This is a genomic window from Kutzneria buriramensis, from assembly GCF_003387475.1.
GTDB lineage: Bacteria > Actinomycetota > Actinomycetes > Mycobacteriales > Pseudonocardiaceae > Kutzneria > Kutzneria buriramensis.
In genome coordinates, this window is record NZ_QUNO01000011.1 from 339,176 (window position 1) to 396,846 (window position 57,671).

45 protein-coding genes and 1 other RNA gene (2 of these 46 running past the window's edge) are annotated in these 57,671 nt (G+C 71.3%); 24 read left to right on the plus strand and 22 right to left on the minus strand.

Going from position 1 to position 57,671, the window contains the following annotated elements; all coding sequences use genetic code 11:
• Positions 1 to 156: the 5' end (the start) of a chitinase gene (locus BCF44_RS31450; protein WP_116178030.1), read on the minus strand. 816 nt of this gene lie to the left of the window's left edge; the window shows 156 of its 972 coding nt (coding positions 1-156); its start codon is at positions 154 to 156; its stop codon lies off the left edge, out of view.
• 244 nt (positions 157 to 400) lie between these two features.
• Here BCF44_RS31450 and BCF44_RS31455 point away from each other — a divergent pair, with 244 nt between their 5' ends.
• Both BCF44_RS31455 and BCF44_RS31460 read left to right on the plus strand, forming a co-directional pair.
• The gene (locus BCF44_RS31455) at positions 401 to 1,396 is read left to right on the plus strand and encodes a chitinase (protein ID WP_116178031.1); all 996 of its coding nucleotides are present in this window, start codon (positions 401 to 403) and stop codon (positions 1,394 to 1,396) included.
• 110 nt (positions 1,397 to 1,506) lie between these two features.
• Entirely contained in the window at positions 1,507 to 2,535 is a 1,029-nt protein-coding gene (locus BCF44_RS31460) for a chitinase (protein WP_246015776.1), read from the plus strand.
• A gap of 13 nt (positions 2,536 to 2,548) precedes the next feature.
• On the opposite strand, the gene BCF44_RS31465 is transcribed toward BCF44_RS31460, so the two are convergent.
• Entirely contained in the window at positions 2,549 to 3,322 is a 774-nt protein-coding gene (locus BCF44_RS31465) for a VOC family protein (protein WP_116178032.1), read from the minus strand.
• 113 nt (positions 3,323 to 3,435) lie between these two features.
• Here BCF44_RS31465 and BCF44_RS31470 point away from each other — a divergent pair, with 113 nt between their 5' ends.
• Entirely contained in the window at positions 3,436 to 6,618 is a 3,183-nt protein-coding gene (locus BCF44_RS31470) for an ATP-dependent helicase (RefSeq protein WP_116178033.1), read from the plus strand.
• On the opposite strand, the gene BCF44_RS31475 is transcribed toward BCF44_RS31470, so the two are convergent.
• A complete protein-coding gene (locus BCF44_RS31475) occupies positions 6,603 to 7,790 on the minus strand; it encodes an RsbRD N-terminal domain-containing protein (protein WP_147328704.1) in 1,188 nt (395 codons plus the stop codon). The genes BCF44_RS31470 and BCF44_RS31475 overlap by 16 nt on opposite strands.
• Positions 7,791 to 7,797: 7 nt before the next feature.
• The gene (locus BCF44_RS31480) at positions 7,798 to 8,988 is read right to left on the minus strand and encodes a YncE family protein (RefSeq protein ID WP_116178035.1); all 1,191 of its coding nucleotides are present in this window, start codon (positions 8,986 to 8,988) and stop codon (positions 7,798 to 7,800) included.
• A 160-nt stretch (positions 8,989 to 9,148) separates the two neighbouring features.
• Here BCF44_RS31480 and BCF44_RS31485 point away from each other — a divergent pair, with 160 nt between their 5' ends.
• Positions 9,149 to 12,427 carry an ATP-dependent helicase gene (locus BCF44_RS31485; RefSeq protein ID WP_116178117.1) on the plus strand — a complete coding sequence of 1,093 codons (3,279 nt, stop codon included), beginning with the start codon at positions 9,149 to 9,151 and terminating at the stop codon, positions 12,425 to 12,427.
• Between the two features lie 9 nt (positions 12,428 to 12,436).
• Here the strand turns inward: BCF44_RS31485 and BCF44_RS31490 are convergent, their stop codons facing one another.
• Both BCF44_RS31490 and BCF44_RS31495 read right to left on the minus strand, forming a co-directional pair.
• Positions 12,437 to 12,991, minus strand: coding sequence for a hypothetical protein (locus BCF44_RS31490; protein ID WP_116178036.1), 555 nt, complete (start codon positions 12,989 to 12,991; stop codon positions 12,437 to 12,439).
• Between the two features lie 72 nt (positions 12,992 to 13,063).
• Positions 13,064 to 13,432, minus strand: a complete 369-nt coding sequence (locus tag BCF44_RS31495) for a DoxX family protein (RefSeq protein WP_116178037.1) — start codon at positions 13,430 to 13,432, stop codon at positions 13,064 to 13,066.
• Positions 13,433 to 13,599: 167 nt separating this feature from the next.
• Here BCF44_RS31495 and BCF44_RS31500 point away from each other — a divergent pair, with 167 nt between their 5' ends.
• Both BCF44_RS31500 and BCF44_RS31505 read left to right on the plus strand, forming a co-directional pair.
• Positions 13,600 to 14,658: a potassium channel family protein gene (locus BCF44_RS31500; RefSeq protein WP_116178038.1), complete on the plus strand. Its 1,059-nt coding sequence runs from the start codon at positions 13,600 to 13,602 to the stop codon at positions 14,656 to 14,658.
• 80 nt (positions 14,659 to 14,738) lie between these two features.
• Positions 14,739 to 16,142 (plus strand): M14 family zinc carboxypeptidase, encoded by a 1,404-nt coding sequence (locus tag BCF44_RS31505; RefSeq protein ID WP_116178039.1) that lies wholly within the window; start codon positions 14,739 to 14,741, stop codon positions 16,140 to 16,142.
• A 125-nt stretch (positions 16,143 to 16,267) separates the two neighbouring features.
• Here BCF44_RS31505 and BCF44_RS31510 read toward each other — a convergent pair whose 3' ends face one another.
• The 4 genes from BCF44_RS31510 to BCF44_RS31525 form a co-directional block, all read right to left on the minus strand.
• Complete coding sequence (locus BCF44_RS31510; protein ID WP_116178040.1) at positions 16,268 to 19,564, minus strand: S8 family serine peptidase; 3,297 nt, start codon at positions 19,562 to 19,564, stop codon at positions 16,268 to 16,270.
• Positions 19,565 to 19,935: 371 nt separating this feature from the next.
• On the minus strand, positions 19,936 to 20,904 hold the full coding sequence (gene nudC, locus BCF44_RS31515) for an NAD(+) diphosphatase (protein WP_246015778.1): 969 nt from the start codon (positions 20,902 to 20,904) through the stop codon (positions 19,936 to 19,938).
• A complete protein-coding gene (locus tag BCF44_RS31520; protein WP_116178041.1) occupies positions 20,901 to 22,271 on the minus strand; it encodes a M16 family metallopeptidase in 1,371 nt (456 codons plus the stop codon). Before BCF44_RS31520 ends, nudC begins: the two co-directional genes overlap by 4 nt.
• The gene (locus tag BCF44_RS31525; RefSeq protein ID WP_116178042.1) at positions 22,268 to 23,551 is read right to left on the minus strand and encodes a M16 family metallopeptidase; all 1,284 of its coding nucleotides are present in this window, start codon (positions 23,549 to 23,551) and stop codon (positions 22,268 to 22,270) included. Before BCF44_RS31525 ends, BCF44_RS31520 begins: the two co-directional genes overlap by 4 nt.
• Before the next feature lie 102 nt (positions 23,552 to 23,653).
• On the opposite strand from BCF44_RS31525, the gene BCF44_RS31530 reads away from it, so the two are divergent.
• A complete protein-coding gene (locus tag BCF44_RS31530) occupies positions 23,654 to 25,084 on the plus strand; it encodes a M1 family metallopeptidase (RefSeq protein WP_116178043.1) in 1,431 nt (476 codons plus the stop codon).
• Here the strand turns inward: BCF44_RS31530 and BCF44_RS31535 are convergent.
• A complete protein-coding gene (locus BCF44_RS31535) occupies positions 25,026 to 26,678 on the minus strand; it encodes a DUF2207 domain-containing protein (protein WP_170217844.1) in 1,653 nt (550 codons plus the stop codon). The genes BCF44_RS31530 and BCF44_RS31535 overlap by 59 nt on opposite strands.
• A gap of 128 nt (positions 26,679 to 26,806) precedes the next feature.
• Here BCF44_RS31535 and BCF44_RS31540 point away from each other — a divergent pair, with 128 nt between their 5' ends.
• From BCF44_RS31540 to BCF44_RS31560, 4 genes are read left to right on the plus strand one after another with little or no spacing between them, the layout of a single operon-like run.
• A complete protein-coding gene (locus tag BCF44_RS31540) occupies positions 26,807 to 27,622 on the plus strand; it encodes a neutral zinc metallopeptidase (RefSeq protein WP_170217845.1) in 816 nt (271 codons plus the stop codon).
• Entirely contained in the window at positions 27,619 to 28,740 is a 1,122-nt protein-coding gene (locus BCF44_RS31545; RefSeq protein WP_116178046.1) for a neutral zinc metallopeptidase, read from the plus strand. The genes BCF44_RS31540 and BCF44_RS31545 overlap by 4 nt, the downstream gene beginning before the upstream one ends.
• Positions 28,741 to 28,777: 37 nt before the next feature.
• Positions 28,778 to 30,010 carry a neutral zinc metallopeptidase gene (locus BCF44_RS58660; protein WP_170217846.1) on the plus strand — a complete coding sequence of 411 codons (1,233 nt, stop codon included), beginning with the start codon at positions 28,778 to 28,780 and terminating at the stop codon, positions 30,008 to 30,010.
• 16 nt (positions 30,011 to 30,026) lie between these two features.
• Positions 30,027 to 30,779: a maleylpyruvate isomerase family mycothiol-dependent enzyme gene (locus BCF44_RS31560; protein ID WP_116178048.1), complete on the plus strand. Its 753-nt coding sequence runs from the start codon at positions 30,027 to 30,029 to the stop codon at positions 30,777 to 30,779.
• A 4-nt stretch (positions 30,780 to 30,783) separates the two neighbouring features.
• Here the strand turns inward: BCF44_RS31560 and BCF44_RS31565 are convergent, their stop codons facing one another.
• A complete protein-coding gene (locus BCF44_RS31565) occupies positions 30,784 to 31,404 on the minus strand; it encodes a hypothetical protein (protein WP_116178049.1) in 621 nt (206 codons plus the stop codon).
• A gap of 44 nt (positions 31,405 to 31,448) precedes the next feature.
• On the minus strand, positions 31,449 to 31,865 hold the full coding sequence (locus tag BCF44_RS31570; protein ID WP_116178050.1) for a hypothetical protein: 417 nt from the start codon (positions 31,863 to 31,865) through the stop codon (positions 31,449 to 31,451).
• Between the two features lie 90 nt (positions 31,866 to 31,955).
• On the opposite strand from BCF44_RS31570, the gene BCF44_RS31575 reads away from it, so the two are divergent.
• Together BCF44_RS31575 and BCF44_RS31580 are read left to right on the plus strand one after the other, a co-directional pair.
• Complete coding sequence (locus BCF44_RS31575) at positions 31,956 to 32,630, plus strand: response regulator transcription factor (RefSeq protein WP_116178051.1); 675 nt, start codon at positions 31,956 to 31,958, stop codon at positions 32,628 to 32,630.
• Positions 32,627 to 33,970, plus strand: coding sequence for a sensor histidine kinase (locus tag BCF44_RS31580; RefSeq protein WP_116178052.1), 1,344 nt, complete (start codon positions 32,627 to 32,629; stop codon positions 33,968 to 33,970). Before BCF44_RS31575 ends, BCF44_RS31580 begins: the two co-directional genes overlap by 4 nt.
• Positions 33,971 to 34,178: 208 nt before the next feature.
• On the opposite strand, the gene BCF44_RS31585 is transcribed toward BCF44_RS31580, so the two are convergent.
• From BCF44_RS31585 to BCF44_RS31595, 3 genes are read right to left on the minus strand one after another with little or no spacing between them, the layout of a single operon-like run.
• A complete protein-coding gene (locus BCF44_RS31585; RefSeq protein ID WP_116178053.1) occupies positions 34,179 to 38,237 on the minus strand; it encodes a TIGR02680 family protein in 4,059 nt (1,352 codons plus the stop codon).
• A complete protein-coding gene (locus BCF44_RS31590; RefSeq protein ID WP_116178054.1) occupies positions 38,234 to 39,475 on the minus strand; it encodes a TIGR02678 family protein in 1,242 nt (413 codons plus the stop codon). Before BCF44_RS31590 ends, BCF44_RS31585 begins: the two co-directional genes overlap by 4 nt.
• On the minus strand, positions 39,472 to 41,067 hold the full coding sequence (locus BCF44_RS31595; protein ID WP_246015780.1) for a DUF2397 domain-containing protein: 1,596 nt from the start codon (positions 41,065 to 41,067) through the stop codon (positions 39,472 to 39,474). Before BCF44_RS31595 ends, BCF44_RS31590 begins: the two co-directional genes overlap by 4 nt.
• Positions 41,068 to 41,181: 114 nt before the next feature.
• Between BCF44_RS31595 and BCF44_RS31600 the strand changes: the two genes are divergently transcribed.
• Entirely contained in the window at positions 41,182 to 42,132 is a 951-nt protein-coding gene (locus BCF44_RS31600; RefSeq protein ID WP_116178056.1) for a cobalamin biosynthesis protein, read from the plus strand.
• Between the two features lie 246 nt (positions 42,133 to 42,378).
• Here BCF44_RS31600 and BCF44_RS31605 read toward each other — a convergent pair whose 3' ends face one another.
• The 4 genes from BCF44_RS31605 to BCF44_RS31620 are packed head-to-tail and all read right to left on the minus strand — an operon-like array spanning position 42,379 to position 45,031.
• A complete protein-coding gene (locus tag BCF44_RS31605) occupies positions 42,379 to 43,215 on the minus strand; it encodes an SURF1 family cytochrome oxidase biogenesis protein (RefSeq protein ID WP_116178119.1) in 837 nt (278 codons plus the stop codon).
• A gap of 16 nt (positions 43,216 to 43,231) precedes the next feature.
• Positions 43,232 to 43,783, minus strand: a complete 552-nt coding sequence (locus BCF44_RS31610; RefSeq protein WP_116178057.1) for a DUF1349 domain-containing protein — start codon at positions 43,781 to 43,783, stop codon at positions 43,232 to 43,234.
• A 10-nt stretch (positions 43,784 to 43,793) separates the two neighbouring features.
• A complete protein-coding gene (locus BCF44_RS31615; RefSeq protein WP_116178058.1) occupies positions 43,794 to 44,639 on the minus strand; it encodes a fructosamine kinase family protein in 846 nt (281 codons plus the stop codon).
• Positions 44,618 to 45,031, minus strand: a complete 414-nt coding sequence (locus tag BCF44_RS31620) for a low molecular weight protein-tyrosine-phosphatase (protein ID WP_281283159.1) — start codon at positions 45,029 to 45,031, stop codon at positions 44,618 to 44,620. The genes BCF44_RS31615 and BCF44_RS31620 overlap by 22 nt, the downstream gene beginning before the upstream one ends.
• A 64-nt stretch (positions 45,032 to 45,095) precedes the next feature.
• On the opposite strand from BCF44_RS31620, the gene cobC reads away from it, so the two are divergent.
• The 4 genes from cobC to BCF44_RS31640 are packed head-to-tail and all read left to right on the plus strand — an operon-like array spanning position 45,096 to position 48,863.
• The gene (gene cobC, locus BCF44_RS31625) at positions 45,096 to 46,142 is read left to right on the plus strand and encodes an Rv2231c family histidinol phosphate aminotransferase CobC (RefSeq protein ID WP_116178060.1); all 1,047 of its coding nucleotides are present in this window, start codon (positions 45,096 to 45,098) and stop codon (positions 46,140 to 46,142) included.
• Positions 46,139 to 46,990: a Nif3-like dinuclear metal center hexameric protein gene (locus BCF44_RS31630; protein WP_116178061.1), complete on the plus strand. Its 852-nt coding sequence runs from the start codon at positions 46,139 to 46,141 to the stop codon at positions 46,988 to 46,990. Before cobC ends, BCF44_RS31630 begins: the two co-directional genes overlap by 4 nt.
• Positions 46,987 to 47,724 carry a zinc ribbon domain-containing protein gene (locus BCF44_RS31635; protein ID WP_116178121.1) on the plus strand — a complete coding sequence of 246 codons (738 nt, stop codon included), beginning with the start codon at positions 46,987 to 46,989 and terminating at the stop codon, positions 47,722 to 47,724. The genes BCF44_RS31630 and BCF44_RS31635 overlap by 4 nt, the downstream gene beginning before the upstream one ends.
• Entirely contained in the window at positions 47,721 to 48,863 is a 1,143-nt protein-coding gene (locus BCF44_RS31640) for a bifunctional RNase H/acid phosphatase (protein WP_211353299.1), read from the plus strand. The genes BCF44_RS31635 and BCF44_RS31640 overlap by 4 nt, the downstream gene beginning before the upstream one ends.
• Here BCF44_RS31640 and ssuE read toward each other — a convergent pair.
• A complete protein-coding gene (gene ssuE, locus BCF44_RS57915; protein WP_246015783.1) occupies positions 48,860 to 50,323 on the minus strand; it encodes an NADPH-dependent FMN reductase in 1,464 nt (487 codons plus the stop codon). The two genes, BCF44_RS31640 and ssuE, sit on opposite strands and share 4 nt — an antisense overlap.
• Positions 50,324 to 50,564: 241 nt before the next feature.
• On the opposite strand from ssuE, the gene rnpB reads away from it, so the two are divergent.
• An RNA gene (rnpB, locus tag BCF44_RS31655) (RNase P RNA component class A) lies at positions 50,565 to 50,961 on the plus strand.
• Between the two features lie 338 nt (positions 50,962 to 51,299).
• On the opposite strand, the gene BCF44_RS31660 is transcribed toward rnpB, so the two are convergent.
• Positions 51,300 to 51,620, minus strand: coding sequence for a hypothetical protein (locus BCF44_RS31660; RefSeq protein WP_211353300.1), 321 nt, complete (start codon positions 51,618 to 51,620; stop codon positions 51,300 to 51,302).
• A gap of 387 nt (positions 51,621 to 52,007) precedes the next feature.
• Between BCF44_RS31660 and BCF44_RS31665 the strand changes: the two genes are divergently transcribed.
• The 5 genes in view from BCF44_RS31665 to BCF44_RS31685 are tightly spaced (at most 19 nt apart) and all read left to right on the plus strand, a layout consistent with a single transcriptional unit that may run on beyond the window.
• Positions 52,008 to 52,274 (plus strand): hypothetical protein, encoded by a 267-nt coding sequence (locus BCF44_RS31665; RefSeq protein WP_116178063.1) that lies wholly within the window; start codon positions 52,008 to 52,010, stop codon positions 52,272 to 52,274.
• A gap of 6 nt (positions 52,275 to 52,280) precedes the next feature.
• The gene (locus tag BCF44_RS31670) at positions 52,281 to 52,772 is read left to right on the plus strand and encodes a hypothetical protein (protein WP_116178064.1); all 492 of its coding nucleotides are present in this window, start codon (positions 52,281 to 52,283) and stop codon (positions 52,770 to 52,772) included.
• 19 nt (positions 52,773 to 52,791) lie between these two features.
• Positions 52,792 to 55,644, plus strand: coding sequence for an ATP-binding protein (locus BCF44_RS31675; RefSeq protein WP_246015785.1), 2,853 nt, complete (start codon positions 52,792 to 52,794; stop codon positions 55,642 to 55,644).
• Positions 55,641 to 57,587 carry a hypothetical protein gene (locus BCF44_RS31680; RefSeq protein WP_246015787.1) on the plus strand — a complete coding sequence of 649 codons (1,947 nt, stop codon included), beginning with the start codon at positions 55,641 to 55,643 and terminating at the stop codon, positions 57,585 to 57,587. The genes BCF44_RS31675 and BCF44_RS31680 overlap by 4 nt, the downstream gene beginning before the upstream one ends.
• 3 nt (positions 57,588 to 57,590) lie before the next feature.
• On the plus strand, positions 57,591 to 57,671 hold the 5' portion of the coding sequence (locus BCF44_RS31685; protein WP_116178066.1) for a hypothetical protein. It continues 522 nt past the right edge of the window; only the first 81 of its 603 coding nucleotides appear in the window; its start codon is at positions 57,591 to 57,593; the stop codon falls past the right edge of the window.

Below are 57,671 nucleotides of genomic sequence, written 5' to 3' on the forward strand. Positions count from 1 at the left end.
GTTCGGCTGCCAGCCGGCGCCCAGATAGATGTAGGGCGATGCCGTCACCGGGTTGACGGCGGCCGGGGCCGCGTCCGCGACCGTGCCGGCCAGCGCCCCGGTGCCCACGAGGCCGGCGGTGAGCAGGGCCGCCAGGCCGCGTCGGGTCAGCTTCATCGACGTCCTCCGCAGGGTGAGTCAGGTCACAGGCGGTGAAGCGCTTTCCACACTGGACTAGACCAGTTGAAACCGTCAAGAAGGTAGACGATCGGGATCGGTTCAGAAGGGATTTCTGCGCCGAACGGCGGTGCGGTCGTTCGGCCGAACCGTCGATGGCGGTGCGAGCCCAATCTGGTCTATACCAATTGAGAACGCTCCACCGACCGCCGCGTGGTCCCTGCCCCGCTCCTGGAGGTCTGTCATGCGCTTGCGCTCCCTGACCGTCGCCGCGATCGCCCTGCTGGGCGCGTTCACGGCGCCGATCGCCGCCACGGCCGCCGCGGCCCCGCAGTCCGCGGCCACCCCGCAGGCGGCCGGCTCGCCGATCCCCGTCGCGCCGTACGTCGACATGGGCGAGTGGCCGACGCCCGTGCTGTCCACCATGGCGAAAGCCGGCAACCTCAAGGGGTTCACGCTGGGCTTCGTCACCTCGGCCGGCTGCAAGGCCAGCTGGTTCAACGCCTACGACCCGCGAGCCGCCTGGCAGAGCAGCGAAATCGCCAAGATCCGGGCCGCCGGCGGTGACGTGAAGGTGTCCTTCGGCGGCGCCAGCGGCATCGAGCTGGCCCAGGCGTGCAGCAGCGTCAGCTCGCTGGCCGCCGAGTACAACGCCGTGATCAAGGCCTACGGCCTGAAGTACGTCGACTTCGACATCGAGGGCGCGGCCGTCGCCGACCCGACCTCCATCACCCGCCGGTCCCAGGCACTGGCCCAGGTGCAGTCGGCAAACCCCGGCATCAAGATCTCGCTGACGCTGCCGGTGCTGCCGTCGGGGCTGGACACCAACGGGCTGGGCGTGGTCAAGGCGGCCAAGAGCGCCGGCGTCAACCTCGACATGGTCAACATCATGGCGATGGACTACTACATGGGCTCGGCCAACCAGGGCGACCGGGCGGTGTCCGCCGCGAAGGCGACGCAGGCTCAGCTCAAGTCGCTGTACGGCCTGTCCGACGCGGCGGCGTGGAAGAAGGTCGGCGTCACGCCGATGCTGGGCGTGAACGACTCGCAGAACGAGATCTTCTACACCGCCGACGCCACCAAGGTCGTCAACTTCGCCAAGTCGGTGCACCTGGGCATGCTCGCGTTCTGGGAGGTCGGCCGGGACGCCAACGCCTGCACCGGCGCGCTCTACCGCTGCACCAACGTGCCGCAGTCGCCGTACGCGTTCTCCAAGATCTTCGCCGGGTACACCGGCTGAGCGAGCGGGCCTCGCCCTCACCCTGAGGGGCGAGACCCGCGGTGAACCGGGTCGGAAATTGGTGCGTACCAATTCTCGACCCGGATTCACTGCTCTTGGAGGAGTCCCCGATGACCGTTCCCCCTGCCCGCCGCAAGGCGCTGATGGTCGGCGGAGTGATGGCGGCGGCCGTCGTGGTCGGCATGGGCGCGGTGCTCAACGCCGGCTCGCACGACGCGAACGCCGCAGCGAGCAACAACGCGGCCCGGCCGGCGGCGGCGACGAACATCACCGTCGCGCCCTACGTGGACATGGGCCTGTCCGCGGACAAGCTGTCCCAGTTCGCCAGTGCCAGCGGCATCAAGTCGTTCAGCCTCGCGTTCGTCACCTCCGCCGGCTGCAAGGCGAGCTGGTTCAACGCGCACAACATCTCCGACGGCTTCGGCCTCGACCAGGTCAACAAGATCCGGGCGGCCGGCGGCGACGTGAAGGTCTCCTTCGGCGGCGCCACCGGCATCGAGCTGGCCCAGGCCTGCGCCGACGTCAACCAGCTGGCCGCCCAGTACAGCTCGGTCGTCAAGGAGTACAAGCTCACCCACATCGACATGGACGTGGAGGGCGCGGCGGTCGCCGACAAGGCCTCCATCGACCGCCGGTCCCAGGCGCTCGCGTTGGTGCAGAAGCAGAATCCGGGCGTGAAGGTGTCGCTGACGCTGCCGGTGCTGCCCACCGGCCTGACCGCCGACGGCCTCAACGTCGTCAAGTCGGCCAAGGCCGCCGGCGTCGGCATGGACGTCGTCAACATCATGGCGATGGACTTCGGCACCGCCGAGCAGGACATGGGCGCGCGGGTGATCCAGGCCGCGCAGAGCACCGAGAAGCAGCTCAAGACGATCTTCACCGGGCTGTCCGACGCGCAGGCGTTCAAGATGCTCGGCGTCACGCCCATGCTCGGCGTCAACGACACCCAGACCGAGGTGTTCAGCCTGGCCAATGCCAAGGCGGTCGTGAACTTCGCCAACGCCCAGCACGTCGGCTACCTCGGTTACTGGGAACAGAGCCGGGACGCCAACGCCTGCACCGGCGCGCTGTTCCAGTGCACCAACGTGCCGCAGAAGGCGTTCGACTTCGCCAAGGTCTTCGCCGGCTTCAAGGGTTGATTCCTGTGCGGGGCTAGTCGTCGTACGGGTCGTCGGCGACCGAGCCGTACGACGACTCGTCGGAGTCGTCCGGGTCGATCAGCGCGAACCGGGTGCCGAGCGGGTCGGCCAGCACGGCGACCCTCCCGAGCGCCGACCGGTACGGCTTGAACCGCAGCCGTGCGCCGAGCCGCCGGGCCAGGTGCACGGTGGCGTCGAAGCCGACGTCCGGGTCGACGGCGAAGTGCGCGATCCACCGCGCCGGCACGTCCTCCGGGGTGCCCAGCGCCATGCGTACGCGGGCGAGGACCGAGTCCTCGCCCGCGTACCACACCATGTGGTCGAAGCGGCGGCCGTCGCCGAACTGCTTCTGGCCGTAGCCGAAGACCGCGCCGAAGAACCGGTCCGCGAGCGTCGCCCGCCACGTGACGAGTTCGGCCCACACCAGCGATCCCGGCACGCCGGCGGTGAAGTGGACGTGCTCGGACCGGCACAGTCCGACCGCCGTGCCGGTCGGGTCGAGCAGGATCGCGGTGTCGCCGCTGCGTTCGGCGAGCCGGCCGCCGTACCGGCCGGCCAGTCGCGCGGTCGCATCGATGTCGGGCGTCGCCAGGTACGGGGTCCAGCCCAGCCCCGGCTCGTCGGCGCGGCGCAGGCCGGCGACCGGCTCGCCGAACAGCGTGGCGGTGTCGTCGTCGAACTCCCAGCCGAACAGGCAGCCGTAGAAGCGCGCGGTGGCGTCGGCATCGGGTGTGGCGATCTCGAGCCAGCACGGGCTGCCGAGCGCCGGCTTCGTGATGACGGACATGGGTCGCCTCCTCAGGTGTCGAAGAAGGTGCCTGGACTTGAGTATGTCATTACTTTCTCTTTACCTACAACCTCGGCGTCGGAACTGTCAGACCCTCGTGCTTCTATCGACCCGTGGCCCGTAGGAGCACTCCACTAGCCCTGGTGCGCCGGCCGGCGCAGCCTCCGCCCCGGCCGCGCTGGGACGCGACCGCGCGCCGGGTCCTGGAGCGCGAGGGCGGCCCGCTGCGGCTGCTCGGCGGCCCCGGCACGGGCAAGACGACGCTGCTGGCCGGCGTCGCGGCGGACCGGGTGCTGAACACGGGCGTGGACCCGGGGAGCGTCCTGGTGCTGACGTCCAGCCGGAAGGCGGCGGTGGCGCTGCGTTCGCAGATCACCCGCCTGCTCAAGGACCGGGGCCCGACCCGCACGGCCCGTGAGCCGCTGGTCCGCACCGTGCACTCCTACGCGTTCGCGGTGCTCCGGCTGGTGTCCACAAAGGAGGGTTTGCCGCCGCCGAGGCTGCTGGCCGGCCCGGACCAGGACGCGATGGTGCGCGACCTGCTGGCCGGCGACATCGACCTCGGCGCGGGCTACTGGCCGGACAGCCTGCGCCCGGCGCTGCCGATCCCGGGGTTCGCGGCGGAGCTGCGGGACCTCATCCTCCGTGCGGCCGAGCGCGGCCAGGGGCCGGAGGACCTGGTGCGGCTGGGGCGTCAGCAGGGCGTGCCGGAGTGGACCGCGGCCGGCACCTTCTGGCATCAGTACGAGCAGGTCACGCTGCTGGCCGGCAGCGAGGCGCAGGAGTCGGCGGCCCCGGCCTACGACGCGGCGGAGCTGGTGTCGAGCGCGCTGCTGGCGTTCGATCTCGACCCGGATCTGCTGGCCGGCGAGCGGCAGCGGGTCCGGCACCTGCTCGTCGACGACGCCCAGCACCTGGACCACGAGCAGTTCCGGCTGATCCGGGCGCTGGGCGCGGCGGCGCACGAGTTCATCGTCGCCGGCGACCCCGACCAGGCGATCTTCTCCTTCCGCGGCGCGGATCCGACGCTGTTCCTGAACAACGGCGACGGCCCGGTCGAGGTGTTGAAGGTCGATCACCGGATGGCGCCGGAGATCCGCAGGGCGGTCGGCCGCCTGCACGCCCGCCTGCCCGGCGCGGGCCCGCAGCGCGAACTCCTCGCCCGTGAGGACGAGGAACGCGGCAGCGTGCAGATCCGCCTGCTCGCGTCGTCGGCGCAGGAGGCGACCTGGATCGGTGACCAACTCCGCCGCGCGCACCTGTTGGACGAGGTGCCGTGGTCGGAGATGGCGGTGCTGGTGCGGTCGACCGTGCACTCACTTCCCGTGCTGCGCAGGGCACTTCTCGCCGCCGGGGTGCCGCTGGCCGTCCCGGTCGACGAGCTGCCGCTGGCGCAACTCCCGGCGGTGCGGCAGTTCCTGGTGCTGCTCCGCTGCGCGGACGACCCGTCGGCGCTGGACCAGGACACTGCGGCGTACCTGCTCGAATCGCAGCTCGGCGGCGCGGACACGTTGGCACTGCGGCGATTGCGTCGCGGCCTGCGCCGCCTGGAGCTGGCCGCCGGGCGGGACCGGTCCAGCGGCGAGGCGCTCGTCGACGTGATCAACGACAACGACGTGCTGGCGGCGCTGGAGGACAGCGAGGCGGTGCCGGTCCGCCGCATCGGCACGTTGATCAAGACAGCCCGGGCGGCCGTCGAGGCCGGCGCGAGCGTCGAACAGGTGCTGTGGCAGCTGTGGAAGGACAGCGGCCTGGAGCAGCGCTGGTCCCAGCAGGCCACCCGCGGCGGACCGACCGGCGCGCAGGCCGACCGCGACCTGGACGCCATCGTCGGCCTGTTCGACGCGGCCGCCCGATACGTGGACCGGTTGCCCGCCGCCAGCGTCGCCGGCTTCGCGGATTACCTTACGGCGCAACAGATCGTCGGTGACTCGCTGGCGCCGACCGCGCCGCTGGGCGAGGCCGTCACGGTGATCACCGCGCACGCGGCGGCCGGCCGCGAGTGGACGGTCGTGGCCGTGCCGGGCGTGCAGGAGGGCAGCTGGCCGGACCTGCGCATCCGCGGCACTTTGCTTGGCGTGGAACGGATGCGGGACCTGCTCGACGGCGTCGATCCCGGCGACGTGGTGTCGGCGACCGCGCCGCTGCTGGCCGAGGAACGCCGGCTGCTGATCGTCGCCGCCAGCCGGGCCAAGCGAACGCTGCTGGTCAGCGCCGTGCGGGGCGAGGACGAGCAGCCGTCACGGTTCCTCGACGAGTTGGAGGGCACCGCCGCCGACCCGGAGGCGGCGGTCCGCCCGGTGTTCACGCCGCCGCGCGGGCTGGTGCTGTCCGAACTGGTCGGCGAGCTGCGCCGGGTGTGCTGCGACGCGGAGGCGGAGCCGGGCCAGCGCCGCCGGGCCGCCGCGCAACTCGGCCGGCTCGCGGCCTCCGGGGTGCCGGGCGCGCATCCCGGTTCCTGGTACGGGCTGCCGGAGGTGTCCACCGACAGTCCGTTGTGGACGGACGAGGACACGGTCAGCGTCTCCCCGTCCACGATCGAGGTGCTGAGCAAGTGCCCGCTGCGCTGGATGGTGGAGCGGCACGGCGGCGAGGACCCGGCCCAACTCGCCTCCATCACCGGCACCCTGGTGCATGCGCTGGCCCAGGCTGCGGCCAGCGGAGTGGACAAGCTGGAGCTTCGCGTGCGGCTGGACGAGGCGTGGGCGGCGGTGGACGCCGGCGCGCCCTGGTTCTCCCGCCGCGAGCGCAACCGGGTGCAGAAGATGCTCGACTCGTTCATGGCCTGGTTCGAGCGCAGCCGCGCCGAGCTGACCCAGGTCGCCGTCGAGCGGGACCTGACCGTGCAGGTGCCCAAGCAGGCCGACGGCCCGTGGCTGCGAGTGCGCGGCCGGGTGGACCGGCTGGAGGTCGACGACCAGGGCCGGCCCGTGGTCGTCGACATCAAGACGGGCAAGCAGCCGGTCACCAAGGACGAGGCCCAGGACCACCCCCAGCTGGCCGTCTACCAGCTGGCCACCCAGCTGGGGGCGTTCGAGGAGCTGGGCCTGTCCGAGGAGCCGGGCGGCGCCCGGCTCCTCTACGTGTCCAAGGAGGACAAGAAGACCGGTGCGGCGGAACGGGTCCAGGCGCCGCTGGACCCGGACACGTCCAAGGTGTGGCTGGCCACCGTGCAGGAGGCGGCGTCCTCCTGCGTGGGGCCGGAGTACACCGCGACCGAGAGCCCGGACTGCTCGCGCTGCCCGGCGCGGACGTCCTGCCCGCTGCACGAGTCCGGACGTCAGGTGGGGGAGTGATTGACACGACGTGACGTCTGCGGCGACGACGCCGCCTCGGGCGTCGACCAGACCGCGGTCGACCGCAGCCAGGTGTCCACGGCCCAGCGCCAGCGCAGCGCCTCGGCCAGCGAGCCCTCCGGCGGGGAGAACCCCGTCAGCTCGCCGAGCCGGCGCAGGCGGTGCTTCACGGTGTTGGGGTGCACGTGCAGTGCCAGCGCCGTGGCGTCCACCCGGCCGCCGTGGTCGAGGTAGGTCAACGCGGTCGACGCCAGCAACCGGTGGAACTCGTCGGTGCCGGCGAGGCCCGCCAACAGCTCGTCGGAGAGCATGCGCCCCAGCGCGGGATAGCTGTCGGTGACCAGGTCGACAGCCAGCTCGGTGAGGCGCACCGGCCCGACCAGGCCACGGCTGCGCCCGGTCTGGAGGGCCGCCCGGCTCGCCTGGTACGCCGCGGCGAGATCCCGCGGCAGCACCGGCGGCGCCACCACGGCGAGCACGTCGGCGACGGACGTCAGGTCCGGCAGCTGCACGGTGACGCCGCAGACGAGGCCGTCCACGGTGACGCAGAACGTCTCCGCCAGCGCCGCCTCCGCGCGGCGGGCCTGGCGCGGGTCGCTCACGTCGGCCAGCACCACGTGGTAGTGCCGGTCCTCGGCGAGGCCGGTGTTGACCACGCCGGTCGCCGGCCCGCCCTTGAGCAGCTCGCGCAGCGCCTGCACGCGGGCGGCCTGGGCGGTGCGGGCCAGCCGCAGCTCCGCCTCGCGGTAGGCCTCCACGAGCCGGTTCTGGAGCTTGTTGGCGTAGCCGTCCAGCTCCAGCAGCGCCGCCACGAAGTCGTCGGCGAGCATCTCGTGCTGGCGCAGCCGGCCGCCGAGCTCGCGCAGCACGTGCGCACGCCCGGTCTGGAAGCCGGCCAGCAGCGCCGACAGCGGGACGCCCTGCAACGCGCGATCCGTCGCGAGCCGGTCGGCAGCCTCCACGCCCAGTCCGGTGGAGTCGATGAAGGCCGCCGACGCGACGCCCAGCAGAGCGGCGATGTGCCGCCGCACCTCGGCGACGGGGAGCGCAGCCACCTGCGGTGACTGCGCCCGGACCTCCGTCACCACACCGTCGAGCACGTCCGGGTCCGCCCGCATCTGCTCCATGATGCGGCGCAGCGTGGCGCGTCCAGCCGTCTCCTCGGTCGTCATGGTCACCTCAGGACAGCGAGCCGAGCACGGTCGGGTCGACCTTGGACACCCGTTCGCGCTGCGGGAAGGTGCCGACCGGGATGCGGGCGACCTCGGTGCCCGAGCGGTAGTCGACGACCGACACCGCGTTGGCCTGGCTCAGCGACACGTAGCAGTAGTTGCCGTCGGTGCTGGTCTGGCCCCAGTAGGGCAGGCTGTTCGTCGGGTAGTTGACGAATGCCTTGTCCACCAGGCCGTCGGTGTTCACCAGCGCCACGTAGTCGTCGATGGTGCCGACGTCGCACAGCGTCTTGCCGTCGCCGGACAGGGCCAGGCCGTGGTGCGCCGAGTTCTTCGGGTAGTCGTCCGGCTTGAGCGACTTGGCGTGGTCGCTGAACGGCTGGTTGACCGTGGCCACGATCTTGCCGGCGTTCAGGTCGTACTTGACGAAGCCGTTGAGGTAGGACAGCTGCGCGTAGAACGTGTTCCCGTCCGGCGCGACCAGGTTGGGCCGGATGCCGTGCGGGAACGTCCAGGTCTTGACCACCTGCATGGTGGCGGCGTCGATCTTGGTGAGCTGGAACGCGCCCTTGGCCCACTCCAGCGACTGCGGCAGCGAGATGTTGCCGATGCTGGAGTTGTAGACGTACTTGCCGTCGGGCGTGTAGTCGTTCTGGTGCGGGTAGTTGCCGGTCGGGGCCGAGCCGACGATCTGGCCGTTGGCGGTGTTGATGAACTCCGCCTTGTTGGCCGTGGTCGCCGACACCACGAACCGGGTGCCGTCGGGGGACAGCGAGGCGTGGTCGGCGTGGAAGCCGTCCAGCCGGGTGTGCCACAGCTCCTGCTTGCTGGCCAGGTCGAAGGCGGCCACGTCGTCGAGGTTGCCGCGGGACACGTAGAGCGTGCGGCCGTCGGGGGACAGGGCGGCGTCGTCGACGAACCGGTCGCCGCCCTCGATGCCCTTCACGGTCTCGTACCCGATGCGCTGGATCGGGTCCATCTCGTTGATCCGCTGCTGGAGATCAGGTATGACGTTGAAGCTGCCGAGATTGGCGAAGCCGCTCTCGTCGATGAAGCTCACCGAGCCCGTCTGGCTGTTGCCCACGAGCAACACGTTCTTGAGCGCGGTGACGTGCGGTGCAGGGCTGGCGGTGGCTGCTGGGGCGGCGACGGACGCCGCGGCCAGCGCCGCGGCCAGAAGGATGCGCACGGTCGGCATCGGCCTAGTCTGGGTTAAATCGGTGTGACCCAGATAGACGCGACCGGACCAATATGAAACTTCTTCATTGTTTGTGACGGACAACGGCTGCCCCGATCGGCCGCACGGCGGGTCCGTTTCGGTCTCTGAGGTGCGACGACCTAGCGTGGTGCCCGTGCAACTGGTCAGCCCGCAGGAGGTGGCGGCCGCGCTCGGCCTGCCGCCGCCGACGGACGAGCAGGCCGCGGTGATCGCGGCCCCGGCGCAGCCGGCGCTCGTCGTCGCCGGCGCCGGCGCGGGCAAGACCGAGACCATGGCTGCCCGGGTGGTGTGGCTGGTGGCCAACGGCCTGGTCACGCCCGACCGGATGCTCGGCCTGACCTTCACCCGCAAGGCCGCCCGTCAGCTCGGCGAACGCGTCCGGGCCCGGCTGCGGCGGCTGGCCGGCTCCGGCCTGCTGGACCAGTTGGACCCCGGCGGCGATCGGCGGGCGCTGGTGCTGTCGACCGAACCGACCGTCCTCACCTATCACGCCTACGCCGGCCGACTCGTCGGCGAGCACGGCCTGCGACTGCCCGTCGAACCCGGCGCGCGGCTGCTCACCGGCACGGCGTCGTGGCAGCTCGCGCACCGCGTGGTGGCGACGTGGACCGAGGACCTGGACACCGACAAGGTGCCCGCGACCATCACCGGCTACCTGCTGGCGCTGGCCGGCGAGCTCGCCGAGCACCTCGTCGACCCGGACAAGATCCGTCGGCACGCCGAGTGGCTGCAACAGGTGATCGAGTCCGCACCGAAGGGTCCGCGGCAACGCGCCGAGGTGCCCACCGCGCTGCGCGAAATCATCGCCGCGCAGCGGTTCCGGGTCGCCATGCTGCCGTTGCTCGACGCGTACCAGCTCCGCAAGCGCAAGGAGGCGGCGCTCGACTTCGCCGACCAGATGGCGCTGGCCGCACAGCTGGCCAGCGGCTTTCCCGAGGTCTCGGCGGGCGAGCGCAACCGGTACGGGGCCGTGCTGCTCGACGAGTACCAGGACACCGGGCACGCCCAGCGGGTGCTGCTGCGGTCCCTGTTCGGCATCGGCGGCGACCCGATGCCCGTCACGGCCGTTGGCGATCCCGCACAAGCGATCTACGGCTGGCGCGGGGCCAGCGCGGCCAACCTGCCCCGGTTCACCACCGACTTCCCGCTGATCGACTTCCCTGGGGCCGCCCCGCGCCCCGCCCCGAAGTACGGCCTGCTCACCAGCTTCCGGAATCCGCCCGAGGTGTTGGCCGTGGCCAACGCCCTGTCCGGTCCGCTGCGCGCGGCCGGCCTCGACGTCGACGAGCTGCGCGCGAAGCCCGGCGCCACGCCTGGCGACGTGCACTGCGCCCTGCTGCCTGACGTGCGGGCCGAGGTCACCTGGTTCGCGGACGAGCTCGCGGCGCGGTGGGAGGCGCAGTTCGACGCCACCGGCAAGCCGCCGACCGCCGCCGTCCTGGTGCGACGCCGGGCCGACATGGACGCCATCGCCCACGCACTGCGCGAGCGGGGGCTGCCGGTGGAGGTCGTCGGTCTCGGCGGCCTGCTCGACGAACCCGAGGTGCGGGATCTCGCCAGCGCGCTTCGCGTGCTCATCGAGCCCCTTGCCGGCACTGCCGCCGCACGTCTGCTCACCGGCTCCCGGTGGCGGCTCGGCGCCGCGGACATCGCCGCGTTGTGGGACCGTGCCGGCCAGTTGGCCGGGCGGCAGCGTCCCAGCAGCGGCGACGATCCGTTGGCCGCGATCACCGACGCGCTGCCCGGCGAGCACGCCGAGCAGGCCGGACTGGTCGACGCCATCGACGATCCCGGCGAACCCGAGAACTACTCGGAAGCCGGCTACAAGCGGATTCGCCGGCTGGGCCACGAGTTGGCGATGCTGCGGCGCCGGCTCGACCAGCCGCTGCCCGACCTCGTCGCCGACGTGGAACGCACCCTGCTGCTGGACATCGAGGCCACCGCCCGGCCCGGTCGTGTCGGCCGCGCGCACCTCGACGCGTTCGCCGACGTCGTCGCCGACTACGCGTCCGCCAGCCCGTCCGCGACCCTGCCCTCGCTGCTGGATTACCTGCGCACGGCCGAAAACGCCGAGGACGGCCTCGAACCCGGCGAGGTCGAGGTCGCCGAGGACCGGGTGCAGATCCTCACCATGCACGCGGCGAAGGGCCTGGAGTGGGAGATCGTCGTGGTGCCGCACGTCGTGCGCAACGTCTTCCCCGGGCCGCGCAAGTCCTCGTCCTGGCTGAAGAACATCACCGAGCTGCCCGCCGACCTCCGTGGCGACAGTCAGGACCTGCCCAAGCTCAACCTCGCCGGCGCCTCCAACCGCAAGGAGGTCGAGGAGGCGATCGCCATCCACAACGAGGAGTTCGAGGAGAGACGCCTTGTCGAGGAGCGGCGACTGTGCTATGTGGCGCTGACCCGGTCGGAGCGAGTGTTGCTCGTTTCCGGGCACTGGTGGGGTGAGACGGGGGAGAAGCCGCGCGGCCCCTCGGAGTTCCTCGACGAGGTCCACGCCGTGTTGAGCGTCGGCGACCGGCCGCCGGGCATGGTCGACGAGTGGGCGCCCGCGCCGGCCGAGGACGACGTGAACCCCCTGATCGCCGACGTGCGCACCGCGCGCTGGCCGGTGGACCCGCTGGGCGCTCGCCGTCAGGCCGTCGCCGACGGGGCCACAATGGTCCTCGCCGCCATGGCCGATCTGTCCAACCCCGAACGTGAACATGTGGAGGGCGCACAACAGCCGGAAGAAGATCCCGAGGGCTGGGCCGCCGACGTGGACGTGCTGCTGGCGGAACGAGAAGCCGCGCGGAGCCGCCGCGAACTCGTCGCGCTGCCCGACCAGCTCACCGTCAGCCAGCTCGTCGAGCTCGCCGACGACCCCGACGCGCTCGCCCGCCGTCTCCGCCGCCCGCTGCCGTTCCCGCCGAACCCCTTGGCCCGGCGCGGCACCGCGTTCCACGCGTGGCTCGAACAGCGCTTCAAGTCCAACCGGCTGTTCGACCTCGACGAGCTACCCGGCGCCGCCGACGACGTCATCGGGCAGGAGACCGACGCCGACCTCGCCCGTCTGCGCACTGCGTTCCTCGCCAGCCAGTGGGCCGACCGGGTGCCGGTCGACGTCGAGGTGCCGTTCGAGACCGAGGTCGACGGCGTCGCCGTGCGCGGCCGGATGGACGCCGTCTACGCCGATCCCGACGGCGGCTGGACCGTCGTCGACTGGAAGACCGGCGCCGTCCCCGAGGCCGACAAGCTGCCGGCCCTGTCGGTGCAGCTCGCCGCCTACCGGCTGGCTTGGGCGGCGCTCCAGAACGCGCCGGTGGACAAGGTGCGCGCCGCGTTCCACTACGTGCGGCACGACCACACTCTGCGCCCCGCCGACCTGCTCGACGCCGAGGGTCTGAAGCTGCTCCTCAGCACGGTGCCCAGGGCCTGAGCCGACTGTTCACGGGTGCTGGTCGGCGCCGTCCCAGTGCTGGAGCAGGACCGCGCCCGGCGCGGTGACGTGCGCGTACAGCACCTCGAGCAGCCACCGGCTGAACGGCGACGGCCCGAACTCGCTGGCCCGGTCCTCCGGCGCGACCTCGACCCGCGCCGGGCCGTCGTCGCCGGCGCGCACCAGGCCGACGCCGTAGTAGTCCAGCTCGATCAGCGGCCACGGGTCGTAGTCGGCGCTCTCGGGCACCAGCACGGCGCACGGCGCGAGGGTCATCAGTGTGCCGCAGGACTCCAGCGCCTGCTCGACGCCGGCCTCGGTGACCAGGATGCCGACCAGGTCGATCGCCGACACCGGCACCACGTCGTGGAAGGCGGGCTCGAACCAGGAGTGGAACCAGGACGGATCCGGCGCCGGCGGCCAGCCGTTGGCGGTGCGCCACTGGTGCACGTCCGCGCGCAGCCGAACCACGGCCGACACTCGCTGACCGAGGACGGCCACATCCGAGATCACCGTGCCGTGCCACCCGAGGGCGGACACAGCGTGCTGGGTTCGCGACTGCACGCGATCATCCTATGGTCAGGGCCGCCGGGGCGACAGGGTCTTGCAGATGGCCAATTGCAGGAAACATACGGCTCAGGCGGCCGAACGGCTCACCCGCAGCGCCCAGACCACCAATGGAACCTGGAGCGGAAGCCGCGCGACAGTGGCCAACCTCTCGGTTCGGGACCGGTTCCAGGCGTCCACCGCCATCTTCACGTTCGCCGGGAAGACGGCCGCGAACAGGGCCGCCGCGGCCAGCCCGCCGAGCCGCCGGGTGCGGGGCGTCGCCACCGCCGCGGCGACCGCCAGCTCGGCCACGCCGGACACATACGTCCAGGTCCGGGCGCTGCCCGGCAGCGTCGTCGGCACGATCCGGTCGTACGGCTTCGGGTAGGCGAAGTGGGTCACGCACGCTACGGCCAACAGGGCGGACAGCGCGAGCGCCGGACGGGCTGTGGTCATGGACCGAGCGTGACACGACGGGTCCCCTCCCGGCGAGGTGATGCGGGTCCCAGCAGGTCGAACGGGATGTGGTGGGGAAGTTACCACGACGTGACCATGATCGGTTGAAAACTTACCTAAGCGGGGGAGGTGATCACCGGGTGGGCCGACCGTTACCCTCCGGCAGCATGAGCAGCAGCGGCGACGGCCTCGCGGGCCGCCCCGGACACGCCCTGGTCGGCGTGGTGCGGATGCCGGCCAACGGCGGCAGCCCGGTCCGGACGATCACCCGCCGCGTGCTGTTCGCGCTGCTGGCGCTGGTGGTCACCGTGGTCATCGTCTACGCCGACCGCGGCGGCTACCGGGACAGCAACGGCGTCGCCGGCCACGGCCTGAGCCTGATCGACTGCGTCTACTACGCGCTGGTCTCGCTGACGGCCACCGGCTACGGCGACATCGTGCCGGTCACCGAGGCCGCCCGGCTGGTGAACATCCTGGTCATCACCCCGCTGCGGGTGCTGTTCCTCATCGTGCTGATCGGCACCACGCTCGAGGTGCTCACCGAGCGCTCCCGGCAGTCGTTCAAGATCCAACGCTGGAGGTCGAAGGTGCGCGACCACGTGGTCGTCGTCGGGTACGGCACCAAGGGCCGCGCCGCGGTCGCCACCCTGCTCGGCGAGGGCGTCGAGCCCGGCCAGATCGTCGTGGTGGACATGACCAAGCCGGCGCTGGAGGCCGCCTCGGCCCGCGGCCTGGTCACCGTCACCGGCTCCGGCACCCGCTCCGACGTGCTGCGCGTTGCCGGCGTGCCGAAGGCCCGTGCGGTGGTCATCGCCACCAACCGCGACGACACCGCCGTGCTCGTCACGCTCACCGCCCGCGAGCTGGCGCCCAAGGCGCACCTCGTGGTGTCGGTGCGCGAGGCCGAGAACGAGCACCTGCTCCGCCAGTCCGGCGCCGACCAGGTCGTGGTGTCCAGCGAGACGGCCGGCCGGCTGCTGGGCATGGCCACCAGCACGCCGAGCGTCGTCGCCATGGTCGAGGACCTGCTCACCCCGGACGTCGGCCTGGCCATCGCCGAGCGCGAGGTGGAGGACGGCGAGGTCGGCGGCTCGCCGCGGCACCTGTCCGACATCGTGCTGGGCGTGGTCCGCAACGGCACGCTCTACCGGGTCGACGCCCCCGAGGCCGACGCCATCGAGACCGGCGACCGGCTGCTGTATGTCAAGAAGGTCACGCCCGCCTGATTCCCGCCCTTCGCAGGGTTATGCCGGTCCTGACCCGGCGCTACGGTCCGTGCTGACCCCCTCACCCTGCGGGAGGACACATGGCACGGCGTCTGCCCCTGCCCATCGGCGGTGTCGCGGCGGCCATCGCCGCCGCGGCCGTTCTGCTGCTGCCCCAGGCCGCCACCACGACCACGGTGGCCGCGACCGAGAGCACCCAGGCCGCGCAGGCCACCTTCGTGTACCGGGTCTCCGGCGCGCAGGCCAGCGCGGAGAAACTGTTCTCGTACGGCTTCGACGTGATGGAGGAACGCGACGGCAACGACCTGTTCGTGCTCGGCACCGCCGCCGAGGGCGACCGGCTGCGGCAGGCCGGCTTCACCGCCAGCACCGAGACCGTGATGAACCCGCCGAGCTGGGCGCCGCCCAAGCCGCGCACGACCAACGCGCCGACCGCGGCCGACGCCGGCGAGACGTACTACGGCGGCTACCACACGGTCAACGCCCAGTACGCGCACATGGACCAGGTCGCCCAGCAGCACCCCGACCTGGCCACCTCGTTCACCTACGGCCAGTCCTGGCTGAAGTCCAAGGGCAAGGCCGGCTACGACCTCAAGGGCATCTGCATCACCAAGAAGCAGGCCGGCGACTGCGCGCTCAACCCGAACTCGGCCAAGCCCCGGTTCTTCCTGATGGCGCAGATCCACGCCCGCGAGATCACCACCGGTGACGTCGCCTACCGCTGGATCGACTACCTGGTGAGCAACTATGGCAGCAACAGCACGATCACCGCGCTGCTGAACTCCACCGAGATGTGGGTGGTGCCGATCGCCAACCCCGACGGCGTGGACATCGTGCAGCAGGGCGGCAACTCGCCCAACCTCCAGCGCAAGAACGCCGACAACAGCCACGGCAGCAACTGCGGCTTCGGCGGCCAGATCGGCGTGGACCTCAACCGCAACTACAACACGCACTTCGGCGGCGCGAGCACGTCGACCGACCCGTGCAACGAGGTCTACAAGGGACCGTCGGCCGACTCGGAGATCGAGAACACCTCGCTGGAGGGCCTGTTCCGCAACCTGTGGCCGGCACGCCGCACCGGCACCGGCGTCACCGACCCGGCCCCGGCCGACACCAAGGGCATCATGATGACGATGCACAGCGACGGCAGCGTGGTCATCTTCCCCTGGGACTACAGCTCGTCCGTGCACACCGGCAACGACGCCTCGCTGCGGGCCATCGGCAAGCAGCTCGGCTCGATCACCGGCTACCCGTACGGCCAGGCCGGCCAGGTGCTGTACAACGCGTCCGGCAGCACCGACGACTGGTCCTACGACAAGCTCGGCGTCGCCAGCTTCACCATCGAGGTCGGCGACAACGCCAACCGCGGGTGCAGCGGCTTCCTGCCGAACTACTCGTGCCAGGCCAGCTTCTTCTGGCCCAAGATGCAGCCGGCGCTGGTCTACGCCGCGCAGCAGGCGGCGGCCCCGTACCAGAACCACTGAACCAACCGGCGGGAAGAAGGGGCGGAAGCCGACCTGGCCTCCGCCCCTTCTTCGTTGGCTGACAAGTGGCGCGGGTGGCGCCTACTTGAGCCCCAGCGGCAGGTAAGAGTCACCCGCGCCGGGCGTCACCCGACCGTGTAGCTGTACGGGAACGCCTTGAGCGAGTCGCCCGCGGTCGCGAACTGGTTGTAGTCGTCCAGGTAGAGGAACCCGGAGACCTTGGCGCCCTTCGGCGCGGTCGGCGTGATGGTCACGCTGATCGTGCCGCTCTGACCCGGCTGCAACACCAGCGGCGTCACGGCCGGCGCGTTGGCCTGCACCGTGCCGAGCCACGCGTCACCCGTGGACGAGGTGACCGCGGCGTCGAACAGCTGCGTGTGCGCGACGAGTCCGATGTTGGCGGTGTTCGCCTTGCTCGGGTCCTGGAACGGCCCGATCTGGTTGAGCTGGGCCAGCCACACGCCCGGCGTCATCTGCGGCGAGGTCAGCGAGGCGATCGCCACGTTGCCGGCGCCGGACCGCTTGAGCACCTCGGGCAGGCCGACGTAGGTCGACAGGTCCAGGTCGATCGGCTCACTCGACGACGCCGCCGCGGTCAGGCCGGTCGTCTCCGTCGGGACGGTGAACTGCGTGGCGGTGAACTGCGGCAGCGGGACGTTCGCCGCCTGGTTGAGCGGCAGCACCTGGAGGTCGTCGGACGTGGTCGAGCGGCCGTCGACGAAGTAGGACAGCGCCGCCTTGCCGGTGTTGCGCACCTGGAGCTGGATCGTGGTCGGCTTGCCGGCCGGCAGCGTGTGCGGCAAGTTGCCGACCCGCGCGTCGACCACGTTGTAGCGCAGCGAACCGCTGAACTTCTGCGAGGTGGCCGTGCCGGCGACCGGGTTGGCCGCCGCGACGACGAAGGTCCACTCGCCCGGCGCCGGGTCGCGCCGGTAGACCTGCACGGAGCGGCCGTAGCCGGTCGCGTTGTTCTTGGCGTCCACCGACACCACGTTGTTCTGCGCGCTCAGCAGCTGGCCGTCCGGGCTCACCAGGTAGCCGTTGATCACCTGGTTCGGGTCGCCGGCCAGGGTGAGGTCGATGCCGAGGTCGCGCTGCCCGCGGGCCACGTCGAACCGGTACACGTTGGTCTGCGCCGGACCGCCGGGGCGGCCGTTGCCGCCGGTCAGCGTGCCGGTGAAGGAGCCGCCCCAGCTGGGCAGCTTGGTCCGCAGCACCACCGGCACCGCGAGCTGCCTGCCCTTGGAACCGTTGAGCTGCACCGCCGCGGCCAGGTCGCCGGGGTTGCCGGGGTTGGACACCAGCACGTGGAAGGTGCCGCTCTGGCCCGGCTTCAAAGTCAGCGAGGACGGGAAGACACCGCCGACGGTGACGTACTTGCTCGTCGCGAACTCCAGCGGGATGACGCCCTTGACGCTGTCGGGCGCCGCCCGGACCTCGATGAGCGCGGTCCAGTTGCCGGCCTTCGGCGAGTGCACGTCGATGTGGCCGAAACCGGCCAGGCCCTGGGCGAGTGAGAAACCGGTGAGCGTGCCGGTCGGGTCGAGCAGGAACATCTGCACGATGCGGGGCCCGGAGTGTGGGTAGGCGAAGGAGGCGTCCAGGTGGTCGGCGCCCGCCGGCACGGTGAACGTCTTGGTTGTGTAGACGTACTTCGAGCCGTAGCCGCTGACCCAGGTCGGGGCCGTGGTCGAGGTGCCGTCGAGGGTGACGCTGGTGTGCTCGTCGGAGACCTGCTGGGTCAATGTCCGGTTGTGCGCGCTGACGGTCTGGGTGTCCGCGCCGGTGTTGGTCACCGTCAGGTCCTTGGCCTGCGGCTGACCCGGGTTGCCCTCGGCAAGGATCTGAGTCTGGTTCACGACCAGGTTGTCACCCTGCGCCGCCGGCGAACCGTTGCCGTCCTTGACCGACAGCGCCGCGCGCACCGCCTCGTAGGCGTTGAGCAGGCCGGCGCCCTGCCGGTCGGACGGGTCCAGGTTGTCGGTCGCGGTGCTGGTCAGCAGCTGCTTCACCAGCTGCGGCGCCGGCCGCACGCCGTGATGGGTGCGTTCGTACGCCTCGATCACCAGCGCGGCCGCGCCGGCGATCAGCGGCGAGGACATGCTGGTGCCGCCGAACGCCTGTACCGGCGAGCCCTGGCCCTTGGCGTTAGTGCAGTCGATGTAGATCTTCGGATTCGGCGTGCACAGCGCCCAGCCCTCGTCGCCCGGGGCGATCAGGTTGACCACGCGGCCGCGTTCGGTCACGCCGCCCGAGCTGATCGCGGAGACGTTGTCGCTGGCCCACTTGCCGCTGAAGCCCGGCAGCGCCGAGTACAGCTCGCTGTAGATGCGATACGTCGTCGACGCGCCAGCGGCGATGATCGCCGGGTCGCTGGCCACGTTGCCGATCGTGCCGTTGATGCCGGAGTCGCCGGAGCTGGCCACGATGGTGACGCCCGCGGCGATGGCCGCCCGGTTGGCCACCGACCACGGGTCGGTGTTGTTGTCCGGGTACGGGTTGCTGCCCAGCGACTCGTTGATGACGTCGACCTTGTCGACGTTCACCGCGTAGTCGACGGCCTGCACGATGGCCGATGTGGTGCCGAAACCGTTGGAGGCGATCGCCTTCAGCCCCACCAGCGACGCATCCGGCGCGACACCGCGGATCCGGATTGTACAGCCCGCCGGCAGCTGCGAGGCGGCGTTGGTGAAGTCGGCCAGGTCGTAGGTCTGCCGGCCCTGCGCGGCGATCGCGCTCGCGTCGCCGAACGCCTCAGCGTCCGCGCCAGGCGCCGCCACGCCCTCGCCGCTGAAGTCCTTGTAGTCGCTGAACACCCGGCTGCCGTCGGCCCGCTTGAAGTCCGGGTTGTCGATGTCTACGCCGTCGGCGATGTAGGCGACCTTGACGCCCTTGCCGGTGGCCAGGCTCGCGGCCTGAGGTGTGCTCGGGTTGTCGTAGGCGACGTGCGTGGTCTGGAGCGCCTCCGGCTCCAGCAGCGGCTTGCCCGGGTCGATCGGGCACGCGGCTCGGGACGTCGTCGCGGCCGGCGCCTGGTCGGCGGTGGTTGGCGATTCCGCCTTGCGCACCGACAAATCCGGGTACACCGCCTGCACACGCGGATCACTGGCGAGATGCTGCTGCTCCGCGCCGGTCACCTTCGCGGCGAAGCCGTTGACCACGCTGAACTGCTTGACGTTCTCCGCGCCGGTCTGCTTCGCCTGGTCCACCAGCGGCTGCTGGTCGGACTGGGTCAGCGCCTTCCGGTGATCTGTGTCCCCCTTGGTGACCGGCGCGTCCGGGTGCTGGTCCTTGAGAACGACGATCACCGACTGCTTGGCGCCCTCGCTCAGATCGGCGGGCGCGGCAGACACCGCCGCCGGCACGACCGGCGCAAGCACCAGTGCGCCGACCGCGAGCGCGGCCAGTGGTCTTAAACGCATGTGCGACTACTCCGAACTTCGATGGAAGACCCGGGATCCCCCGTGCCCTGCCACTCTTTGCGGCGGGCAAAGCCCGGACAACCGACGAAAGTCGGGAACAGCCGCCCACCAGACCACAGTTCCGCAACGGACCCGCGCGACACAGCCGAACGGCTCACAACTCAGGACGACACCGAACGCCGACTCCACAAGGGATGGCACATCCCAGCTGAAGGGTTGACCCTCCACGCCGAGCCGCGTCTCGGCAACGATCTGCACGGCAGCGGCGACCGGTCGGCCCCCATGCCGAACCGCGTCTCCACTGTGGACCGCCCGAGACGCGGACGAGCGGCCGGCCCCACGCTGGGGACCGGCCGCTCGACCAGCGAAACTCAACCCTTGGCCCAGGACTCCAGCATGCGGCGCGCGATCGAGGTGACGCCGGGGAGGATCAGCCCGGGACCGGTGCCGCCGGCGGCGAGTGCGGCGCGAATCTCGTCGCGGTGCACCCACCGGGCGTTCTCGATCTCACCCTCGGCGGGTACCAGCGGGAGCGTCGGATCGCCGATGGCGGCGAAGCCCACCATGAGCGACCGCGGGAACGGCCACGGCTGGCTGCCGAGATAGTGCACGGACTCGACGGTGATGCCGACTTCCTCGCAGATCTCCCGCACCACACAAGCCTCGAGCGATTCGCCGCCCTCGACGAAGCCGGCCAGCACCGAGTACCGGTCCGGCGGCCAGATCGGCTGCCGCGCCAGCAACACCTGGTCGCCGCCGTCGTGCACGAGGCAGATCACGGCCGGATCCGTACGCGGGTACTCCTCACGTCCGCACCCGGTGCAGTGCGTCGCCCACCCGGCCCGCTTCGACTCGGTCCGCGACCCGCACTTGGCGCAGAAACCGGCGTTGTCGTGCCAGCTCAGCACGGCGACGGCGGTCGTCAGCAAACCGGCGTGCTCGTCGCTGAGCAAACCGCCGGCCAGCCGCAGGTCCTGCCACACCGGCTCGTCGGTGTCGGGCAGCACCGCGTCCCAGCCCATGCCCTCCTGCACCGGACCGTCCGGCTCGGCGCGTACGGCCCAGTAGCACAGGCCGTCCTGTTCACCGAGCAGCACGGCCCCGGCGGGCGGCACCGGTCCGAGCGGGGCGGTGGACCGGAATTCCAGCACGGGCACGTCGCCGTCACGCCCCATCGGCGCGCGGCCACGGCGGTCGACCGGCAGCAGCCGCGCCGACGGCCACAGCCGCACCAGCTCCTCCGCGTTGTCCCGCAGCAGATCGTTGCGGGGCACCGCGGTCCGGGACAGCGCCGGCAGCTCGTCGAGCTGGAACCCGGCCGAGGTGGTGCAGGTGCTCACGGCAGCACCACACCGCCGATGGCCCGGAACTGCGGCGCGAGAACGTCGGCGTCGCCGACCACGATGCCGGTGAACCTCGACGGCGCGAAGTGCTTCTCCGCCGCCTCCGCCACCTGCTCGGCGGTCACGTCGGCGATCCGCATCGGCTGGTCCCGCAGCCACTCGTAGGACAGGCCGACCGCGCCGAGCGCCACCAGCGTCGCGCACAGCCCCGCCTGCGACGAGGTCGAGGTGAGCAGCGAGCCGATCGCGTACTGCCGCGCGTTGTCCACTTCGGACTCGCTCGGCGGCGACAGCACCAGCCGGCCCAGCTCATAGCGGGTCTCCCAGAACGCCGCGGGCGTCACGCCGCTGGCCGTGTCGGCCTCGACCAGCACGGTCGCGTTGTCCTTGGTGAACTCGAAGTACGAGTGCGCGCCGTAGGTGTAGCCCTTGTCCTCACGGATGTTCTCCACCAGCCGCGAGGAGAAGTACCCGCCGAACACCAGGTTCGCCACCTGAAGCGCGGCGTAGCCGGGGTCGGTGCGCGGCAGCGCCTGCGCGGACAGCCGGATCTGCGACTGCACGGCGCCGGCCCGGTGCACCAGCCGCACATCGCCGGGCGTCAGGTCCGGCAGCTTCGGCAGCGACACCGCGCTCGCGTCGGACTGCCAGCCGGCCAGCGCGCCGCCCACGGCCGCCACGGCGCCGTCCGGGTCGATGTCGCCGACGAGCACCAGCAGCGCACCGCGCGGCAGCACGGCCGCCTTGTGCAGCGCACGCACCTGCTCCGGCGTCACCTCGCCGATCTCGGCGGCCTCCGGCATCTCCTTGGTGAACGGGTGGTCGCCGTAGCGGTGCTTCTGAAGCGCCTCGCGGGCGATGACGCTCGGCTGCGACCGCGCCATGGTGATGCGCTCGACGAGGCGCTCCGACTCTCGGGCCACCTCCTCGTCCCGGTACACCGCGCCGGTCAGGGCGTCCGCGAGCACGTCGAGCAGCACGTCCATGCCGCTGGCCAGCGCGCTGCCGCCGATGCTGAGCCGCTCCGGGTCGACCACGGACGACAGGTCGCCGCCCACGGCCGCGAGGTCGGTGTCGAACTGCGCGCGGTCACGGCGCTCGGTGCCGGTGAGCAGGACGTTGGCCAGCACCTCCGCGCGCGCCGCGTGCAGCCGGTCCATGCCGGCGAAGGGGATGCGCAGCCGCAGCTCCACCATCGGCACGGATTCCTTGCGCACCGCGATGACCCGCAGCCCGTTGGGCAGCACGGTGTCCACAAGGGACGGCTGGCTGGCCGCCGTCTGCACGCCGAGCGCCGGCAGCGGGCGCGGCCCCTGCTCGGTGTGGCCGATCTGCTCGGCTGTGCGGTAGCTGGTGGTAGTCACTGGTTGCCTCCGGCGGCGGGAACGACGAGCACGGCCCGGGAATCCGGCCGCAGGGCCTTGGCGGCGGCCGCCACCTGGTCCGTGGTGACGGCGCGGATCCGCTCCGGCAGCTCCGAGGCGAGTTCGGCGCGGCCGTGCAGCAGTTCCGACGCGCCGAACGACAGCGTGCGCGAGGTGATGCGGTCGTGGTCGCGGTGCATCGCCGCGGCCCACCGCGCGGCCACCCGCGCCAGCTCGTCCTCCTGCGGCCCGGTCGCGGCGAGCTTCTCCAGCTCGTCGTCGAGCACGCCGAGCAGCCGGTCCTCGGAGACCTCGGGGGAGTGCATGGCGGTCACCGTGAACGTGTCGGGGTCACGCGCGTCGAGCGGCCCGAACAGGCCCGCGCTCACCGAGATGTCGGTGACCAGCGGCTCGCGGTGCACCATGCGCTGCTGCAACCGCGAGGCGTCGCCGTCGGACAGCACCGCCGAGAGCACCACGTTGGCCAGGTAGCCGTCGAGGTCCGTGCCCGGGTCCGGCAGCCGGTAGCCCACCGCGAGCGCCGGCAGCGGCGCGTGCGGGTCCTCGTGCACGGCGCGCTGCTCGCCCTGTGGCCACGGCTCGGCGAACGAGGGTCGCACCGGCGTCGGCCGCGTCGGCACGTCGCCGAAGTGCTTGTTCACCAGCTCGGTCGCCTGCTCCAGGGCGAAGTCGCCGGCCACCGTCAGCACCGCGTTGCCCGGTGCGTAGTAGGTGTCGAAGAACTGCGCGCAGTCGTCCAGGTTGGCCTGCTCCAGCTCGGTGAAGTCGCCGTAGCCGTTGTGCGCGTTGGGGAACGTCGAGTAGAGCACCGGAGGCAGCCAGATCCACGGGAACCCGCCGTACGGCGTGTTCAGCACCCGCAGCCGGATCTCCTCCTTGACCACGTCGATCTGGTTGTTCAGGTTCTCCTGGGTGATGCGGGGCGCCCGCATCCGGTCCGCCTCCAGGAACAGCGCCCGCTCCAGCGCCGCCGACGGCAGCGTCTCGAAGTAGTCGGTGTAGTCCGGGTGCGTGGACCCGTTGAATGTGCCGCCGGAGGACTGCACGTGCCGGAAGTGCGCCAGCTTCTCCAGGCTCTCGCTGCCCTGGAACATGAGGTGCTCGAAGAGGTGCGCGAACCCGGTCCGGCCCTCGGGCTCGGAGCGGAAGCCCACGTCGTAGTGCACGCTCACGCCGACCACCGGGGCTGTGCGGTCGGGGGCGAGCACCACGCGCAGGCCGTTGGGGAGAGTGAACCTGTGCAGTTCCGGAGCGGCCATGACACAGAGACTACGACGTCGCGAGGTCAGCCCAGGGTCGTAGGCAGCTGATCAACCCCTGGCGCGATGTCCGCCTACGGCTGAACTGGCGATTGTCGCCGCATGAGCTTGTCAAGCCTGGCCGCGGCCACCGCGCTCGCTGTGTCCGCGGTCACATCCAACCCCGCCCCACTGCTGCCCGATCTGGGCAACGACGGCTACCAGGTCGCCGCCTACGACCTCACCTATGACGTCGATCCGGCGACCACGCTGCTACCCGGCACCGTGCGGATCACCGCCGTCGCCGCTCGCCGGCTGTCCGAGTTCAAGCTCGACTACGCCGGCGGCGCCGTCGCCAAGGTGCAGGTCGACGGCCGCCCGGCGGCGTTCCACCTCGACAAGGAGAAGCTGGTCGTCGATCCGGCGACCGCGATCTGGGGCCCGTTCACCGTCACCGTCGACTTCACCGCCGACCGCGCCGCCCGGGTGCCCTCCGTCGTGGATCCCACGGCCGGCTGGAGCAACGATCCCGACGGCGGCTTCGCGTGGTTCGGGCAGCCGGACCGCGCGCACCTCTTCTTCCCCTGCAACGACGCCGTGAACGACAAGGCGTACTTCACGTACCACGTGACCGTCCCAACCGGATGGACGGCGGTAGCGAATGGCGCATTAGTTGCGCGACATGACACAAAATCCGCATCCACTTTCACCTACACGTCGGCGCATCCGCTCGCGACGCAGCTGGCGCAGCTCGCCGTCGGCAAGTACGCCCTCGTCACGGGAACCGGTCCGAACGGCCTCCCGCTGCGCAGCGCCGTGCCGGATCCGGCGGCCGCCAAGCCGGTGCTGGACCAGCTGCCCAGCTACCTGGACTGGCTCCAGCAGCACATCGGCCGCCCCTTCCCGTTCGAGACGGTCGGCCTCCTCGGCGCCGCGAACCGGCCCATGCAGACGGACGCCCTGGAGACGCAGACCCTGCCCGTGTTCGAGGCGAGCGCGCTGACCAAGCCGGAGAACGGCTACGTGGTCGTGCACGAACTCGCGCACCAGTGGTTCGGCGACTCCGCCGGCATCGCCGACTGGAACGACATCTGGCTCAGCGAGGGCTTCGCCAGCTACTTCGACCACGTCTACACCGCCGAGCACGGCGGCCAGCCGCTCGCGGACTCGCTCAAGTGGTCCTACGAGGTGCTGGATCCCGAGGTGCGGGCCAACGGCCTCGCGCCGGCGAATCCGGTCCGTCCCGACCTCGTGTTCGGGCTCGGCCGGGGCGAGGGCGCTCTGGTCGTCTACGCGCTGCACGAGAAGGTCGGCGACCAGGTGTTCCGCCGCATCATCGACACCTACCTGGACCGCTACCGTGACGGCTCGGCCACCAGCGCCGACTTCATCCGGGTGGCGACTCAGGTGAGCGGCCAGGACCTCGGCCCGTTCCTGCACGACTGGCTGTACGGCAGCACCACGCCGCCGATGCCCGGCCACCCGGACTGGACGGCTACGACTTCAGCGACCGCAGGTGCCCACTCTGCGCCAGCACCCCGTCCAGGGAGCTGAGGAACGCCGGGAAGCGGCTGGCGAACCGGTCCAAGTTGCGGGCGTGCTCGGTCTCGCCGAACCAGTACAGGCCGGGCGTGCCGTCGGCGTCCGGGTCGAGGCCGCGGAACGTGGTCAGCCACCGCTCGGTCTGGCCCAGCACCACCGCGTAGGGCAGCGACCGGGAGAACACCATCTCCCGGTCGCCGTCCGGGATGTCAGTGGGTGACACGGTTGTCAGGTACGTCAACAAACCGCGCACCTGCTGCAACAGCGCACTGCCCCGACGCGTGCGCGCCGGCATGGAGCGGGAGCCGGCGGCGAGCGCCGCGCCGGCTATGACCACCGCGAGTCCGAGCAGCGCGTGCCCGATGGTCAGCGCCAGCACCACCGTGAGCACGATGCCGAGCGCCACGATGCCCACGCCGCCCCACCACCAGCGGCTGCGCTCGGTGTCGGGGCGCCGCGCGAACCACTCCTTGGCCACGACGTCCGAGTACAGCGCCGCGCGCGCCGCCGCGAGATCCACGCCCTTGCCGCGCAGCTGCGACAGCTGCACCTGGTCGGCGTCACGGAGCAGCGACGCGTACACCGCCTTCTCGTACGCCGTCAGCGCGTCGTCGGCGGCATTACGGCGCACGATGCGCCAGTCGACGACGCCGTCGCCGCCCGGCACCTCGTCGATCCACAGGTAGTTGCGCACCGCGAGGTCGATGACCGTCGCCGTCACGTCGACGACGTCCACGTGCTCGTCGATGACGGTGCCGACCTGACCCGGCAGCACACCGTCGGGGGAGGCGAACGCCACGTGTCCCTGCGCGTCCTTCGCCAGCACCTCCACCGGACCGACGTCACCGGCGAGCGCCTTCGCGTCGCGGCCTCGCGCGTACCAGAGCAGGCCGAGACCGGCCAGCAGCAGCACGACCAACGCCACCAGGCCGATGCCCGTCTGGGGGGTCAACGCGAACGCGGACCCCAGCGTGTTGGTCGACTCCACGCGCTCGTTCACCGGCACCGAGCCGCGCGGGAGCCCCACCGCGAAGTCCACGCGCTGCCCCGCGCCGAGCTTGTCCTGCTCGGCGGTCGGCACGCCGCCCTCGCCGATCTGCGACAGGTTGCACGCCGTCGTCGAATCGGGGTCACCGGCCAGACACGTGATGGACTGCGGCTCTGCCGGCGTCACCACCGACACCGTGAGCCGGTCGATCGTCACGTCCCAGCCGCTGGCCACCTGCCAGCGCACGTCCTCCAGTTCGCCCTGGTCCGCGACGGCGCCGTCGACCACGTAGCTGATGGTCGAGGTGCCCGCGCCCACGTGCACCGTGAGGTTCTGGTCGTCCGCCGAGGCGCTGCCGTTGCCGGACACCTTCGCGCCCGTCACGGTGAACACACGCTCGGTGTCCGGACCGGACACCAGCCGCAGCGGAGCCGTCCGATTCGCGGACTTCCCGGCCGGCACGGTGATCTGCTCGCTCACCGTGAGCTTGCCGTCCCGCTCGACCTTCAGCGCGATCTGCGTCTGCACGCCGTCGGACGGCGCGGCGGCATGCGGTGCGAACACTGCGCCTGCGGAGAACGTGAGCGTGGCCACGGCCAGCCCCCAGTTGGAGAACACGGGAGCGGACAATAGTGCAGCGCGCCTATCCTTGCGGCGGTATCCACCAAGGGGGCGACGGTTGACCAGTGCCGCCCGCAAAGCAGAGGGCGTCGATGGTGCTTCCGAGTGCTGCTCCGGTACGACGGATGTCGTTGGCGGACCGGCTCGTGCTGTTCGGTGTGGTGGGCTTCGCGCTGGCCATCCTGTTAGTGGTCCGCGTCATCGCGCCCACCGACGCCATCGCCGGCACCGCGCAGGCCGAGCCGCCGCGTCAGGTCGTCGCACTCGCGACCAACCCGCTGCTGACGTATCCGGCCTCGCTCGCGCCCACCACGTGCGACCTGCCCAAGTTCGGGCGCGCCGCCGACCAGTTACGCGCGTACCTGGAGGCCGAGCTCACCTGCCTGGACGCCGCGTGGAAGCCCGTCGTCACGGCGCTGAACATGCCGTTCCAGCTGACGAAGCTGACCATGGACAACAGCTCCGGCTCCTGCAAGTCGCGCGATGACGGCACCCCCGTCGCCTTCTACTGCGGCGCCGACAACGAGCTGCACATGCCGCTGCAGACCGTGCTCGACGGCACCGACGGCGTGCCGGCGGTGATTCTCGGCGTGATGGCCCACGAGTACGGGCACCACGTCCAGGACATGAGCGGCATCCTGCTCGCCGAGTCCCGCCGCGAGGCGAGCGCCGGCCGGGACACCCCGGCAGGACTCGAACTTTCCCGGCGGTTGGAGCTGCAAGCGAACTGCTTCGCCGGTATGTTCCTCGCCAGCGTTGCCGGGCGCGGCTCGGTCAGCCGGTCGATGGCCGGCGACGGAGCCGCCGCGTTCGCCGACGGCGGTGGCGAGAAGGACCACGGCACCGCGCAGAACCAGGGGCGCTGGGCCGAGGTCGGGTACCAGCAGAACAAGACCGCCGCGTGCAACACGTGGTCGGCGGCGCAGGGGGACGTCAGTTGAATCCGTGGAACACCGGCAACGTGCCGCAGGGTCCGCTGCCGCCTCCCGTCCCCAGCCCGTACCCGCCGCGCATGCAGCCGCCGCCACCTCAGTACTACGGGCCGCCGCAGCCCCCGCAGTACAACCCGTACCCGATGCCGCCGGCGCGTCCGGTCATGCCGCCGCCGGTGCACGCCCAGATGGGGCGGCCGCCGCTACCACTGTCGCCCTACCCGCCACCTCCGCCACCAAGGCGGCCTTCGCGGCGTCCGTTCGTCACCCTGTTCCTCATCGGACTGGTGGTGCTGGGCGTCGCCGTGATCAGCCTCAACGGCCGCAACCGCAGCCAGCAGAGCAGCCCCCCGCCGCCGACCGGCCTGCCGACCTCCGTGCCCACGACGTCGCCCGGCGCCGGCGGCTCTGACGGCGTCGACAAACTCGGCGACAACCCGTTGTTCAGCGCGAGCGGCGGCCCCAAGCAGGTGACGTGTCAGCTGCCGCGCTGGCAGTCGGTGCCGGCCGCGTCGAACGCGTACTTCACCGCCGCGTTGCCGTGCCTGGACGCGGCGTGGGCGCCCGTGCTCCAGTCCGTGAACCTGCCGTTCCACGAGCCGAAGCTCGCCTTCCCCAGCGGCAAGACGTGGAGCAGCCCGTGCGGGTCGGTGTCGCAGGAGGAGGCTGCGGCGTTCTACTGCGGCGGCGACCAGACCCTGTACATGCCGATGTCCGGCCTCCAGACCGACGTCTTCGGCAACCACTCGGGCGCGTACCTCGCCGTCTTCGCGCACGAGTACGGCCATTTCGTGCAGGACCTCAGCGGTGTTTTAACCGCCGCGCACGAGAAGGAGTACACCGGCACCGACCCGGACAGCGCCGCCAGTCTCGAGGTCTCGCGCCGGCTCGAACTCCAGGCCCAGTGCTTCTCCGGGCTGTTCCTCGCCGCCGCCGTCAACCGCGGCTCCGTCGACCAGGCGGTCGCGCGGGACGCCGAGGACACCCAGGAGCGCGGCGACCAGCCCGGCGAGCGCCGCGACCACGGCACCAGCGCGCACGCGTCGGCGTGGTGGACGCAGGGATTCGTGAAGCAGACGGTCGCGCAGTGCAACACATGGGTGGCGAGCAGCTCCGACGTGCAGTGACCCGCCACGCGGGGACCGATCAAGGGGGAGATCCGCAGTGACCCAGCCGCCCGGCTGGCAGCCCGGCTATGGCGGCGGCGTGCCTCCGCTGCCGCCGCCCGTGCCGAGTCCGTACCCGACGAGCTACCCGCCACCTCCGCCTCCGCCGGTGAACTACCCGCCGCCGGTAGCGCCGCCTCCGCCGTTCACCCCGCCGCCGGTGAACTGGGCGCGGCCGCCGGTCGTAGCACCGGTAATGCCGCCACCGCAGAGCGCCTGGCAGGGCCAGCCGCCACCACGGCGGTCCTCGCACGGTTGCCTGATCGCAGTCGTGCTGGTGGCGGTGGTTGTCGTCGGCATCGCCGCGATCGGCCTCAGCCACGCCGGACGCTCCCGGACAACTGCCAGCAGCGGCCACACCACGGCGACGTCGACCTGGTCCTCCGACCCGACGACGACCACCCGGCCGACCACGACGACGCCTCGGACCACCGCGTCGTCGCCTACCTCGACGAGCCGGCACACGTACACCAGCACGCCGTCCCAGCCACCGACCAGCACGCAGCCGGCCGGCCCGCAGCCGGTGGTGAAGCTCGCCGACAACCCGCTGTTCGAGGTCGGCGGCCTGCCGGCGACGACCTGCAAGCTCAGCCGCTGGACGACCGATCCCGCCGGCGCAGAGCAGTTCTTCCGCAGCGCCGTGCCCTGCCTCGACGCGGCGTGGGCGCCGGTGATGCAGGCTGCCGGCCTGCCGTTCTTCAGTCCCAAACTGGCGTTCCCCAGGGGCACCTCGTGGAGCAGCCCCTGCGGCACGGTGACCTCGGACCGCGCCGCGGCGTTCTACTGCGACGGCGACAACACCCTCTACATGCCGTTCGAGGCGTTGCAGACTGCGCAGTACGGCGCGCATCCCGGCGTCTACCTGGCGTTGTTCGCCCACGAGTACGGACACCACGTGCAGGCGATGTCCGGCATCTCCAGGGCGTATGCCAACGCGCGGTTCACCAACAGCGACGGAAACAACGACGCCGGCTGGGAGTTGTCGCGTCGCCTCGAACTCGAGGCGCAGTGCTTCTCCGGCATGTTCCTGGCCGCCACCTCCGGTCGTGGTGACGTCGACGGCAATATCACGCGGGAGGCGCAGACCACGCAGGACCGCGGCGACCACAACGGACCACCGCGGGACCACGGCACGGACGACCACGCCTCGGGCTGGTGGAACACCGGCTTCCAGCGCAACAGCCTCGCCCAGTGCGACACCTGGCTGTCCAGCCCCGCCGACGTCGCCTGAGTGGCAGGCTCGCGGCATGGAGACGCGTGAGTGGATCGCCGCCGTGGGCGGCCAAGGCGAGCGGCTGGCGGCCGCCGCCGAGCAGGCCGGGCTGACCGCACCCGTGCCGACCTGCCCGGACTGGGTCGTCCGCGACCTGCTGCTGCACCTCGGCGGCGTGCACCGGTGGGCCGCGACGTTCGTCGGGCAGGCCCGCACCGAGCCGATCGACATCGCCGAGCCGCACGACATTGCCGACGAGTTGCCCGATGACGGCGGCCTGATCGCCTGGTTCCGGGCCGGCGTGACCGAGCTGGTGGATGTGCTCACCACCGCCCCGGCCGACCTAGATTGCTGGCACTTCATGCGGACCGCGCCGTCCGGGTCGTCGTTCTGGGCCCGGCGGCAGGCACACGAGACCACCATCCACAGCGTCGACGCCGAGGCCGCAGCCGGGCTGCCCTCGCCGATCCCGTCCGCGCTCGCCGCCGACGGCGTCGACGAGATGCTGTGCGGATTCCTGCCCCGCAACCGCCGGCTGCACGCCGACTCGGAACGATCCGTGCTGGTCAGCGCCACCGACACCGGCGATCACTGGCTCGTCCGCTACGGCCCCGAGCGGCCCGCCGCATCGCGTGTGCCGGAGGCGGTGAAGGCCGACGACACCATCGCCGGCACCGCCGCCGACCTGTACTTGTCGCTCTGGAACCGCCGCCCCTGGGACGGTCTCACCGGCGACGACGGGCTCTCCGGGCTCTGGGCCGACAAGGTCCAGGTCCGCTGGTCGTGACGAGCTAGCCGGCCTCGCCGTTCGCCCGCTGGTGCGCCGTGGCCTCCGCCAGGCCGGACAGGTCCTCCGGCTCGGGGTTCCCCTCGACGGGCTTGAGCTCGTCGACCGGCTCCGCCTCCGCCTCGTCCTGGATCGGTGGGGCGGGGAAGGCCAGCGGCTCCTCGGCTCCGATCACGGGCGCCGGGGCCGCCATTTTCGGAACTGGCCGGTATCGGATCAGGTAGGCGTACAGCGCGCCGGCTGCGGCGCTGAGGCACAGCAGCAGAGCCGTGAGCCGGCCGTCCCGGCCGCCACCGACCTGCGCCGCGTCGGCCGCGTGTGCGCTGAGCTGGCCGTTCTCGTTCGTCACGACGACGTCCAGCACCGTGCCCTTGGCCTGGCCGCAGCCGTCCAGCGGGGCCTGCTTCTTCGAGCCGTCGACGGTGACCTCGACCATGTCGTGCGCGTTCGCGCCGCCGCACTGCGCCGAGGTCACCACCGTCGCCTTGGTGTGCACGGCCGACGGCGCGTCGGTGTTCGGGAAGCCGAGGGTCGGCCACCACACAAGCACCGCCGCGCCGATCCCGACCAGCCCGATGACCAGCAGGATCAGCACCCATCGCACCTGGGTCTGCCGAGCCGCCACCCGTCCATCGTCCCAGACGGCCGGGCGTGTGGCACCCAGGCCCGTCAGGAACTCGGCGTCGTCGTCGGCGCGGCGCTGCTCGTCGGCGCGCCGCTGCTGGGGTGCGGCTGGGCCACCCGAACGCTCAACGCCTGCTCACCCTTGACGATCGCGGTCACGCGCTGGCCCTGCTGCACGGGGCCGCCCTCGATCTTGGTCGTCGAATCCGTGGTCAACGTCTCAGTGCTGCCGTCCTTCTTGGTGACGACCAGTTGCGTGGCGGACACCGTCGACACCGTGCCGGCGACCCGGCTCTCACCGGCCGGCAGCGGCTTGGCCTTGCCCTTCGTGGGTTTCGCCGGGCTGCTGGCCGAGGTCGACGGCGCCGGCGCGCCGGAGGCGTCGGTCGAGCAGGCGGCGAGGGAGAAGCCGGCGGCCGCGGTCAGCACGAGCGCGCCGAGGGTTCGTGTCAGGGAGGTCATGCACTCCACCGTCCCGGCCTCAGCTGAGCGGAGCCTGAAACGTCGGCGGGCCGCCGCCCGCGCCGACGGCCCGACCAGCAGAATGGGGCTGTGTCGGTCGCCCGGATCTTGATCGTCGAGGACACCGAGGCGATTCGCGCCGCGGTGCGCTCCGCCCTGCGTGACAGCGGCTACGAGGTGCTGGCCAGAGCCGACGGCCGCGAGCTGGAGGCCGATCTCAGCCAGTTCCGGCCCGACCTGGTCGTGCTGGACATCATGCTGCCCGGGCGGGACGGCTTCCAGCTGCTGGAGGTGATCCGGCGGGCCAGCAACGCCGGGGTGGTGATGCTCACCGCCCGTGACGGCGTGCCCGACCGTCTCCGCGGCCTCGAGGGCGGCGCCGACGACTACGTGCTCAAGCCCTTCGTGCTCGCCGAGCTCGTCGCCCGGGTGGGTGCGGTGCTGCGGCGGCTCGGGCGGACGCCGTCCGCCGTGCAGATCGGCGACCTGCTCGTCGACGCCGACTCCGGCGTCGTGCTCTACGCCGGGGCGACCGTCGACGTCACCGCCACCGAGCTGCGGCTGCTCTGCTACCTGGCCGCGCAGCGTGGGCGCGTCGTGAGCAAGACGCAGATCCTCACCAGCGTCTGGGGCTACGAGGACTACGACCCCAATCTCGTCGAGGTGCACGTCAGCGCCCTGCGTCGCAAGCTCGAGGCGCACGGGCCGCGGCTGCTGCACACCGTTCGCGGACTCGGCTACGTGCTCCGTGTCGGTGCCACATGAAAAGCGGCTCGCTACGGCTCCGGGTCACCCTTTCGGTCACCATCGCGCTCGCCGTGGTCCTCGTCGCACTGGTGGTGGTCATCGACGCGTTGTTCGGCCAGCAGACCGTGCGGGACGAGACCAACCTGATCCGGGACCGGGTGCAGCTCGCCAGGCAGTTGGAGAAGCAGCGCCTCAGCCCGGAACAGCTCTACACGCGGCTGTCGATCGGCGGGCTCATCTCCGTTCGGATCACCGCGCCCAGCGGCCTCGTCGCCGGGACGAAGAATGTCGAGCCCGCCGCCACGCCCCCGCCGGTAACCGTCACCTACCGCAACGGCATCAAGATCACCTTCTCTGCCGACGCCGAGACCAAGCCGCAGGCCAACCTGCGTCGGCTGCTGGTCATCGTCGGCGTCTGCGCGCTTGTCGTCACCGCCTTCGGGCTGATCTTTCTCGTGCGGTTCGCGCTCCGGCCGCTCGACCACATGGCCACCCTCGCCCGTTCCATCGCCGGCGGCGACCGGGGCCGGCGGCTCGCGCCCGAACGCACCGACACCGAGATCGGCAGCACCGCAGAGGCCTTCGACAACATGCTCGACGAGCTCGAGGGCGCCGAGCTCAAGGCGCGCAACGCCGAGCAGCGCACCCGGCAGTTCGTCGCCGACGCCGCCCACGAGCTGCGCACCCCCGTCGCCGGCTTGCAGGCCGTCGCCGAGTCCGTGCTCCAGCAGAACGCCGACACCGATCCGGAGGAACGGGACCGGATGCTGCTGCTGCTCGTCCGGGAGTCCCGCCGCGCCGGCCGCCTGGTCGACGACCTGCTCGCGCTCGCCCGCATCGACGCCGGCCTCGACCTCCAGCACGAGCCCGTCGACCTGCGTCACCTCGCCGACGCCGAGGCCGACCGCACCCGGGTGCTCGCCCCCGAGCTCGCCGTCGCCGTCGACGGTCCCTCCGTCGTCGTCCCCGGCGACCCGCAGCGCCTCGCGCAGGTGCTCGCCAACCTGATGAACAACGCCCGCCAGGCCTCCGGCGGCCAGGGCCACATCACCCTCAGCGTCGGCGCCGCGGGCGGCTTCGCCCACCTGGTCGTCGCTGACGACGGCCCCGGTGTGCCCGACGCCGAGCGTGAGCGGATCTTCGACCGTCTCGTCCGCCTCGACGAGGCCCGCGCCAGCGCCTCCGGCGGCTCCGGCCTCGGCCTGCCCATCGCCCGCGGCATCTGCCGTGCCCACGGCGGCGACCTCGCCTGCGAGGCCCCACCCCCGGGCCACCGCGGCGCCGTCTTCCGCATCACGCTGCCACTGCCCGACCAGCTCGACGCCCCCACGATCGCCTTCGCGCCGATTGCACCCTGAGCTGGCAAAACCGTGCTTTTGCGACGTTATTCGCGTCGTAACGGCGAACGCTAGGCCGTCGATACCGGGCGCAGGAATGGTGTGCCCAGCATGGGCACACCATTAGGGGGAAGACCACGCGTCACGACGCTTAGTCGCGCTGACGGGTTCGGCTACTTCGCCTGACGCCGGCTCGGGGGTGGGAACCGCGGTTCCCACCCCCGACCAGTCACGGGTCCTCGCGGTCCAGGCCGGCGCCGTCCCACGTGGTGTGGGTGCACGCGACGCCCCGTCCGTTCTTGGGCCGCAGCACGTCGTAGATGTGCATGCGCGGGATCTTCGACGACACGCCCCAGCCGCTCGGCCAGGTGATCACCCAGTCCATGTCCAGGTCGACGAGCAGCCCCAGCATGCGGGCGATCGTCGGGTCGTCGAGGCGCTCGAACGCCTCGTCCAGCAGCACCAGCCGCAGCGGCGCCTCGTCGCCGCCGCTGCTGACGGCGTCGTAGAACGACGCGGCGGCGGCGAACAGAGTCACGTACGACACGAGGCGGGTCTCACCGGAGGACAGCTGCCGGAGCCGCCGGACCCGGGGCTTGCCGTCGGGACCGCTGTCGCGGACCCGCACCGTGAACGAGTACCAGGTCCGGTAGTCCAGGGCCCGCGCCAGGATCTCGGCGTACCCGCTGGAGTGCGCGTCCCGCTCAGCCTCGATCCGCTCGGTGATCACCTGCCGCAGCAGGTCGTCCTGCTCGGACGTCCGGTCGGCCAGCGGCGTCCGCACGAGCTCCAGCGCCTGCTTGGTCCGGTCGTCGAGCGCCGCCGAAGGCCGCCATTCAAGTTGCACATGCACGCCCTGGCTGGACCGGGCCTGGTCCAGCACGTCGTTCATCCGCCGGCACAGGTCCTCGGCGACCTCGATCTGCCCGCGCAGCCGCTCGGCCAGGTCGCGGATCAGGTAGTCAGCGAAGATCGACTGGTACCGCTCGCCGAGGAAACCGCGCTGCTCGGCCAGCCGCTGCGACACCCGCAGCGCGGCGTCGGCGACCGGTCGGGGCCCGTCCTCGCCGGTGACGGTCACGGTCAGCACGCCGCCGGCGGTCTCGGCGCCGATGTCGTGCGTGCCGGCCAGTGACGTCTGGAGCACCTGGAGCTTGCCGATCACGGTGCCCTCGGTCGACCCCTTGCGATCGGCGGCCCCGTCGAGCAGCGCCAACGCGGCGTCGACATCAGCCGGCGCCTCGACCTCGGGGAACGCCGCCGACCAGACGCCCGGCGCCGCCAATGCCTGCTCGAACGCGCTCACCGCGCCCGACGCGTCGCCCTCCCGACCGGTGAGCTGCGCCCGCTTCGTCTCCAGCAAGGTCTCCAGCTTCGTCGCCTGCTCGCGCAGCTCGACGACCTTCTCCCGGGACTGCGGCAGCTGCTTGCGGACGGCCCGCCGTTCCGCGTCCAGCGCCGCCAGCTGCCGCGAGACCTCCTCGGCCTCGCCGCCGATCGCCGAACTGAGTTCCGCCAGACCGTGTGAACGGTCCGCGTACTCGACGCACAGCGCGTCCGCCGCCGACTCGGCTTCACTCCGGTCGGTGAGAGCCGCGTGGTGGTGCTGCATCGCGTCGATCAGGTCGATCACGGTCCGTGCGCACCGGCCGGCCAACGCCTCGGCCAACTGCTCCGCCGCGCCTCGCGCCTCGGACGCCGCCCGATTCGCTCGATCGAGTGCTTCCGTGTCGACGGTGTCGCCCAGGCCGATACCCGCCTCGGACGCCGCCTGCACCAGCTCGGCGCGCGCCGCGTGCCAACGCTCGTCGCTGGCCTGGTGCTCGGCGCGCAAGTCGAAGGCACGCTGCTCCGACTCCTCGGCGGACTCCCGCGCGCTGGTCAGCTTCGCGTGCGCCGAGATCAGCTCACCGTCGTCCGGGAACGCCTCGACGTGCTCTTCCCACTCGCCCGCCGCCGCACGCGCCTGGTCGCACATGCGCTCCGCATCCGCCAGCTCGACATGCAGTCGCTCGACCGCCGAGCTCAACTCCGCCAGGCGACGCTGCCGCGCCGCCTCCCGCGCACCCGTGCCCACGAACTCCGCGACCGGCTTCGTCTGCGACCCGCACAGCACGCCGGCCCGCCACGCGCCACCCGTCGACAACACCAGACCGGGCGTCTCGGTCGACGCCGGCTCGTCCGCGACGCCGACCGAGGCCAGCAGCTTCGAGACCACATCTGCCGTTACCGGGCAATCCGGCTCGGCCGCCGGAAGCAGCACGTCGGCGAGCGTCCGCCCGCCTGCCGGCGGCCCGGCGACGGCGATCACCTCGGCCAGCTCCGCGTCGGAAAGGCGACCGTTCGCCGACACCCGAGCCGTGAGCAGACCGCTCGCCTGAAGCGCCGCTTCCAGACCGGCCTGCTCACCCTCCGGCAGCGTCGGCACAAAATCGACCAGCCGATGGAACGCCGACGGATCGGACTGCTCATCCGCGCCGCCCGAACGCAGCGCGACGACCTCCGCCTCGTACTGCGTGATCGTCGCGCGTAGGTCGTCGAGCCGCTGCTCGGTGCTCACGACCCGTTGCCGCAGCTCGTGCGACTTCGGTGCCGCCCACTGCCGCACGCTGTCCCGGGCGGCTCGCGCCGCGCCCCGGTCCTCGGTCAACCGCTCCGCGCTCGGCGGCTGCGGCCCGTCGCCCGCAGCCCATCGCCGCGCCTGCTCGCGCCACACGTCCACAGCCGTCGCAAGCTGCTGACCAGCCTCGTTGCGACGCCCCGCCGCTTCCGTCGCGGTCAACTGGGCCTGCCGCGCCGCGCGGTGCAGTTCCTCGACGTCCCGCAGCTGCCGATCCGACGCCAGCGCCCGCTCGTGCAGCGACAACGTCAGCGCATTGCGCCGGCGAGCCTCGGTCGCCACCTGCTCGGCCTGCCGCCCGGCGTCGCTCAACGTGTCGAGCAGCGACTGCGGATCGATCGCCGGCAGCAGTCGCCGGTCGATGGTCTGCGGCTCGGCCTCCGGATCCGGCTTCGCCCGCACGCGGTCCTGCGCAACCTGCGCGTCGGTCGGCGGCATCGGCGGCACCTTCGGACACAGATCCCCATCCAGGCCCGCGATCGCCAGCCGCTCACGCGCGTGTCCGGCCAACTCGTCGGCGCTGTCGATGTCGAGTCCGAGCCGGCGCAGCACGGCCAGCACGGAGTCGACGGCCCGATCTTCCTGCGCACGCTGCCGGCTCGCCGTGTCCAACGCCGCCTCGGCGGCCGACCGCGACCGGGCGACGAGCTGCTCACGGTCCTGAAGGTCCCGCATCCCGCGGTACGCCGGCAGCTCCTTCAACGCCTCGATCCGGGCGTCGAGCTGGCTGTCCTGCGCCTCTTGCTCGCTGACGGCCTGCTCCGCCGTCACCCGGCCGTCCCGCGCCGCCGTCAGCTTCCGCTCGAGCGACTCCAGTTCAGAACCAAGCGTTGTTAGGCTCTTACGGCTGGCCACCACCTTGTCGCCGAAACCGCGCAGGCCGGCCAGCGCGTAGCCGGAGTAGGTGCCGAGGAATGCCGTGAGCGCCGAGTCGGCGGTCGTCAGCCGCGTGATGTTCTCGCGAATCGACTCCAGGTCGTCGAACGACGTCGCCAGCTGCTCGACCAGCGCGACGTCCAGCGGCGGCAGCGCGTCGGACAGGATCTGCTCCAGCTGGCCTTCCAGCACCTTGAGGCCGACGTCCGGGTTGCGCAGCGTCCGCTGGAGGTGCAGCAGGTCGGCATAGCGGGCCGCCGGCACGCCGTAGACCGTCTCGGCGACCTTCGCGCGGAACGCCGCGTCTTCGAACATGCAGTCCGCACCGATCAGATCGCGCAGCTGCGCCGGCCCGATCGGCACCCGGTCCGGACCTGCGAGCTTGAGGTCCTTGCCGACCCGCGCCGAGGTGACGAACCGCCAGGAGTCGGTGATCTGCTGCGACGTCTTCGACGCCTTCACGCCCAGGCCGCAGGTCAGGTACTCGTCCTCGTGACCGGGGTCGGCCTGCCGGCGCAGCTCGATCCATGCGTAACCGATCCGGTTCGGGCCGCCGTCGTAGTCGTCCAGCATGAGTCGCCGGATGCTGACCGTGTCGAAGCCCTTCGAGCCGAGCTGCCGCAGGTCACCATCCAGGCACAGCGGCAGCAGCAGCTCCAGCGTGCGCGACTTGCCGGAGCCGTTGGTGCCCTGGAAGATCGCCCGCCCGCCGGAGAAATCGAAGACCTGCTCGGCGTACTGCCACACGTTGACGATGCCACCGCGGTGCAGCGTCCAACGCTGATCGCTCACAGTTCACCTTCTCCGTCGAACAGGGACCAGCCGGGCACTTCGGGTTCGGCCGGCGGTGGTGGCGGGGCGTTGCGGGCCGGCGTGTCGTCCGGCTGCGGCACCCAGCGGTGCGCGGTCGGCGCGATCAGCCAGCCGTCGTCCGGGTCGTCGACCGCCAGCCCCATCCGGACCAGCAGGTCGAGCACGTCGTTGGCGAGCCGGTCGAGGTCCTCGGTGGCCTGCCGGGACCAGGCCGCCGGATAGTCCTCGACGAGCTGGGCGCAGATCATGCGCACCTGGCCGTAGGTCACCGGGTGCCGGCCGTCGGGTCGCGGCTCGGGCGGTTCGACGTCGTCGGCGAACAGCTCCGGGTCCGGGTCGGCGATCAGCTCCGGCAGCGCCAGCAGCGCGATCCGGGCGACCGTGCCGGACCCGGGGAACAGCACGTCGGTCAGGTAGTCCTCGGGATCCGTGACGGCCACGCCCTCCAGGCGCGTCTCGGTGATCAGCCCGAAGCTGCGCTCCAGCAGCCCCGACTCCCGCCGCTGGTTCCGCCGCAGCCATTCCACCTGATCGGGTGGTAGATCGGTCTGGAGCACGACCGGATTCTCGACGAGCTTGCGGCGCACGGCGTGCTCCGCGCCGCGCGGACCGGGCCGGGCGGCCAGCTCGATCAGGTGATCCGGGCCGGTCGCCTCCAGCAGCGGACCGGCCAGCAGTTGGCCCAGCAGGTCGGTGTCGATGGTGATCAGCGCCTCGGCCGGCCCATCGGTGCCCCACGGCGCGACCGTGCCCTCGGTCTCGGTGATCACGCCCAAGGACAGCAGGTGCCGCAGCGCCGACGTCAGAGCCCGGCGGTCGGGCAAGTCGTCGGTGACGGCGACGCCCGCCTCGACCGCGGCTGCCCGTACGTCGGTGACCAGCCGCGACAACAGCACCTGCCGGCCGACGCCGGTGAGCGCGGCGACCGTCAGCGCGAAGTAGGTGTAGCCGCGAGGCGACAACGTCGGCTCGCCGCGTGTGGGATCCACGCCCGGCCCCGGCTTGTACAGCCGCGCGAAGCGCCGCTCCACCACGAGCCGGTACGCCAGCAGCCCGGCGAACAGGTCCTGAAGCGTGGTGCGGTGCCGGTAGACGAGCGGCAGCAAGTCGCCATCTGGTCCGTCCGCGCGCAACAAAGGCCGCCTTAGTAGCACGCGGGCACAGCGGACCACGTTCGCCGCGTCGATGTCCGACAGGCCGTCGAGCACGTCCTTCATGCGCCTGCCTCCAGCGCCACGGACGCGTTGTGCAGGGTCAGGGTGCCGCCGGCGGTCTTGATTTTCGTCGTCCGGCCTTCCTCGGGAGTCACGGTCAGCTTCAGCCCCCGCACCGGGTCGGCCGCCGAGCCGACGTCCTCGGCCCGCTCCCGCTGCGCCATCGCCATCGTCAACAGCTCGCAGAACACGTCGAGGGCGCCATGCGAGAGCCGGCTGTCCTCGATCGTCGGCGCGGCCTCGACCAGCTCGGTCACCGCCTCCGACCGCTTCTTGTCGACGGCGCGCGCGTCGGCGAGCAGCGCCTGCTCGGTGATCGGGTCGTCGACGATCCGGGACGTGCGGCCCCGCGCGCCGCGGTCGCCACGACTGCGGACGCTCACTGTCACATCGAGCACCGGACCATCACGCCATGGGGTGTGTTCGTCGTCCCCATCGTGTTCCGGAGACGGCAGCAGATTGCGCGCCGAGTACAGGCCGAACGCGGCGGCGTACAAGGAATGCGCCTGATCGGGTGTCGCGGAGTCGAACCAGCCGGCCAGCTTCAGCAGCTCCGCCCGACGGCCCGGCAGCAGCCCGCCGCCGGAGGTCGCGCGCTTCACGCTCGCCAGCAGCGAGCCGATCGCGCGGCCGGTCGCTTCGCGTAGCGCCGTCACCTGACTGGGTCGACCCGGACGGTCGACGAACCAGTCCGTCAGGTCCTGCCAGTCGGCCGTCGTCCGGCCACGCGACCGCTCGATCGCCATGCCCAGACCCGACCCCTCCAGCAGGTCCTCGGAGGAGCCCAGCGCGTTGGCCGGGCCCAGCAGGCGAAGCAGCTCGCTCCGGCCGCGCGCGAGCTGCCCGAGCGACTCCGCGATGGCCGGCGTGTGCCGCAGCACGTCCTCGACCACCATCTGGATGTACTCGACGAGCAGGTTCCGGAACCCGGAGATCTCGTCCGGCGCCAGGTGGTGCCGCGTGACGATCTGACCCAGGTAGGCGTAGAAATCGCGGACCGTCACCGCGAGCTCGGCGTGCTGAAGGAAAAGGGTCGTGACCTGCTCGGCCAGCGCCTCCCGGGCCCGTTTCGCCCCCGGTCCGCCCTCGGTGAACACCGCGTCCGACAGCGACCGGCCGAGCTGGCCGAGGCCACGCTCGATGGCCGGCAGCAGCTCGCGCGACACCTCGCGGGCGCCCTCCGGCACGCGCAGCAGCTCGTCGACGTCGCGCTGCACCCGGACCGCGAGCTTGCTGACCTGGTAGCGGACGCTGCCGTGCTGGAACTCGGCGATGCTGGCGGCGATCACCTCGCGCCGGCCCGGCACCAGGTTGCCCCACTCCACCAGCTGCTTGAGCCGGGCGATCACCGTCTCGATGCGGGACTCGCCCGGATCGATCAGCCCCTCGCGCTCGGCCGCCGCCAGCTTCGCCGCCACCTCGCCCGCCGACAGGTCGGCGAGCAGCGTCGAGGCGAACAGCCGCATCGTCGTCAGGTATGTGCGGTGGTGTTCGCGGGGCTGGAGGTACGCGTACAGCAGCAGCCGGCGATCGGTCGTCTCCGCACCCAGGCCGGACGCCGCGAGCGTGTCCTGGACGTGCTGCTCCTGCTCCACGGTCGGCCACATTAACCGGCCCGCGCGCGGCGGCTGAGCCACCTGTCGCCGAACGGGTGATGAGCGGGCGATAACGTCTACGACCTCGTGACGGGGAGACGGGGGTCTGCGGAAGTGAACGCGGCGAGGGCGGTCGGCCTGCTGCTCGGAACGGCTGCCGACGCGGTGTTCGGCGACCCGAGGCGTTGGCACCCGGTTGCCGCGTTCGGGACGGCGGCCAAGAAGGTCGAACAGGCCGTGTATCGCGATCACAAGGTGCCCGGGGTTGTGCACAGTGCCCTGCTCACAGGGGGTGTGATCGCCGCCGGCGTCGCCGTCGAGCGGCTCGGCCGGCGCCGACCGCTGGTGCAGATCGGGACCACCGCGCTGGCCACCTGGGTGGTGCTCGGCGGCGCCTCGCTCGCGGCCGAGGGCACCGCGATGGGCCGTGAGCTCGACGCCAGCGACATCGCCGCCGCCCGCGAGCGGCTGCCAAACCTTTGCGGACGCGAACCGTCGAGCCTCGACGCGTCCGGCCTCGCCCGCGCCACCGTCGAGTCAGTGGCCGAGAACACGTCCGATGCGGTCGTCGCACCACTCTTCTGGGGTGCCGTCGCCGGTGTGCCGGGCCTGCTCGGCTACCGCGCCGCCAACACGCTCGACGCCATGGTCGGCCACCGGTCGCCCCGCTACGCCAAGTTCGGCTGGGCCGCCGCGCGGCTCGACGACGTCGCCAACCTCATCCCGTCCCGGCTCGCCGCCGTGCTGACGTCGGTGACCGCGCCCGTCGTCGGCGGCTCGTCGCGCAGCGCCTGGCAGACCTGGCGTCGCGACGCCTCCGCCCACCCGAGCCCTAACGCCGGTCAGGTCGAGGCTGCCTTCGCGGGCGCTCTGGAGATCCGCCTCGGCGGTCGGACCGTGTACTCGCACGGCACGGAGGAGCGTCCGGTGCTCGGTCACGGACGGAGTCCGGACGCCGGCCACGTCACGCGATCGGTGGAACTTTCCCGGGTGGTCGGCGCGACCTCGGCCGTTGTCGCTGCGGCACTCTCGCTGGCCATCGGCGTCCGCCGCAGGCGGGGCTGAGTACCGCTCGCAGTTGCGAGCTGCCCGCGTCGCGCGTAGCCAGGTGAACCCGGCAAGGCGACCTGCTTGAGGGCGGTACTGCGCTCAACGAACCGGCAGACCCAAGCGGTGGATCTTGCGGGCCGGCCCAGGTGATGGATCGTGCTGCTGGCCAGTGCGGTGGATCTTGCGGGCTGGCTGAGGCGGCAGATCTTGCGAGCGAGCGACCGTGGCGGATCGTGCCCGGCTGTTGCTGGCGGCTTGCCGTCAGCCCTTCGCGGCCGAGGCCTCCGCGCGCTCGCGAGCCTCGTCCTCGGCCAGGATCTCGGCGACGGACTTCCGCTTCGGCTTCTCGGAGTTGTCCAGCGCGCCGCCCGGTCGCGCCTCACGCCAGCTGAAGTAGCCCCAGCCGAACAACGCCATGCTGCCGAAGATCAGCCACTGGATCGCGTACGAGAAGTAAGGGCCGTCGTCCAGTTGCGGCAGCGGGATCGCGCCGCCGCCCTTGACCACGCCGGGCTGGTTCGCGTCCAGCTGGAAGTAGCCAGGGTCGATCTTCATGTCGGCGGCCTGGGCCACGGTGCCGGCGTTGATCGAGTAGATCTGCCGCTTGCCGCCGTCGAGGAAGCTCGGGCGCTTGTCGACGGGCTCATCGACCTGGGCCCGGGCGGTGATGCTGACCTGGCCCTTGGGTGGTGCCACGTAGCCGGGCACGGACTTGCCGGCCTGTGGCGGCTCGTAGCCGCGGTCGACCAGCACGGTCCGGCCGTCGGTCAGCTTGAACGGCGTGACGATCTCGAAGGCGGGCTCACCCTGGACGGTGCGCAGCCGCGCCATTGCCTCACCGGCCGGCTCGTACGTGCCGGTCATGGTGACCAGCCGCCACACCGCGGTGCTCGACGGCTCGGTCCCGGCCGGCACCAGCTGCTCGACCGGCACCGGCTTGCTGGTGAAAGACGAGGTCAGCGCCGCGTTCTGGGCCTGCTGGTCGGCGTTCCGGCTGAATTGCCACGGGGCCAGGATCGTGTAGCACGCGGCGGCGAACACGAACACCACGAGCGTGAGCAGCAGCCAGTTGGGCTGAAGCAGGAACCGGAACCGCACCACCCCACGGTATGCCTCACCCGGTGGTGAGCTCCAACCGGTCGAAAGCGACGGTGTAGCCGGGACCGTCCGGCGAGGCGCACATCACCCCGGCCAGCGTCGGCACCGCCGGCGGGTAGTACGCGAGGCGCAGCATGGTGGTCGGCTCGTCGTTGCCCACGCCGTAGCGCACGGTCACGGTGTCACCCGATCGCTCAATCTCTATCGAGACCTGGTCGGCGTCCGCGATCGGGGTGACCGACCAGTCCGAGAGGCCGCGGGTGACCACGACGCTGGCGTGCTGCCGGCCGTCCACGTACTCGACCCCGGTCTTGATCCAGTTCTCCGCGTCGATGCGCAGCATCGCGCCGGCCTGGTCGTACTGGTGCGTGTACGCCCCGGCGAACCGCGTCCGCAGCCGGAAGTCGCCGCTCACCTCGCGGGCGAGGACGTGTCCGGTGTCGCGGATGAATCCGTAGTGCGTGATGCGCCAGAAGTCGGTGTCCGGATCCGTGCGCACGTTCAGGGCGTCGCCCGCGGTCCACGATTTCGGTTCGTTCAGCCACTGCCAGCCGGTCACGTCGATCATGTCTCGATCCTCACAGCTCAAGGGCACGCCGCGCAGCCGTCACGGCCTGATGTGCATACGTTCGGCCGAACAACTCGACGTGCACCAGGAGTGGAAAGAGTTGATGCAGCGGGATCCGGCGCTGCCAGCCGTCGGCCAGCGGCGACTTCGCCAGGTAGCCAAGAAGTACCTGATCGAGATGCGGACACCCGAACAGGTGGAGCATGGCGAGGTCGGTCTCACGGTGTCCGCCGTGTGCCGCCGGGTCGATCAGCCACACCCGCCCGTCCGCCGCCCAGTGCACGTTGCCGCTCCACAGGTCGCCGTGCAGCCGCGCCGGCGGCTCCTCGGGCCCGGCCAGTTCCTCGATCCGCTCACAGACCTGCTCGATGACTGCCTTCTCGCTGCCGTTCAAAGCGGTGGCGCGAGACAGGTAAGGCGCGATCCGATGCTCGGCGTACCAGCGGGGCCAGCTCGGTTCCGACGCGTAGTCCATAGCCGCCAACCCGATCCAGCCCGAGTCCGGAGCACCGGGCGGTGCGAACCCGAAGGCGTCTGCGCCGGACGCGTGCAGCGCGGCGAGTCCGCGGCCGAACTGCTCCGCCGCGGCCGGCGAGGCGTCGCCGGGCTCGACCTGCTCGATCACGAGCCAGCGATCGTCGTGCCCGCGGACGCCCGGCACCGGCACGGTGCCCGACTCGGCCAGCCACGCCAGCCCGGCCGCCTCGGCGGCGGCCCCGTCGGTGAGCTTCGCGACGACAAGATCGCCGTCGGCCAACTCCACCTCCCACACTGACGTCGACAGTCCGTGCACGGAGACCGGCTCGAGACCGGTGATCTCCGCCACGGCGTCGGTCACAGGTTGTCGCGAACCCATGTCAGCAATCCGGGTGACGCGGCCTCGATCATGGCCAGCACCTCCTCGAAGCCCTCCGGGTCCCCGTAGTACGGGTCCGGCACGTCCAGCTCGGCGCCCGCGTCCGGATCGAACGAGCGGAGCAGCCGCACCCGGTCCGGGTCGTCGGCGATCCGCACCAGCGTCCGCGCGTGGCCGCTGTCCAGCGCGACCAGCAGATCCGCGCCGAGGTGCCGGTTGTCGACCTGCGCGGCGACGTGGTCGGTCGGATACCCGTGCTCGGCCAGCGTCCGTCGGGCCCGTTCGTCGGCCGGCTCGCCCACATGCCATGCGCCGGTTCCGGCGCTGTTGACCTCGACGACGTCGGCCAGTCCGGCCTCGCGCAGGTGCTCACGGAAGACCAGCTCGGCCATGGGGGACCGGCAGATGTTGCCTGAGCAGATGAAGCTCACCATCACCCCCTTAGACTTCCACGCGATGACCAGCCAATCGATCTCGCGTGCGCTCCTGCGCCACCACGGGGACGTCGACGCCGAGCCTGGTCTGGTCGACTACGCCGTCAACGTGCGGCTGGCCCGTCCGCCGGGCTGGCTGCGCGATCGACTCGCCGCCGCGCTCGACCGGCTCGGCAGCTACCCGTCCGCCGCCGACCATGCCGCCGCGATCCAGGCCGTCGCGGAACGTCACGACGTTTCGCACGATCGGGTGCTTTTGCTGAACGGCTCCGCCGAGGGCTTCGCGCTGTTGCCGCAGCTGCGCCCGAGGCTGGCGGCGCTCGTGCACCCGTCGTTCACGGAGCCGGATGTCGCGCTTACAGACGCCGGAGTCCCGGTACATCGGGTCCACCTTTCCGGCGACGACGGTTATCGGCTGCACCCCGAGCTCGTGCCGGAGAATGCCGACCTCGTTGTCGTCGGCAACCCGACCAACCCGACCTCCGTGCTGCACAGCGCCGCCGACCTCCTCGCGTTGACCAGGCCCGGACGCACGGTTGTCGTCGACGAGGCCTTCATCGACGCAGTCCCGGGCGAGCGCGAATCGCTCGCCGGCAGCGACGCCGACGGGCTGCTCGTATTTCGCAGCCTGACGAAGATGTGGGCGCTGCCCGGCCTGCGCGCCGGTTACGTGCTTGGCGCACCCGACCTGCTTGCACGGCTAGGGGCGGGGCGCCCGCAGTGGCCAGTCGGAACCCTCGCGTTAGAGGCGTTCCGCGCTTGCAGCGAGTCGACCGCAGTCGCCGAGTCCGAGCGCGCGGCCGCCGAGTTCGCGACGAACCGTGCCTCGCTCATCAGTGCGCTCAACGAGCTGCCGGGCGTGCGCGTCAACGAACCTGCGTCGGCACCGTTCCTGCTTGTTACCGTCAAGGACGGGTTGCATGTGCGGACTGCACTCCGCGAACGCGGTGTCGCGGTCCGGCGCGGCGACACCTTCCCCGGGCTCGGCGTCGACCACATCCGGGTCGCCGTCCGCTCGCCCGAACAGTCCGAGCCCCTTCTGACCGCCTTGCGTGAGGTACTTGCATGACCGCGACCGTCGGCGACGTCGTCGCCGCGTTGGAACGCGCCTATCCGCCGGAATTCGCCGAATCGTGGGACGCCGTCGGCCTCGTCTGCGGCGATCCCGCCGAGCCGGTGCGCCGCGTGATGTTCTGCGTCGACGTCGTCGAGGCGACCGTCGAACAGGCCCTCGCCGAGGGCGTGCAGATGATCGTCGCCCACCATCCGCTGCTGCTACGCGGCGTGCACGGCGTCCCGGCTAATGACACGAAGGGGCGAATTGTGCACCGGCTCATCCGAGCCGGCATCGCCCTGTTCTGCGCCCACACCAACGCCGACTCCGCCGACCCCGGTGTCTCCGACGCGCTCGCGGCGGCGATCGGTCTCACCGTCGACCGGCCGCTCGATCCGCACGAGCCGGGAGCGCGGACCGGCATCGGCCGGATCGGCACCCTGCCCGCCGCCGAACCGTTCTCGGCATTCGTGCAACGCGTCGCCGACGCGCTCCCGCCGACCGAGTGGGGCGTGCGTGCGGCCGGCGACCCGGACCGGATGATCCGCACCGTCGCCGTCTCCGGGGGTGCCGGCGACTCCTACCTCGGCCACGCCACCCGGGCCGGCGTCGACGCCTACGTCACCGCCGACCTCCGCCACCACCCGGCCGGCGAGCATCTCGAACCCGGCGGCGACCAGCCCGCGCTGGTCGACGTCGCCCACTGGGCCAGTGAGTGGCCCTGGTGCCAGCAGGCGGCGGACGTCGTGTCCGCCGCCCTGACGGGTACCGTCGACACCTTCGTCTCCACCCGCCGGACCGACCCGTGGACTCTGCACGCGCGGAGCACCGACCGGCACGATGCTCAAGGGGGCACCCAGTGAAAGCTGACGCCGCTGTCCAGCGCAGGCTGCTCGACCTCGCCGAGGTCGACGCCGAGCTGAGCCGGGTGAACCACCGCAGGCGCACGCTGCCGGAGCTGGCCGAGATCTCTGACACCGAGAAGACCGCGCAGGCCAAGCGGGACGCCCTGGTCGCCGTGGAGACCACGCTCGGCGACCTCGACCGCGAGGTGCGCCGCCAGGAGACCGAGATCGACCAGGTCCGGGCTCGCGAGGACCGGGACCGCAAGCTGCTCGCGGACGGCAATGTCGGTGCGAAGCAGCTGGCCGATCTCGAGCACGAGCTCGCCACGCTCCAGCGCCGGCAGGGCGTGCTCGAGGACGACCTGCTCGAGCTGATGGAGCGCCGCGAAGCCGTCGACGCGGACACCAGCCACGCCCGCGTCGAGCTGGAGAAGGCGCAGAACGCGCTGACCGACGCGCAGGCTCGCCGCGACAGTGCGCTCGCCGACCTGGACAGCACCGAGGCCAAGCGCGTCGCCGACCGCGACCTGATGGTCAAGCAGTTCCCGGCCGACCTGCTCGCCCTCTACGAGCGGGTGCGCGCCCAGCGTGGCGTCGGCGCGGGTCTGCTGCGGGGTCGCCGCTGCGGCGCGTGCCGGATCGAGCTCGACCGCACGACCATGTCGGCGATCAAGGCCGCGGCCGCGGACGACGTCGTGACCTGCGACGAGTGCGGCGCGATCCTGGTCCGCACCGCGGAGTCCGGCCTGTGAAGGTCATCGTCGAGGCCGACGGCGGGTCCAGGGGCAACCCGGGTCCCGCCGGTTACGGCGCCGTCGTGTTCGACGCCGACACCGGCGAGGTGCTCGCCGAGCGTAAGGAAGGTGTCGGCGAGACCACCAACAACGTCGCCGAGTACCGCGGCCTTATCGCCGGCCTCACCGCGGCTCGCGACCTGGGCGCCGACACCGTCGCCGTTCGGATGGACTCCAAGCTGGTCATCGAGCAGATGTCCGGTCGCTGGCAGGTCAAGCACCCTTCGATGCAGCCGCTCAACGCCGAGGCCAAGCGGCTAGCGGCCGGGTTCGGCGACGTCAGCTTCGAGTGGATCCCGCGCGAGCGGAACAAGCACGCGGACCGCCTCGCCAACGAGGCGATGGACGCCCAAGCCGGCATCGAGACGCCGGCGAGGGCTGCCTCGGCCGGGGCAGCTCCGGCCGTGCAGGGCTCAGGCGAGCCCGTCCGAGCTGCGGAGGGCTCGACCAAATTGGCGTCTCCCGGGTGGACCGGTGCGCAGGGCACGCCGACAAGGTTGCTGCTGCTTCGACACGGCCAGACGCCGCTGACCGTCGAGCGGCGCTACTCGGGACGCGGCGAGATCGCCCTCAGCGAGCTCGGCGAGCAGCAGGCAGCCGCTGCGGCCGCCCGGCTCGCCAAGGTGGCGGACGTCGCGGCGGTCGTCGCATCCCCACTGACCAGAACCGTGCAGACCGGCCGCGCGGTCGCCGACGCGCTCGGCCTCGAGTTGACCACTCACGACGGCCTGATCGAGACCGACTTCGGAGACTGGGAGGGGCTGACCTTCCGCGAGGCCGCCGAGCGCGACCCGGAGCTGCACCGCCGCTGGCTGTCCGACACCTCGGTCGAGCCGCCGAACGGTGAGAGCTTCGACGCCGTGCACCGCCGGGTGCGGCGCGGCCGTGACGACCTCATCGGCCGCTACAACGGCGGCACGATCGTCGTCGTCAGCCATGTGACGCCGATCAAGAGCCTGCTGCGGATGGCCCTCGACGCCGGCCCGTCGCTGCTCTATCGGCTGCACCTCGACACGGCCTCGCTGTCGATCGTCGAGTTCTACCCCGACGGCAACGCCTCGGTCCGGCTCGTCAACGACACGTCCCACCTCGGCTAGGACGCGGCCGCGAGCCGACCCCGCGTCGCGGCCAGCGCCTCGTCGAAGCCTTCGAGCGCGCGATCCACGGATGCCCGAGCGTCCGGCTCGATCGCGCCGCCCTCCTCACCGAGCTGGATCAGCCGGTCCAGCACGAAGCAGCCCGGCACCAGCCGGTCGGCGCCCATCGCCGTCAGCATCGGACGCAACGCGTAGTCGATCGCGACCAGGTGCCCCTGCGTGCCGCCGGTGGCGAGTGGCAGCACGACCTTGCGAGCCAGCGCGTTGTCCGTGAGCAGATCCAGGAACGCCTTCACCAGGCCGCTGTAGGCGGCCCGGTAGACCGGGCTCGCCACGATGACGCCGTCGGCCCGACTCACCAGGCTCACGGCGGCCCGGATCGCCGGATGCTCGGTGTTCGACACCAGCAGGGCCGACGTCGGCAGGTCGCGCACGTGCAGCGTCTGCACCTCATGCCCACGCGACGTCAGCCAGGTGTCGGTGTGCCCGAGCAGCACGCCGGTACGGGAATCCGGCGACGGGCTGCCGGAGAGCAAGAGCACTGTCGACATGGCGACCTCCAGGGTCGCCTCGGTGCAGCGGCCGCCGCCGCTGCACCGAGGCAGGGGAGTGGAACTTGGGACTGCGGTTAGCGCGCGTGCGGCAGCTCGGGCGTCGCCGCCGATCTGTCGAGGTCCGCTTCCAGTTCGTGGACGATCGGCAGCACCTTGCTGCCGAAGTACTCGACCTGCTCCAGGTAGTGCAGGACGCAGGTCAACACCGTGACGCCGGTACTCCGCGATCCGCGTCGCAACCTGGTCCGGCGTGCCGATCGGCCGGGTGCGGAAGCCCTTGCCGCACCGGACCAGGTCCTCGAACGAAGCGTCCTGCCACATGCCGGTCGGGTTCCCCGGCGCCCGGCCCGGCCGTTTCACCGCGGCACTGAATCCTTCAACTGCCCCGACGTCGGCCTTGGCCACGATTTCCTTGGGCACTTCGTTCGCCTCGGCCCCGGTCACCCGCTCGATGAGGAAGTCCTTCAAACCGAATCGAATGCATCGATCGTGCTGTGCTGCCGCCGCGTTGACCTCGGCGATCTGCTCCGCGACGCCATCGAAGTCTGTGGCGTTGCCAAAATGCCAGTCCGAGACCCGGCCGGCCATCGCGCGTGTCGCCGCGGAGTTGCCGCCCTGGAAGATCTCCGGATGTGGCCGGCCGGTGGTCGCCAGCGGTTTCGGCGTCAGATCGAAGTCCTGCAACTCGTCGTGCTTCACCCACGGCTCGCCCCGCTTGGTGAACTTGTCCCTGAGCCAGCCGCTCACCACGTTCACCGCGGCGCGCTCGCCCGACAGACCGTAGCCGGCGATGTAGCTGACCTGGCTCAACGCGTGCTCAGACCCGTTGTCCTCTGCCGGTTCCCCGAGTTGCCAGTTGTCGTCGTATGCGAATCCGACGGGCTCGTATCCGACGTGATCGGACAAGGCTTCTCCAGAAATTTGTGTCGTACACAGAAGAAACCCGCTCGGGGTCACGGGAAATGAGGCAGACCGTCAGGAACGACAGCCACTCGCCGCGACGCGGACCAAATCCACGTGACGACGGCGAGTCAGTCGGAAAACCGCGACCATGCAGCGAGTAGAGCACGGCCCCCAAAGCCGGTCAACGAACCACTGAACCCATTCCAGACACTGGGACGACCCCGTACTAGGCTGTCCACGCGGACGAGTCGGCGGGGCGACCGCGTCGGCGGGCGCCAGCCCGCCGCCGAGGAAAGTCCGGACTCCACAGGGCAGGGTGGTTGTTAACGGCAACCCGGGGCGACCCGCGGGACAGTGCCACAGAGAACAGACCGCCCGGCTGCTCCTCGAGCGGCCGGGTAAGGGTGAAACGGTGGTGTAAGAGACCACCAGCACCCCGGGTGACCGGGGTGGCTAGGTAAACCCCACCCGGAGCAAGGCCAAAAGGGCGCCGCGCGCGGTGCCTGCGCAGGCGATCGAGGGCTGCCCGCCCGAGCCTGCGGGTAGGCCGCTGGAGCCTGCCGGCAACGGCAGGCCGAGATGGATGGTCGCTGCCCGGCGCAAGCCGGGTACAGGATCCGGCTTACAAGCCGACTCGTTCGCGCCGCGTTCCGCGGCGGGCTCGGCCCCCGAAGAGGCCGACGCTGCATCTTTGCCGCGCGTTCCGCGCGGGGCTCGGCCCCTTCGGGGGCCGATGCCTCGCCCTTGCTGCATTTCGACCATCGCGTCGGTTTGGGTGGCGGGTGCGTCTCGTGGCGGCAGTCGAAATGCAGCAATCGGGCGAAGCGTCGGCGGGGCCTCGCGCTCGGGGTGCGTTGCCGACGAAGTAGAGGTGGCGGTGCGGTGACTTCGGGCCGCTGCCGGACCCCGTTGGAGTGTGGAACCGGTTCCGGGTTTGCGTGCGCAACCTACTTTTGAGTAGGGCGACTTACCGGTGTGGTCAGGTGTCGGAGCGATCCCGGGGGCGGCCCGCCGGGAGGCGGAAGACGGGGTCGAAGGGGTGGCCGGAGTTGAAGCGCTCCTCCAGTTCGGCGACACGCTCCGCGACGGCGGGGTTGATGATGTCGGCGAGACTGCGCACACCGGCCTCCGGGGCGTGCGCAGCCAGGTGTGCGGCGGCGGCCCTCGCGCGGTCGAGGACCTCCTGGTCGAAGTTCACGGTGCGCTGGACCCGGCGGCCGACCGCACGCCCACGGCCGGTAGCCTGTGCGGCGTCAAGCGGGGCGTCCTCGCCGCGGTCTAGCTCGGGTTGCTGGGCCATGCGAACATCCCTGCTCGAGGAGGGGTGAGCCGTCCGTCACCGAAGTCCAGCAGCGCGCGGGCCGCGGCGCGTGGTCCGTCATCCGAACAGGTCAGGTCCGTCACGGTGTTACCGTTGTCCTCGCACACTGTGTGATGACTCTTGTCGCAAGCGGGTGAACTGTTCCGGCAAGCGGGAGAATTCCGTGTCACGTGTTCTCCATCCGGCCCTCGCCACCGATGATGGGTGGAGCCAGATTAGACGTAATACGCGGTCGAGGGGAACGTTTTGGATCAACCCAGGGCGCTGACGACCCCTACACCCGGCGACGCCACTCGTGCTGTACTCGCCAGCGCCGACCGGGGGCGCCCCCCGGCAAGTAACACTCCACGCACTCCGGAGTAGGACATGACCGCCAGCAGCCTCATCACCGTCGTGGCCGACACCCCCCTCAAGACCACCAACGTCCAGACCTGGATCACCGGGAACCTGGTGCCGTTGCTGCTGCTCGCCGTCGCGCTGCTGCTGCTCTGGCTCGGCGGCGGCAAGGGTGACAACGCCGGCGTCATGCGCCGCATCGGTGGCGTCATCGTGGCCCTCGCCATCATCGGCATCGCGATCACGGGCGCGGGTGTCGACATCGGCAAGTGGCTCGCCGGCCTGTTCACCGGGTGATCGGGCGTGCGGATCCGCACCGACGACGAGGTCTACCGGGTCGACGCTGTCTGGCTCGGCCCACCGAAGGCGACGTTCCCGTGGCGTGCCCGGTACGTGTCCTGGGGCATCGGCCTCGTCGTGTTCTTCCTCACGCTCACCGTCGAACGGCGGATCGGGATCGGCTTCGGTTTCTTCAGCGTCGCGTGGGCGCTGGTGATCACCGTCGTCGTCACCCGGCTGGTCGGCTCGCGGATCAGCCACGAACGCCCGCTCGGCGCCGTGGTGACCATGTGGCTGCGTGAACTGAACGCGCCCAGACAGACCAACACCGGCAACGGCGGCGCGGTCACCGCCGCCCGGATCAGGGTCAGCGGCCAGCGGCCGCTGCCCAAGCAAGGCCGGCGGCAGCTGCCGCCGGCGCCGAACTCACCCGGCCGGCACACCCAGCAACCACGCCGGCAGGCAGCAAGTCGTACCAGGGAGGTTCGCGGTGTTCGGACGCCGGCGAGACCGTGACAGCCGCTCGGTGCGGCACGTGGCGCAACATGCGGCAGCCGAGCTACCGGTCGACAGGCGGGCGTACAGCACACGAGGACGGCGGCTTCCCGGCGAGCAATCCATTCCGAGCTACACACCGAGCATCGCGGTCCGCAGCATCGACGGCCACCTCGTGCGCACCGGCCAGGACGTCTACGCCTGGTACCGGCTCGCGCCGCAGCGCTGGTCGTTCCGGTCCGACTCGCAGCGCCAGGACCTGATCGCCGCCATCGCCGGCCAGTACGCCGAGCTCCAGGGCCGCTGGATGCACCTACGCGTGACCACCCGGCCGTACCCGATCCGGATGTGGGCCGAGGCGCACGTGCACAACGCCGTGAGCCGCCTGCCCGACACCCCCGGCGGGCTCTCCTTCGACGACTACATGATCGGCGAGCAGCAGCAGCTGATGGGCCGGTCCATGGCCGAGAAGGAGGTCTACCTGGGCGTTCAGGTGCAGACCCGCAACGTCGTCGACCGGGCAGTCGAGCGCGCCGCACCCGTGCTGCGCCGCGTCTTCCCGGAGGCCGTCGACGCCGAGCTGGTCGCCCTGGACAGCGAGGTCGAATACCTCGACCAGGTCATCGGCTCCGCCGGGCTGGAGGGCCGCCCGGTCAGCGCGAACGAGATGTCCTGGCTGATGCACCGGTCGTGCTCGCTGGGCCTGCCCGCGCCGCGCAACATGCCGGCCGTGCCCAACGACACCTGGGAGCCGGAGGACCTGGCCAGCTTCACCGACGCGGCCGACTTCTACCAGGAGCCGTACTCGCCGACCGTCACCGTGCGTGGCCGAACCGGGTCCAACGCCGGCGTCGGGCGGCACGTCTGTGTGCTCACCGTCGGGCCCATGCACGGTCTGCAGATCCCCGAGATCGACGACCCGTGGGTGCAACGGGCCGACCGTCTCCCCGCGTCCGTCGAGTGGTCGGCGCGCATCTACGTCCGCCGGCCCGAGGAGGTCGGCGGCGAGTTGCAGCGTCAGATGAACAAGGTCCGGTCGCAGGTCCGGCACTACACCGACGAGCACGACCTGGAGCCGCCGCAGTCGCTAGTGCGGCAGGCCGGGCGGGTGCTCGAGATCGACGACGAGATGACCTCCGGCTTCACCGCGCTGGGCACCCGGGTGCGGTCGTGGTGGCGGCTGGCCGTCTCGGGCTCCAGCCAGCGCGACGCCCTCCGGCTCGCGCAGAACCTGCTCGAGCTGTACAAGCCGAAGGTCGCCATCGAACACCCCGAGGCCCAGTACGCGATGGCCCGGGAGTTCATCCCCGGTGAGCCGCTCGCCTCCGCCGCGTACCTGCGGCGTGGCTCCGTGGTGTGGGCGGCCTCTGCCGTGCCGACCGCGACCGCCGAGGTCGGCGACCGGCGCGGCATCCTGCTCGGCGAGACCTGCACCACGACTCGGCGCCCGGTGGCGTGGGACCCGTGGATGGCGCAGGAGGTCCGCGACGGATCCGGCCTGACCGCGATGGTCGCCGGCCTCGGTGGCGGCAAGTCGTTCCTCGGTGGCGGCATCGTCTACAAGACGCTGCGCTCCGGGGCGTACTGGACGGTGCTCGACCCGTCCGGGCCGCTGGCGGCGCTGTGTGAGCTGCCCGAGCTGAAGCCGTACGCACGTCCGATCAACCTGCTCAACGCGCAGCCCGGCATCCTCAACCCGTACCGGGTGGTCGCCGAGCCGCTGCTCGAGCACTTCCTGGACGAGGAAGACCCCGAGCGCGCCTGGCGTCGGGAGAAGGCGCTCGCCGCGGCCACGCGACGTCGTCTCGTGCTGGACGTGCTGTCCGGGCTCCTGCCGTACGAGATCGCCCGGCTGCCCCAGACGCGGATCGTGCTACTGCGGGCCGTGCGGATGGTCGGAGGGCGCCCCGACGCGCACCCCGGCCTCGTGTTCGACGCGCTGCGGCGAGATGCCAGCGAGCATCACGAGCACGCGGTCGTTGTCGCCGACTTCCTCGACGAGATGCGTGAGCGCATGTCGCTGCTCATCCCCGAGGCCGGTGCCGACCCGTACTCCGAGGTCCGCGACGACCGGTTCACCGTGCTCACCATGGCCGGGTTGACCCTGCCCAAGGACGGCGTCGGCCGCGAGCACTGGACCGACGCCGAGGCCCTGGGCGTCGAGATGCTCAACCTCGCCGCGTGGCTCACCCAGCGGTCCGTGTACGAGCGGCCCAAGGACCTGCGCAAGGGCGTCTGGATCGACGAGGCGTTCTTCCTGTCCGAGGTGCCGACCGGGCGCGTGCTGATGAACCGGTTCGCCCGTGACTCCCGGAAGTGGAATGTCCGGGTCATGCTGTCCAGCCAGATCCCGGCCGACTTCCTCAAGATCCAGGGCTTCGTCGCGCTGCTCGACTCCGTCTTCGTCGGCCGGCTCGACGACGACGAGGCCCAGGCCGACGCGCTGCGCCTGCTCAAGGTGCCCGTCGGCGCCGGCTACGAGCAGGTCATCGCCAGCCTCGGGCGGCGGCCCGGCGCGCATCGAACCGGCACCGAACGCGACACCGCCCCCCGGCAGTTCATCTTCGGCGACGGCGCCGGCGGCGTGGAGCGGATCCGGATCGACTTCTCCGGGCCGCACCTCGACCGGCTCCGTGTCGCCATGGACACCACCCCTGACGCCCAGCGCGAGACCTCCCGCACCCCTGCCGAACTGCCTGCAGTTCCCTCGCCCGAGGGGTTGGAGAGCGGCATGCCGCCCGAGGCCATCGACAACGGCTACGACTCGTACGACGACGACCTCGCCGCCGAGCTCGAGGTCGGGCTCATCGACGAGGCCGACGTGCCTCAGGACCGGTCCGGCCGGGAGGCCCTCGTCAAGGTGCCGCCGCACCAGAGGAGCCAGCAGGAATGACCGCCCTGCTGGTCGTCCTCTCCGCCGCCACGCTCGCGGTATTGGCGTGGCGGCTGCTCCGCCGTGCCAGACCGCGGGGTCGGGCGGTCGTCGTGGTGGCGGCGCTGCTGGCGATGCAGGCCCTCATCGGTTCGCCCGCCATGGCCGCGCCGACCGACTGCGCCCCGAACCCCGAGCGGCCCGACCTGGGGTTCGTCGGAGCATTGGACCCTTCTCAGCAGCTCGCCCTGCACGGCGATCCAGGTTCGGTCTATTTCGATTACCGATACGCCGGACTCACGTGGCACACGTACGACCCCAACTGCGGTTCGATCAGCGCGATCACGAGCTCCAACTCCCAGATCGACACGTGGTTCGGAAATCAACTTTTCAATGTCGCCAAGGTGATGGTCGGCGCCACCAATGGTCTGCACTACGTCATCACCGGCAATCTGCTGACCGGTCCGCTCGACGATATCGTGGCCAATGGCACGAAGGCTCTGTACAACGGTGTATTCGCGCCGCTGCTCGCGCTGGCCGCACTCGGGCTTGCGATTCTCCTTTTCCGGCAGATCTGGAAGGGTGACCTCGCGGCCATCGGCAAGCGGACGACGTGGGCGCTTGCCGGCCTCTGGCTTGCGTCCGCGGCGTACCTGACGCCGCTGGTGTACACCGAGGTCCTCGACAAGGTTCTCATCTTCGGCACCTCCGAGATCCAGGCCGGCTTCCTCAGCGAGGTTGGCCTGGGGAGCAGCGCGAACTCCCTGCCGACGATGCTGCACGCGAACGTTGTCTACCGGAACTGGCTGCGCGGCGAGTTCGGCGACCCGGACGCGCCGCAGGCCAAGCAGTTCGGCAACGACCTGGTCGCGGCGCAGGCGTTCAGCATCGCCGAGGTGAAGGCCAACAAGGACTCGGACCCGAACAACACGACGGCCAAGAAACAGCAGTTCGTCGATATTCGTAGCAAGCTCGGCAACGTCACAGGTTACTTCGACGGCACCGACGGAAGTCGGATCGGCGACGGTTTCCTGTCGCTATTCCAGGCCCTCGCCTTCACGCTTTTTCAATTGTTGGCGAAGGCGGCTATCCTGCTCGCGCAGGTGTTGCTGAGAATGGTCGTCCTGGCTGGCCCGCTCATCGGTCTTGCTTCCATCGTCTTCCCCGACCTGTTGCGCAAGATCGGCCGCGCCGCCGGCGCCGCGCTGCTGAACGTCGTGGTCATCTCCGCACTCGCCGGGCTGGACACGCTGGTACTGGTGTGGATCTTCGACCCGGCGCACGGGCTGCCGCTGCTGGCGCAGATCCTGCTCGCCGGCCTGGTCACGCTGGCGTTCTTCATGATCGGCAAGCCGGGGCGGCGGATGCTCCAGATGGTGCAGCTGTCGGTCGGCGCGATGGGATCCAATTTGGTCGGCGCCGGTGGCGGGTTGTGGGCCCGAATGCGTGGACGCCGGGCGGGGGACACCTCGGCGCAGGATGCCTTCTGGGAGCACGTCCGTGACGGCGAGCACCTGCCGCCGGAGATCGCTGCCGCGCAGCGGGGCGGGCGTCGGTACCGACCCGAGGCGGCGAATCCTGTGCTCGCCACCGCGCAGCGTCTCGATGTCAACGGCACCGAGCTCACCGCGGGCAACACGCGGGCGCTACAGGCCGGCTCGGGCGGAGCGACCGCGTTGCCGGCTGGTGGCGGCGGAATCACGGGGCCGATGGCCCTCGCGGCTGGCTCGTCACGAACCGTCGACACGCCGCCGGTGGTGGACCGGAGCTGGGAACGGCGCGGTGAGGACGCCGTGATCGTGCCGTCTCAGGTCATCAGCGGTCAGCGGCCGCAGGCCGAGCCGAGGCGGGCCGAGGTCGAAGTCATCGCCGGACGTCCGGTGCACATGATCTATCGCCCGTCGCGAGGGCTCGAGGTGGCCGAGCCCGACGGTCCGTCGCACGGCTGGGGCGAGAGGGGGTAACCGATGCCGATTCGCACCAACCGTGGCCGGTCCGCGGTGTATCGCAGGCTGTGGGGCTGGCCGCTGCGTTCGCCCCGGCACCTG

What these genes read in the sequence shown, in the direction of transcription:
- BCF44_RS31455 (WP_116178031.1), top strand. Translation starts at nt 401, where the DNA reads ATGCGCTTGCGCTCCCTGACCGTCGCCGCGATCGCCCTGCTGGGCGCG.
- BCF44_RS31460 (WP_246015776.1), top strand. Translation starts at nt 1,507, where the DNA reads ATGACCGTTCCCCCTGCCCGCCGCAAGGCGCTGATGGTCGGCGGAGTG.
- BCF44_RS31465 (WP_116178032.1), bottom strand. Translation starts at nt 3,322, where the DNA reads ATGTCCGTCATCACGAAGCCGGCGCTCGGCAGCCCGTGCTGGCTCGAG.
- BCF44_RS31475 (WP_147328704.1), bottom strand. Translation starts at nt 7,790, where the DNA reads ATGACGACCGAGGAGACGGCTGGACGCGCCACGCTGCGCCGCATCATG.
- BCF44_RS31480 (WP_116178035.1), bottom strand. Translation starts at nt 8,988, where the DNA reads ATGCCGACCGTGCGCATCCTTCTGGCCGCGGCGCTGGCCGCGGCGTCC.
- BCF44_RS31495 (WP_116178037.1), bottom strand. Translation starts at nt 13,432, where the DNA reads ATGACCACAGCCCGTCCGGCGCTCGCGCTGTCCGCCCTGTTGGCCGTA.
- BCF44_RS31500 (WP_116178038.1), top strand. Translation starts at nt 13,600, where the DNA reads ATGAGCAGCAGCGGCGACGGCCTCGCGGGCCGCCCCGGACACGCCCTG.
- BCF44_RS31505 (WP_116178039.1), top strand. Translation starts at nt 14,739, where the DNA reads ATGGCACGGCGTCTGCCCCTGCCCATCGGCGGTGTCGCGGCGGCCATC.
- BCF44_RS31510 (WP_116178040.1), bottom strand. Translation starts at nt 19,564, where the DNA reads ATGCGTTTAAGACCACTGGCCGCGCTCGCGGTCGGCGCACTGGTGCTT.
- BCF44_RS31525 (WP_116178042.1), bottom strand. Translation starts at nt 23,551, where the DNA reads ATGGCCGCTCCGGAACTGCACAGGTTCACTCTCCCCAACGGCCTGCGC.
- BCF44_RS31530 (WP_116178043.1), top strand. Translation starts at nt 23,654, where the DNA reads ATGAGCTTGTCAAGCCTGGCCGCGGCCACCGCGCTCGCTGTGTCCGCG.
- BCF44_RS31540 (WP_170217845.1), top strand. Translation starts at nt 26,807, where the DNA reads ATGTCGTTGGCGGACCGGCTCGTGCTGTTCGGTGTGGTGGGCTTCGCG.
- BCF44_RS31560 (WP_116178048.1), top strand. Translation starts at nt 30,027, where the DNA reads ATGGAGACGCGTGAGTGGATCGCCGCCGTGGGCGGCCAAGGCGAGCGG.
- BCF44_RS31570 (WP_116178050.1), bottom strand. Translation starts at nt 31,865, where the DNA reads ATGACCTCCCTGACACGAACCCTCGGCGCGCTCGTGCTGACCGCGGCC.
- BCF44_RS31580 (WP_116178052.1), top strand. Translation starts at nt 32,627, where the DNA reads ATGAAAAGCGGCTCGCTACGGCTCCGGGTCACCCTTTCGGTCACCATC.
- BCF44_RS31590 (WP_116178054.1), bottom strand. Translation starts at nt 39,475, where the DNA reads ATGAAGGACGTGCTCGACGGCCTGTCGGACATCGACGCGGCGAACGTG.
- BCF44_RS31610 (WP_116178057.1), bottom strand. Translation starts at nt 43,783, where the DNA reads ATGATCGACGTGACCGGCTGGCAGTGGCTGAACGAACCGAAATCGTGG.
- BCF44_RS31615 (WP_116178058.1), bottom strand. Translation starts at nt 44,639, where the DNA reads ATGGGTTCGCGACAACCTGTGACCGACGCCGTGGCGGAGATCACCGGT.
- BCF44_RS31620 (WP_281283159.1), bottom strand. Translation starts at nt 45,031, where the DNA reads ATGGCCGAGCTGGTCTTCCGTGAGCACCTGCGCGAGGCCGGACTGGCC.
- cobC (WP_116178060.1), top strand. Translation starts at nt 45,096, where the DNA reads ATGACCAGCCAATCGATCTCGCGTGCGCTCCTGCGCCACCACGGGGAC.
- BCF44_RS31630 (WP_116178061.1), top strand. Translation starts at nt 46,139, where the DNA reads ATGACCGCGACCGTCGGCGACGTCGTCGCCGCGTTGGAACGCGCCTAT.
- BCF44_RS31660 (WP_211353300.1), bottom strand. Translation starts at nt 51,620, where the DNA reads ATGGCCCAGCAACCCGAGCTAGACCGCGGCGAGGACGCCCCGCTTGAC.
- BCF44_RS31665 (WP_116178063.1), top strand. Translation starts at nt 52,008, where the DNA reads ATGACCGCCAGCAGCCTCATCACCGTCGTGGCCGACACCCCCCTCAAG.
- BCF44_RS31680 (WP_246015787.1), top strand. Translation starts at nt 55,641, where the DNA reads ATGACCGCCCTGCTGGTCGTCCTCTCCGCCGCCACGCTCGCGGTATTG.